We start from the raw sequence: 42,883 nt of genomic DNA, 5'->3' as shown, positions 1-42,883 counted from the left end.
GCGGCAGGTGCACCTGCCGCCGCGCCGGAACGTCAGGGAACCAGGTAGTTGCCGGCGACATCCGGTTTGGTCGGGTGGTAGTACTCGACGATGCCGTCGCGCCAAATCCGGACGGTGATGCGGTCGTCGTCGTTCGGTTGGAAAAAGTCGAACAATGCATCGACATTCGCCGGGGAGAAACCGATGGCCAGCATCAAAGCGGTGAAAAGCGGACGTTCGATCAGGCCGTCGCCGTCGGGGTCGCCCAGTGCTGAGAGGGCGTCGGCGAAGTCGGTGACGGTGTCGTCGAACTTCTCGGGCGAGAGGACGCACGCGGTGAACTCGTCGTAGCTCACCTTGCCGTCGCGGTTGGCGTCCAGCTCGCGTTCGACGGTGGTCCACCACTTGCCGAACGACGCGCTCAAGGCCGCCTTCGCCGCGTCCGTCGAGCCGTCCGCCACCTGCTCGACGCGGCTGGACATCGCCGCGAAATCGCTCTCCTCGAGGTACCCACTGTGATCAACGTCGAACAATTCGAAAACGACCTTGGTCCGATCTTCGGCAGTGACGGCCATGACTCCCCACATCATTCCGGCGAAAATTCCACATCGAAGTGTGCCGAGGGGCAGGTAACCGTGAAACCGTTTCCACACTAAAGAGTGCAATTGCCGTCACCCGGCGAATTCACCGGAGAAGCGCAGCAGTTCGGCCGTTCGATCCACCACCGGTGACGCACTGCCACGCGAGATCGTCCGGCCCGTGCTAACCTACTCGCCAGTAGGTAACGCGAGGGAGAGGCCACATGGCTGCGGCGAGGAAACGAGACGCGATGGGCTTCGGCCTGGCCGCGCTCACCCGGCTGGCCGGGAGCAGCGTGATCGAGAAGGCCGGGCTGCGCGGACCCGTGCAGAACCTGGTCAAAGCGGGCACCCGCAACGGTTTCCGCGCAGCGGGAGCGGCCACGCGCTCGTTCAAGTCGGTGCGACGGCTCGGCAAGCCCGCGCGGCTCGCCCCCGCGCAGGACGACAGGGGGCTGTTCGACCTCACGCCGAGCGAAGAGCAGCAGCTCATCACGGAAACGGTGACCGAGTTCGCCGCCGAGCAGCTGCGACCCGCGGCCGCCGACGCCGACGCCAAGCTCGCGGCGCCCGAGGGCCTGCTCACGCGCGCGGCCGAGCTGGGCATCAGCGTCCTGAGCATCCCGGAGGAGCTGGGCGGGGCGGGTACGGAACGTTCCGTGGTCACCAACGCGCTCGTCGCCGAGGCCCTCGCGCACGGGGACATGGGGCTGGCCGTGGCGGTGCTCGCGCCCTCGGCGGTCAGCACGGCGCTGGTCGCCTGGGGCGACGAGCAGCAGCAGGCCGATTACGTACCCGCGTTCGCCGGCGACAACGTGCCCGCCGCAGCGCTGGCATTGCTCGAGCGCACGCCGCTGTTCGACCCGTTCAAGCCCGCCACGAAGGCCAAGCGCACGCCGAAGGGTTACCGGCTCGACGGCGTGAAGTCGCTGGTACCGCGTGCTGCGGAGGCGGAGCTGTTCCTCGTGTCGGCCGATCTCGAAGGCCGCGGCCCGGCGTTGTTCCTGGTCGAGTCGTCGTCGGCGGGCGTGACGGTGGAGGCCGAGCCGGCGATGGGCCTGCGCGGCGCCGCGACCGGCAAGCTGCACCTGGACAAGGTCGCGCTGCCGGCGGGTGCGTTGCTGGGCGGCGGAAAGGCCGAGGTGTTCACCGAGGTCGTGCGCCTGTCGCGGCTGGGCTGGGCGGCGCTGGCGGCCGGCACGGCGAAGGCCGTGCTCGACTACGTGGTGCCGTACGTCAACGAGCGCACCGCGTTCGGCGAGCCCATCAGCCACCGGCAGGCGGTCGCGTTCTCCGTCGCCGACATCGCCATCGAGCTCGAAGGCCTGCGCCTGGTCACGCTGCGCGCGGCGGCGCGGGCCGAGCAGGGCAAGGAGTACGCGCGCGAGGCCGCGCTGGCACGAAAACTGGCCGTGGACAAGGGAATGCGCATCGGCAACGCGGGCGTGCAGCTGCTGGGCGGGCACGGTTTCGTGAAGGAACACCCCGTGGAGCGCTGGTACCGGGACTTGCGAGCGATCGGCGTGATGGAAGGCGCCGTCCTCCTCTAGAAAGGCATTTCCATGATCAACCTCGAAGTTCCGAAGAAGGCCGGCACGCTGATCAACCAGGCGTACCAGGCCGCGGCCGAGGTGTTCCGGCCGATCTCGCGCAAGTACGACCGCGCCGAGCACACCTATCCGTCCGAATTGGACATGTTCGCGGCGCTGCTGGACGGCCTCAACTCCTCCGGCGAGGGCGGCGCCGGCGCGGCGGGCGTGCGCCGCTCCCGTGATTCCTCGGGTGAGGGCAACCGCAACGGCGCCAACCTCAACGTCGTACTCGGCACCATCGAGATGTGTTGGGGTGACGTCGGGCTCCTGCTGTCGATGCCCCGCCAGGGCCTCGGCAACGCGGCCATCAGCTCCGTCGCCACGGACGAGCAGCTCGCCCGCTTCTCCGGCCTCTGGGCCGCCATGGCCATCACCGAACCCGACTGCGGCTCCGACTCCGCCGCGATCACCACGACCGCCGTCCTCGACGGCGACGACTACGTGCTCAACGGCGAGAAGATCTTCGTGACTTCGGGCCAGCGCGCCGACGCCGTGGTCGTCTGGGCCACTTTGGACCGTTCGAAGGGCCGTGCGGCGATCAAGTCCTTTGTGGTCGAAAAGGGCACTCCGGGCTTCGAGGTCGTCCGCGTGGAACACAAGCTGGGCATCCGCGCGTCCGACACAGCCGTCCTGCGCTTCGACAACTGCCGCGTCCCCCGGGAGAATCTGCTGGGCACGCCGGACATCGACACGGCCAAGGGCTTCGCCGGTGTCATGCAGACGTTCGACAACACCCGCCCCCTCGTCGCGGCCATGGCCGTCGGCGTCGCCCGCGCCGCCCTGGACGAAACCCGACACATCCTGGCCTCCGCGGGCGTCACCATCGACTACGACCGCCCACCCCAGCACCCCGCCGCCGCCACCTGGCTGGCCCTGGAGGCCGACTTCGAGTCCGCGTACCTGCTCACACTGGAGTCGGCGTGGATGGCGGACAACCGCAAGCCCAACTCACTGCAGGCCTCGATGGCGAAGGCCAAGGCCGGGCGGACGGTGGTGGATGTGACGTTGAAGTGCGTTGAACTGGTGGGCGTGTACGGGTACACGGAGGAATCGCTGCTGGAGAAGTGGGCTCGGGATGCGAAGATCCTGGACATCTTCGAGGGGACGCAACAGATCCAGCAGCTCATCGTCGCCCGGCGAGTGCTGGGAAAGACTTCGGCGCAGCTCAAGTAACCACGGGGTGCACCACGACACCTACCCACCAAGGCAATTGGACACCGTCATCACGGGGGCCGCGTTTGATCTTCGCGCTCAAGTGAGTTTTTCACCAACCCGCAGTACAATTCGCGGCGAAGGTGCGGAATATCGGATTGATCTCCTGACGATCCTTTTCCGCACCTTTGCCTTACCCTTCCCCGCATGACAAACCCTGGGGTTTACGGCCCGCCGAAAGGCCTGGGCCAGGCGCGGATCTTCATGTGGGTCCAGGCCGGCATCCTCGCGCTGGGCTCGATCCTCTTGCTGGTCATCGCAGCCAGACTGGGCTCGACGCTGGACGACTCCGGCGTCGCCGGGCTGGTGATCGTGAACCTCGTGATCAACGTGCTCATGATCGCGGTCCTCGTCGTCTGCGCGATCACGCTGCCGTCGGGCAAGAAGTGGCCGTGGGTGACGGCGATCGTGGTCGAGGCGATCATCGTGATCAACGGCATCATCACGATCGTCAGCTCGGGCGTGGCCGGTGTGCTGCCGATCGTCTTCGCCGCCATCGCACTGCGTGGTTTGCTGCACAAAGACGTCCGCGAATGGCTCAATGCGCAGCGAGGTGCCGCACCCTCGATCTGATCCGAATCGGACAAGAGCGGGCCACCCTCGTGGTGGCCCGCTCTTCACCTACGGAACTAAGCGCGCTCGTCGAGGAATTCGTCCAGGTAAGTCCACGTGGTGCCGCGCGCCCGGCGTCCCGTCAGCACGCCGAGGTGGCCGCCGGGCGCGGTGCGGAAGCGCACTTCCGGCGCGTTGTCCAGCAGCCGTACCACGCGTTCCACCGAAGCCTGCGGCGCGATTGTGTCGTTCTCGCCCGCGACGACGAGCACCGGCGCCTTCACGTCCGACAGGCTGATCTTGCGCCCGTTGAGGTCGACGGTGCCTTCGGCGAGGTCGTTGGTGCGGAACAGGCGGTGGTACAGCTGCCCGAACGTGCGACCCGGGTAGGCGTACATGTTGTCCATGAAGTGGTCCACGGCCTCGATCTGCGCGAGGTAGTCGCGGTCGTCGAGGTGCGAGAGGATCGCGATGGGCTTCGTGATCTCCTTGCTGATGCCCGTCGCGCGGAACACGCGGCTGACCAAATAGGACGGTGCCCCGCCGAACGCGCGGTAGACGGGCGTGAGCAGGTGGCCGCCCGTGAGGTCGACCAGCGGGCGGAACGGCGCGACGATCGGGATCGCCGTGAAGTCGACCGGCGAGCCGATGGCCGTGATCGACTCGATCGGCAGGTCCGGCTGGTCGGCGTTCACCAGCAGCGAGAAGATCCCGCCCAGCGACCACGACACCAGGTGCACCCCCTCGCCGCCCGCGTCGTCGCTCACCTTGCGGATCGCGCGCGGCAGGACCTCGTCGATCCAGTGCTCGATGCCGAGGCGCCGGTCGGAGAACGCGACGTTGCCGTAGTCGACGAGGTAGACGTTGCGCCCGGCCTCCACGAGGTGCTCGATCAGGCTGCAGCCGCGACGCAGGTCGAAGCACAGCGCGGGCGCGGCCAGCGGCGGCACGAGCAGGATCGGCGGCCCCGACACCGGCGCGCCGCCGTGGGTCATGCGGTAGAGCGAGCGGTTGGGGCCCTGGTCAATGAGCACCCGGGGCATCGGGCGCAGGTCGGCGACGCCGCCGTGCAGCACCTTCCCCACGACGTTCGAGGCCGCGGCGGCCAGCCGGGCCGTGGGTGAAACCATGTGCGCCTCCTGAGCTCTCGGAGGCAATCTTGCCCGGCGGGACGGGCGGCATCAACACCGCCACACTTGCAAGCACCCGGCAAGCACGTCCATTTCGGACAGTGTCCGCCGACCGGAAACCTACTTCCCCGCGTCGGCCGCCGGAGCGCTCTGAGCTGCGCGGGACTCGTAGTCGGCCCGGGCCGGGGAATGCACGGCCGCCGCCAGCAGCTGATCACCGCCGAGCGCGCGCACGAACCATTCGCCGAAGGCCCGCGGAAACAGCCGCGTGATCCGGCCCGTGAAATCCAGGGATTTCGGCACGAAAACATCAAACTTCGGGTATTTCAGGGCATCGGCGATCGCGGCCGCGACGTCCTCGGGCCCCACGGACTTGATGAACTTCGCCTCCCCGAGCCCCGACGCCAGCTCCGTGCGCACCACGGCCGGCATCACGCACGACACCGACACGCCCGTGCCCCGCAGCTCGAGGTGCACCGCCTCCGACAGCCCGACCACGGCGTGCTTGGTCGCGCAGTACGTGGCCGCGCCGGGGAAGCCCGACTTCCCGGCCATCGACGCGACGTTCACGATGTGCCCGGTCCCCCGCGGCTTCATCCGCTTCACGGCTTCGCGCGTGCCGTGGATGACGGCGTGCAGGTTGATCCCCAGCATGCGCCGCGTCGTCGCGTCGTCCTCTTCGTCGAGCTGGGCGAGCGGCATGATCCCGGCGTTGTTGATCAGCACGTCGATGGGCCCGACCTGGCGTTCGACCTCGTCGAGGAACTCGGTGAACGCTCGTGTGTCGGTCACGTCCAGCGGCAGCGCCACGGCCTCGGGCCCCAGCTCACCCGCCGTTTTCTCCGCGCGGACGTGGTCGAGGTCGCCGAGCACGACCCGCGCCCCGAGCCGCTTGAGCGCGGTGGCCGTGGCCGCCCCGATGCCCTGCGCGCCCCCGGTGATGACGATGACCTTCCCGGACAGCGTTCGTGGCTGCTTGGCCATGATGGGCTCCTCCTGATTCGGGGCACTATTGGCGTCGTGTCAATATCGTGCCCCCGCGGGTCCGGGAACGCCAGTCGGATGCCCCGATCAGGCGCGCCGCTCGAAGACCTGACCGATCCAGCCACCGACGTTGAAGCGCACGGTGGGCGTGAAGCCCTGGCTCTCGTAGTAGCGCTGCAGCGCGCCGTCGCCGCCGGCCCAGCAGTCCACGCGCACCAGGCCGATGCCCCGTCGCCGCGCTTCGGCCAGCGCGTGGTCGAGCAGCCGCGCGCCCACCCGCTGCCCGCCGAACCGGCGCGACGTGATGAGCAGCCCGATGTACAGCTCGTTCTCACCCGGCGGCGGCACGTGGTTCGGGCACTTCTCCTGGACGATCAGCGCACCCGCTGGCTCACCGTCGACTTCGGCGATGCGCAGGCCGGGCTCCTTCGCCATGTCCGCCACCCGCGACGCGCGGTGCGGGATGCTGCTCCACGGCTGGTCGCCCCACTGCCCGCTGCTGCCGCGCGGCACGAGCCACTCGACGGCCTCGTCGAAGAAGCGCAGCAACGTATCGGCGTCGGCGGCCTCGCCGGGGCGGATCGCGAAAGTCCCCATCTTCGACGTTCTACGCCCACCGCGGCTTGAGGACCACCGCCCGGACGGTCGAGCCGTCGTAACGGTCTTCAGTTCAACCGGGCAAGCAGCTTTCCACCCACGGTAAACTCTCGTTCGTGCGCATCGAAAATCGCCTGGCCGAGCTCGGCCTGCAGATGCCCGAGCCGCTGAGCCCGCCACCCGGGGTCACGCTCGCCTTTCCGTGGGTACGGGTGTTCCGGGGTCGGGCGTTCGTTTCGGGCCACGGGCCGCAGCTGCCCGACGGTTCGATCGCCGGCCCGTTCGGCAAGGTCGGTGCCGAAGTCACCGAGGCGCAGGCGTACGAGGCGGCCCGCCTGACGGCGCTCGCGATGCTCGGTTCGCTGAAGCGCGAGCTCGGTGACCTCGACCGCGTCACCGCTTGGCTGCGGGTGTTCGGCATGGTCAACACCGCGCCGGGATTCGCCCGCACGCCCGCCGTGATCAACGGGTTTTCCGAACTCATCGTGCAGCTGTGGGGCCCGGAAGCGGGTGAGCACGCGCGCTCGGCGGTCGGGCTCGCCGAGCTGCCGTTCGGGGTTCCGGTGGAGATCGAGGCGGAAGTGGCGATCGATTAGCCGCAGCACGCTGTTGAGCTCTCGCGGCGCAAGGGATGAACCTCAGCCGGCCACACCGAGGTGCCGCGCGATCAGCATCCGCTGCACCTCACTGGTCCCCTCCCCGATCTCCAGGATCTTCGCGTCGCGGTAGAAGCGGCTGACCGGGTATTCGTTCATGAAGCCGTAGCCGCCGTGGATCTGGGTGGCGTCGCGGGCGTTGTCCATGGCGGCGTTGGAGGCGACGAGCTTCGCGATGGACGCTTCCTTCTTGAACGGTTCGCCACGGAGCATCTTCGAGGCCGCCTGGTAGTAGGCGAGGCGGGCGGTGTGGGTGCGCACCTCCATGTCGGCGATCTTGAATTGGATCGCCTGGTACTCACCGATGCGGTGGCCGAAGGCGACGCGGTCCTTGGCGTACTTCAGGCATTCGTCGACGCAGCCCTGGGCCAGGCCGACGCTCAGCGCGGCGATCGCGACGCGGCCCTCGTCCAGGATGGACAGGAACTGGGCGTAGCCGCGGCCGCGGATGCCCACCAGGTTCGACGAAGGAACGCGAACGTCCGCAAAGGACAATTCGTGGGTGTCGGAGCAGTTCCAGCCGACCTTGGAGTACTTGGGTGCCACGGCGAAGCCCGGAGTTCCCGACGGCACGATGATCGCGGAGATCTCCTTGCGGCCGTTCTCCATCACGTCGGTGACGGCGGTGACGGTGACCAGCCGCGTGATGTCGGTGCCGGAGTTGGTGATGAAGGCCTTGCTGCCGTTGATCACCCAGTCGTCGCCGTCGAGCCTGGCGCGGGTGCGGGTGGCGCCGGCGTCGGAGCCACCGCCCGGTTCGGTGAGGCCGAAGCCGCCGAGGGCCTCGCCGGAGCACAGCGCGGGGAGCCAGGTTTCCTTCTGCTCCTGCGTGCCGAAGCGGTAGATCGGCATCGCACCCAGCGAGACGCCCGCCTCCAGCGTGATCGCGACCGACGAGTCGACGCGGGCGAGCTCCTCCAGCGCCAGGCACAGCGCGAAGTAGTCACCGCCCATGCCCCCGAACTCCTCGGAGAACGGCAGGCCGAACAGCCCCATCTCGCCCATCTTCGCGACGATCGCGTACGGGAACTCTTCCTTCTCGTACATCGGCCCGATCACGGGCGCGACCTCGTGGTGCGCGAAGTCCTCGACCGTCTTGCGCAGCGCCTCGTACTCTTCGTCCAGCCGGAAGTCGATCATGACTGCTCCTCGTTCGGGCTCACCACGGCCAGGGTCTCGTCCAGCGCCACCTGCTGGCCCGCGCGCGCCGAAAGCTCGCTCACCACACCGTCGATCGGCGCGGTCACGGTGTGTTCCATCTTCATCGCCTCGACGACCAGCAACGGCGCGCCGGCCGCGACCACGTCGCCCTGGGCGACCTTCACCACGAGCACCGTGCCGGGCATCGGGCTCTTCACCGGCCCGGCACCGGCCGCCTCACCGCGTGAAGCCAGCCGCACTTCCTGGTCCGCGAACGCGAACCCGAAGCCGTCGCGCGCGAGCCAGACCGTCCGCTGTGGACCATCGGCGCGGCGGTAACGCTCGATCCCGCTGTCCCGCCGCACCTCGAGCACGTCGCCGACCCGCGAAGCCGACGCCCGCACCGGCTCACCGTCGTCGACCTGAACCGTTGCGGCCGAAACAGAACCCGTCACGCGCACCCTGGCCTGGACCTCGCCGGCCCGCAGCCGGAAGGTGACACCGCCTCCGCCGCCGACGCGCCAGCCGCTGGGCACCTCCCACGGATCCACCACGGCACCGGAAGGCTGCAACGAAAGCAGCCGGTCCAATGCCGCCGCCACGAAGAACGAAGCCGGCACCTCCGACGACACCAGCGAGGACAGCCGACGGTCCACCAGCTCCGTGTCGAGGCGCCCGGCCCGCACGTCGTCGTCGGCGAGCAGCCCGCGCAGGAACGCGACGTTGGTCCCCAGGCCCAGCACCGCCGTGTCGCTCAATGCCCGGTCGAGCTTGCGCAGCGCCGACGTGCGGTCAGGCCCGTACGCGATCACCTTGGCCAGCATCGGGTCGTAGTTCGACCCGATCACCGCGCCCTCGGTCAGCCACGAGTCCACGCGCACGCCGTCGCCCGACGGCTCGTGCACAGCGAGCACCGTGCCCCCGGTCGGGATGAAACCCCGCGCGGGATCCTCGGCGTAGACCCGGGCTTCCACGGCGTGACCTTCGAGACGAACGTCCTCCTGCTTCAGGGTAAGCGGCTCACCGGCAGCCACGCGCACCTGCCACGCCACGAGGTCGAGGCCCGTCACCATCTCCGTGACCGGGTGCTCCACCTGCAGCCGCGTGTTCATCTCCATGAAGAAGAACTCGTCCGGGTCGTGCGCGGACATGATGAACTCGACCGTGCCGGCGCCGACGTAGCCGACGGACCGCGCGGCTTCGGCCGCGGCAGCGCCCATTTTCGCGCGCGTGGCCGAGTCGAGCAGCACCGAGGGTGCCTCTTCGATGATCTTCTGGTGGCGCCGCTGCAGGCTGCACTCGCGTTCGCCGAGGTGCAGCACCGTGCCGTGGGCGTCGGCCAGTACCTGGATCTCGATGTGGCGCGGAGTGGTGACGAACCGCTCCACCAGCAGCGTGTCGTCGCCGAACGAGCCGCGGGCCTCGCGCCGAGCGGACTCGACCGCCGCTTCGAGCTCGTCGGCGGAGTGCACGAGCCGCATGCCCTTGCCGCCACCGCCCGCGGACGGCTTCAGCAGCACCGGATACCCCACCCCGGCCACCGCCGAGGCGAAACCGCCCTCCGGAATGTCCACATCGGACACGCCGGGAACGACGGGCACGCCGGCCGCGGAAACCGTGGCCTTGGCCCGGATCTTGTCGCCCATCTGCTCGATCGCGGCGACGGGCGGGCCGATGAACACCAGCCCGGCCTCTTCGCACGCCCGGGCGAACGCGGCGTTCTCGGCCAGGAACCCGTAGCCCGGGTGCACGGCCTGCGCACCCGTCACCCGGGCCGCCGAGACGATCGCCGGAATCGACAAATAGCTTTTCGCCGCTTCGGCCGGGCCGATCCGCACCGCGGTGTCGGCTTCGCGCACGTGCTTGGCGTCGGCGTCCGCGTCGCTGTACACCGCGACCGAGCGGATGCCCAGCTCACGAAGCGAGCGGATCACGCGGACGGCGATCTCACCGCGGTTGGCGACCAGAACAGTGCTGAACACTCGCATCACATCCGGAAGACGCCGTAGTTGACCTCGGGCAAGGGCGCGTTGGCCGCGGCCGACAGCGCGAGCCCGAGCACCGTGCGGGTGTCCGCCGGGTCGATCACGCCGTCGTCCCACAGCCGCGCGGTGGAGTAGTACGGGCTGCCCTGGTGCTCGTACTGCTCGCGGATCGGGTCCTTGAACGTCTCTTCATCCTCGGTCGACCACTCGCCGCCGCGCGCCTCGATCGCGTCGCGGCGCACGGTCGAGAGCACCGACGCCGCCTGCTCGCCACCCATCACGGAAATCCGCGCGTTGGGCCACATCCACAGGAACCGCGGCGAATACGCCCGGCCGCACATCGAGTAGTTCCCGGCGCCGAACGAGCCGCCGATGATCACGGTGAACTTGGGCACCCGCGCGCACGCGACGGCCGTGACCATCTTCGCGCCGTGCTTGGCGATGCCGCCGGCCTCGTAGGCCTTGCCGACCATGAACCCGGTGATGTTCTGCAGGAACACCAAGGGAATCGAGCGGCGGTCGCACAGCTCGATGAAGTGCGCGCCCTTCATGGCCGACTCGGCGAACAGCACGCCGTTGTTGGCGATGATGCCCACCGGGTGGCCGTGGATGTGGGCGAAACCGGTGACGAGCGTCGAGCCGTACTCCTTCTTGAACTCGGAGAACCGGCTGCCGTCGACCACGCGCGCGATCACCTCGCGCACGTCGTACGGCGTGCGTGAATCCGTGGGCACCACACCGTAGAGCTCCCGCGGGTCCACGGCCGGCTCCTCGACGGGCCGCACGTCCCACGGCCGCGGCGTGCGCGGGCCGAGCGTGGAGACGATGTCGCGGACGATGCGCAGCGCATGGGCGTCGTCGTCGGCGAGGTGGTCGGTGACACCCGACTGGCGCGAGTGCACGTCACCCCCGCCCAGCTCCTCCGCGGTGACGACCTCACCGGTCGCGGCCTTCACCAACGGCGGGCCGCCGAGGAAAATCGTGCCCTGATTGCGAACGATGACCGCTTCGTCGCTCATGGCCGGAACGTAGGCACCACCGGCGGTGCACGAGCCGAGCACCGCGGCGATCTGCGGGATGCCGCGCGCGGACATCGTGGCCTGGTTGTAGAAGATGCGCCCGAAGTGCTCGCGATCGGGGAACACGTCGTCCTGGCGCGGCAGGAACGCGCCACCCGAGTCGACGAGGTAGATGCACGGAAGGTTGTTGTGCAGCGCCACTTCCTGGGCGCGCAGGTGCTTCTTCACGGTGAGCGGGTAGTACGTGCCGCCCTTCACGGTGGCGTCGTTGGCCACGATCACGCACTCGCGCCCCGAGACCCGTCCGACGCCGGTGATGATCCCCGCGCTCGGCGCCTCGTCGTCGTAGAGCCCGTTGGCCGCGAGCGGCGAGAGCTCCAGGAACGGCGAACCCGGGTCGAGCAGCGTGTCGACGCGGTCGCGCGGCAGCAGCTTGCCGCGCTCGACGTGCCGGGCGCGGGACTTCTCCGGCCCGCCGAGGTGGGCGGCGGCGAGGCGCTTGCGCAGGTCCTCGACGAGCTCGCCGTGCGAGGTGACGCTGCGCGCGAACGCGTCGCTGCGCGGATCCGCGGAACTGCTCAGTACCGGCGTGTCCATGACTCCCCGTCGAGACGTTGGCGTTCAGTGATTCACAACGTTAGCGGTCGTTAACTCCCGTTCGGATGTTAGCGACCGCTAACGTGCCTGTCCACCCGAGGGCGACGCGCGGGGATGTGGTGTGGAGCGCACCTTTTCGGCCAAGCGGACGCTCGGTAGGTGAGACGGACTAGGCGGGCTGCCAGAGCTCGACGCGGTTGCCCTCGGGGTCGGCGACCCAGCCGAAACGGCCGACGCCGGCCATCTCCTGGACGTCGGCCGATACCTCGGCACCCTTGTCCCGCAGCTGCGCGAGCATGGCGTCGAGATCGCGCACGCGGAAGTTGAGCATGACCTGCTGCGACCGCGGGAAGTAGTCGGTGCCCGCCTCGAACTGCGCGAAAACGGTGGGACCGGGCTGTTGCTCCCACAGCCCGTGTTCGTCGGCGTCGAGGCCGAGGCAGTCGCGGTACCAGGCGCCCAGGGCCGCCGGGTCCGCGGCACGGATGAAGCAGCCGCCGATACCGAGCACACGTTCCATGCCGCGAATCCTGCCAGCGCGGCGGCTTGATCGCCGCCCTCCGACGCCCCTCTGGGCGGGTCTCAGTCGGTGACCGCCTCGGAAATCCAGTCGGCGACGGGCAGATCGCGTTCGAGGCATTCGACCGACAGCCGGATCGTCCAGCGCAGCGCCTGCAGCACGAGGCTGTCGACCTCGTCGGGTGCCGCGTTGGCCAGTGCGATCTCCACCTGCTCACGCGCGGCGGCGGTGTTGCCGTGCACCTCGGCCAGCAGCGTGCGCACGGCCGTGCGCACGGGTGGGTCGGCCTGGTCGATGGAGACCTCTTCGCCGTCCTCGTCGAAGACCTGCACCTTCACCGGGGCCGTGCCGCCGTCACCGAGCGTGGACACCATGGTGCTGCACTCGCCGAAGAGCAGGAGCATGAGCTCCTTCGTCTCCTCCGACCGGGCCTGCGCCTCGTCGGACGACGGGGTGACCTCTTCGAGCGCCTCGGCGTCCTCGCCGAGGCTGATGGCGACGAGTGCGCGTTGCGCCTTCTCCACGAGCCGCTGCTCGTCCTCGCTCCGGTCCGGGGTCACGTGCCTATCAAACACCAGCACCGGCTTCCGTGGGGATACCCCGAATCCGGGTGATCAGCCCGCCGCCGAAAGTGCGCCCAGAGCGAGCCGGCAGAGCAGCTCGGACAGCTCCGCGTCACCGAGATGGCGGTTGTAGGGCGTCGAGTTGATCAAGCCGAACACGGCGTGTGCCGCCGAGCGGGCCTCGCGTTCGGACAGGCCGGGGATCGCGTCGCGGATCGCGCGCACCCACACCTCGACGTACTGGCGCTGGAGCGCGCGCACCTGCTTGCGGTCACTGTCGGTGAGGTTCGCCAGGTTGCGTTCCTGCACGGTGATCAGCGCCGGGTGATCGAGCGCGAAACCCACGTGGAACCGCACGAGGGCTTCGAGCAGCTCGGGCGGCGTGCCACGGGTCTCGGCCCGGTCGGTGCCGCCTTCGAGCAGGTAGTGGCTGATCGAGTTCAGCATCTCGCCGAGGATGGCGTCCTTGCTGCGGAAGTGGCGGTACAGCGCCGGGCCCGAGATGCCGACGGCCGCGCCGATGTCGTCGATGCCGACGCCGTGGAAGCCGTGGTGGGCGAACAGTTCGGCGGCCGCGGCCATGATCTGTTCACGCCTGTTCGCCTTCTCGCCATTGACGAGTGGGGTGAGGTTCGCCGGCATCCGCTCATAGTAGGGCGGCGGGTTAGCGACCGCTAACTTCCGGCCCTACTTAGTGCTTGAGCCAAGTGGGGTCACCTGGGATTTTCGGCTGTCGAGTGTGGATTCCACCTGGTATTGGTTCTTCTCGTCGAACCGTCACGACTGGAGTGACCAATGGCTGAAGCCACCCGTACCACCTCACGTACGTTTCTCCGGATGTGCGCGGCCCTGGGGGTCGCTGTTCTCGCTTCACTCGGCCTGGTGACCACCGCCAACGCCGCCACCAGCTACGTCGCGCTCGGCGACTCCTACTCCTCCGGGGTGGGCGCCGGGAGCTACGGCAGCTCGGGCAGCTGCAAGCGCAGCGCCAACGCCTACGGCCAGCTCTACGCCAACGCCCACGCCGGCACGTCGTTCACCTTCCTCGCGTGCTCGGGCGCGAAGACCGGCGACGTGCTCAACCAGATCAACTCGATGCCCTCGGGCGCTTCCCTGGTCACCCTGACCGTGGGCGGCAACGACGCGGGCTTCACCGACGTGATCACCACCTGCACCCTCAACAGCGACTCGACCTGCACCGCGCGGGTCAACACCGCCAAGACCTACGTGCAGAACACGCTCCCGGGCCTGCTGGACAACGTCTACCGCGCTGTGAAGGCCAAGGCGCCCAACGCGAAGCTCGTGGTGCTGTCGTACCCGCGCTTCTACACCGTGCCGGGCTCCTGCAGCGTCGGCCTCAGCGACACGAAGCGCTCGGCGATCAACTCCGGCGCCGACACGCTGGCCACGGTGCTGGCTTCGCGCGCCGCGGCCGCGGGCGCCCAGTTCGTGGACGTGCGCTCGGCGTTCGTGGGGCACAACATCTGCTCGTCGGCCAGTGACTACCTGCACAGCCTGACCTGGCCGGTCGACGAGTCCTACCACCCGACCGCGGCCGGGCAGCGCGGCGGCTACTACAACACGCTGGTGTCGGCGATCGGCTGATCTTCGGCGGTACCACAGTCGGCATCGAAAACAGTCGGCATCGAAAAAGAGGGGCGCCCCGGTGGGGCGCCCCTCTTTTTCGCTCAGCCCAGCAGCGACTTGACCAGCGCCGCGATCTGGCCCGTCTCGATCAGGAACGAGTCGTGGCCGTACGGCGAGGTGACCACCGCCGTCTCGCCGCCGACGCCCTCGGCGATCTCCACGGACTGGTACAGCGGGTAGAGCCGGTCGCTGTCGACGCCCGCGACCACGGTGCGCGCGCGGACCCGCGCCAGCGCCGCCGCGACGCCACCGCGGTCGCGGCCCACGTCGTGGGTGTTCATCGACTCCGTGAGCACCACGTAGGACCCCGCGTCGAAGCGGCGCACCAGCTTGTCGGCGTGGTGGTCCAAATAGGACTCGACGGCGAAGCGGCCGCCGCGCAGCGGGTCTTCGGTGGCCTGCGGCAGGCGGCCGAAGCGCTGTGCCAGCTCGGGTTCGCTGCGGTAGGTCACGTGCGCGATCCGGCGGGCGACGCCGAGGCCCCGGTGCGGGCCCCCGCCCGGAGCCGCGGAGTAGTAGTCGCCGCCGTGCCAGCCCGGGTCGGAGCGGATGGCGTGCAGCTGCGGTGCGGCCCAGGCGATCTGCTCGGCCGACGCGCGCGCCGTCGACGCGAGCACCAGGACAGCGGCCACCCGATCGGGCAGCGAGACCGCCCATTCGAGGGCCCGCATGCCGCCCATCGAGCCACCGACGACAGCGGCCCAACGGTCGATGCCCAGCGCGTCGGCGAGCGCGGCCTCCGTGGCCACCTGGTCCCGCACGGTCACGGCCGGGAAGCGGCTGCCGTAGGGCCGACCGTCGGGATCGGGCGACGACGGCCCGGTGGAACCCTGGCAGCCGCCCAGCACGTTGGGCGCCACTACGAACAGCGAGTCGGTGTCGAGCGCCTTGCCGGGCCCGACGAGCCCGTCCCACCAGCCCGCGCTGGGGTGGCCGGGCCCGGCTTCACCGGCGATGTGGCTGTCGCCGGTGAGCGCGTGCTCGACGAGGACCGCGTTGGAGCCGTCGGCGTTGAGCTCCCCCCACGTTTCGTACGCGAGGGTGTAGGACGGCAGCGACCCGCCGGCCTCCAGCGCGATCGCGCCGGGGCCGGTGAACCACCGCCGTCGCCCGGGTGGGTCCCCTGCCCGCCACGCACCGGTGACGGGCAGGAGATGCGCACCGGAATCCGTCACAGTTCCGCCTTGGCGGCGCGGAAGCCCGCCTCGAGATCGGCCTTGAGGTCCTCGATGCCCTCGAGCCCCACGGCCAGGCGCACCAGGCCCGGCGTGACCCCGCTGGTGAGCTGCTCCTCCGGGTTGAGCTGGCTGTGCGTGGTCGAGGCCGGGTGCACGATCAGGCTGCGCACGTCGCCGATGTTCACCAGCTGGCTGTGCAGCGAGGTGCCGTCCACGAACTTGCGGCCGGCCTCGACACCGCCGCGCAGGTCGAACGACAGCACCGCTCCGGCGCCGCGCGGCAGGTACTTCTGCGCCGCCGCGTAGAACTTGCTCGACGGCAGGCCGGCGTAGTACACGGACTCGACCTCGTCGCGCTCTTCCAGCCACTCCGCGAGCGCCTGCGCGTTGGCGACGTGGCGCTCCAGCCGCAGCGACAGCGTCTCGATGCCCTGCAGGATCAGGAAGCTGTTGAGCGGCGAGATGGCCGCGCCGGTGTCGCGCAGGATCTGCACGCGGGCCTTCGCCGCGAAGGCGCCCGGGCCGAGCGCTTCCCAGTACTTCAGGCCGTGGTAGCTGGGGTCGGGCTCGGTGAAGCCCGGGAAGCGGGCCGGGTCCTTGCCGAAGTCGAACGTGCCGCCGTCCACCAGCACGCCCGCGACCGTGGTGCCGTGGCCGCCGAGGTACTTCGTGGCCGAGTGCACGACGATGTCGGCGCCGTGCTCGATCGGGCGCAGCAGGAACGGCGTGGGCACGGTGTTGTCGACGATCAGCGGCACGCCGGCCTGGTGGGCGACGTCGGCGACGGTGCGGATGTCGAGCACGTTGCTGCCCGGGTTGGCCAGCGTCTCGGCGAAGAACGCCTTCGTGTTGGGCCGCACGGCCGCGCGCCACTGCTCGGGGTCGTCCTGGTCGTCGACGAACGTGACCTCGATGCCGAGCTTCGGCAGCGTGTAGTGGAACAGGTTGTAGGTGCCGCCGTAGAGCGACGGGCTCGACACGAAGTGGTCGCCGGCGCCGGCGAGGGTGAGGATCGCGGCGGTGGTGGCCGCCGAGCCGGAGGCGAACGCGAGCGCCGCGACGCCGCCTTCGAGGGCGGCCAGGCGCTGTTCGAGCACGTCCTGCGTCGGGTTCATGATGCGCGTGTAGATGTTGCCGGGCTCGGCCAGGCTGAAGAGGTCTGCACCGTGCTGCGTGTCGCGGAAGACGTACGACGTGGTCTGGTAGATCGGTGTCGCGCGGGCGCCCGTCGCGGGGTCGGGTGCCGCACCCGCGTGGATCTGCTTGGTCTCGAAGGACCAGGCCGAGGCGTCTTCCGGCATCAGTTTCTCCTTGCGGCTCAATGGGATCGGCTCCTCGGACGAAGCTAGCTCCCCTGAACGGCCCACCCAAGGGCTCCCACGGACTGGGAGGACACCGCCAACCTACCGCGCAAACCGATCACCCGAAAAGGTGGCGGACTCCGCCGATCCGGTGACCGTCCACTGCGGACTCAGTCACGCTGCTGCAAGGCGAACCGGTTGCCTTCGGTGTCGGTGAACATCGCCCACCAGCCCCACGGCTGCTTCTCGGGCTTCGCCGGGAAGTCCACGCCTTTCGCCGCGAGGTCGTGGTAGGTCTTCACGATGTCGTCGGCGTGGAAGAAGAAGTTCGACGTCGGGAGTCCCGCTCTTTGCTCCGGACGCCGGTCTTCGGGGCTGAGCACCAGGATCGTGCCGTCCGGCGCGGTGACCTCGACCCAGCGGTTGCCCCGATCGTCGTAGGGCACGTCGGTGGTCACGGTGAACCCGACGGTCTCCGACCAGAACGCTTTCGCCCGCGCCTGGTCCTCGACGCCGACGACGACCTTGCCGACACCCGTGATGGCCATGGTCTTCCTCCGTCCGCCGGCGTGCGTCGAGGCTACCCGCACCGAGCGTTCCGGCGGCGGTTCGGCGAGGATGTACCCGTGGTCTCGGTGCGCAGCGTGGTCGATCGAGTGGGGCCGACGTTGCTCCACGCGCTCCACCTGCCCGATGACTGCCCGGCGGCCGGCGACGTGGTGATCGCCGAGCCCGGCGCGCCGGCGGGCGTCGCGGCGGGTGACCTCGTGCTGGGCGTCGCGACGACCGACGCGGCCGAACTGGTGCGCCTGAGTGCCGGGCAAGGCGCCGCCGCTGTGCTGCTGAAGCCCCCGCTTCCGGCCGCGGTGCGGCGCGCGGCGAAGACGGCGGGGATCGCGTTGATCCAGGTGCACGCGGCGACGTCGTGGGCCCAGCTGGTGTGGCTGCTGCGCACGGTGCTCGACGCGCTCGACGAGGAGTCCGACTCCCCCGACGACGGCGGCGACCCGGGCTCGGGCGACCTGTTCCGGCTGGCCGACGCGGTCGCGTCGGTGGTCGACGCGCCCGTGACCATCGAGGACACGAACTCGCGTGTGCTCGCCTACTCGGCCCGCCAGGACCTCACGGACCCCGCGCGCGTCGCCACGATCATGGGCCGCCGCATCCCCGACGACGTGCTCGCGCGCTTCCGCTCGCGCGGCGTCTTCCGCGAGCTTTCCCGTGGCCGGCAGACCATATTCGTGCCCGCCCAGCGCGATGGCACGCTGCCGCGGCTGATCGTGCCCATCCGCATGGGCGGTGAGCTGCTGGGTTCGATGTGGGCCGTCGTGGCGGGCCCGGTGTCCGAGGAACGCGCGGCCGCCTTCGCCGACGCCGCCCCGGTCGTCGCGCTGCACCTGCTGCGCCGCCGCGCCCACACCGACGCGCAGCGCCGCGCGTCGGCCGAGTTGCTGCGCGCGGTCCTCGAAGGCCACGCCGGCCAACGCCGCGTGGTCGCCGAGCTCGATCTCTCCGACGACCCCCACCGCGTCGTCGCCATCGAAGTCACCGGCGGCGACGGCCGCGACGCCGAGGGCCTCCGGCTCGCCCTGCTCGAACGCATCTCCCAGGGCATCGGCCGCCGCCCGGTCGCCACGGAACTCGGCGGCTTGCTCTACGCGGTCGTCCCGGACGGCCCCGCCTGGACCGACCTGCGCGACGCCCTGGGCTTGCACCCCGCCTCACGCCGCGGCGGCGTCCCGCGTGCTGCCGCCGGCTCGCCCGTGGCGGTGTCGGCGCTCGCCACTTCCCGAGCGCAGGCGGACGAAACGCTGGGGCTGCTGCGCGCCGGGCTGGTGCCGGGGCGGGTGCTGGCGTACGAGGAGGCGTGGACTTCACTGGTTCTGCATCGGGCTGCTACCGGTGCGGTTGCCGCGCGCGTTGCGGATCTGGGGCCCTTGGGGCGGTTGCGCGCGCATGATGAGGCGACGAAGGCCGGGTATGTGGATACGTTGTACGAGTGGCTTCGCCATCCCGGCGATCCGCGGGCGGCTGCGGCGGAGTTGAGGATTCATCCGAACACGTTGCGGTATCGGATGAAGCGGTTGTTGGAGCTGGTGCCGTTGGATCTGGAGGATCCGGACGTGCGGCTGGCGTTGATCACGCAGTTGGTTGCTTTGCGGTGGAGTTGAGGGCGTAGGTTTCCTGCGCCTGACGGGCCGGTTCGTGCCGCGCACGCTTCATCGTCGCGCGCCTGTCGATGGCCGGGTGAGGACTCTGCCACGTCCTTCGCTCGAAGAGCGTCAAAATCCTTCATGCCACCAGCAAAGTCTTGCCCACCGTATCCCGCGCCTCCATCGCCGCGTGCGCATCAGCCGCGGCGGCCAGCGGGAAGCGTTGCCCGATGACCGGCGTCAGGTGGCCCGCCGAAGCAGCGGCCAGCGCGGACTCCGTGAACCCCCGCAGCGCGGCCGCGTCGCCGAGTGAGCGGATCAGCGTGACGCCGCGGGCGTGGGCGTCCTCTTCGGACACTGCCGCCCACGAGCCGCTCGACAGGCCGTAGACCGCCATGCGGCCGCCGGGGCGGACGAGGGAGAAGGCCGCGGTACCGATAGCCCCGCCGACGCCGTCGAAGACCACGTCGAGTGGGCCGACCGCGCAGGTCCAGTCGGGTGTGGTGTAGTCCACCACCGCCGATGCGCCGAGGTCCCGGGCGTGTGCCAGTTTCTCAGTGCTGCCCGCCGCCGCGATGACCTGCGCGCCCGCGGCTTTCGCGAGTTGCACGAGGAGGCTGCCGACGCCGCCCGCCGCGGCCTCGACCAGGACGCGGTCGCCCGGGGAAACCGCGGCGGCGTGCACGAGGCCGGTGGCCGTGCGGCCGTCGGCGAGGAGGGCGACCGCGGCGTCCAGCGACAGCGCGTCGGGTACCGGGAAGACCAGCGCGGCGTCGACCACCGCGCGCTGGGCGTAGCCGCCGCTGCCGCCGGTCGACGTCACGACGCGCCGGCCCACCAGGGACCCCTCGACGCCGTCGCCGACGTTGCTGATCACGCCGCCGACGCCGTTGCCGGGGATCATCGGCAGCTGCGCCCGCGAAGGTCCGAAGCCGGACGCGCGGAACTGCGTCTCCACGAACGTCACGTTCACGAACGCCACCTCGATCAGCACCTGCCCCGGCCCCGGTACCGGATCGGGCGCATCCCCCGCCACGAGCACCTCGGGTCCGCTGAACTCCCTCAACCACACCGCGCGCATGCCCACCCCTTTCACCACCAGGTGCGACAGCCAACAACCTCGACCGCGGTCGAGGTCAACCGGTTTGTCCTCCGAGCACCATGAAATAGCGAAAGAACTGTCCCGCGCGCATGATGACACCGCCGTCCGGGTGCATCACCGTGAGTGGCAGCACCTCGAACCGATTCCGCCGCCAGGAGGCCGCCGTGCGTATCGCCGTTCCCCGTGAGATCAAGAAGCACGAGTACCGGGTCGCGCTGACCCCGGCCGGCGTGCACGAGCTGGTGGGGCGTGGTCACGACGTGTTCGTCGAGACCGGCGCCGGGGTGGGGTCGTCGATCTCCGACGAGGAGTACGTGTCCGCCGGTGCGAAGGTGCTCGCCACGGCGGACGAGACGTGGGCCGAGGGCGAGCTGGTGCTCAAGGTGAAGGAGCCCATCGCCGAGGAGTACCCCCGCCTGCGCAAGGACCTGGTGCTGTTCACCTACCTCCACATCGCGGCCGACCGGCCCCTGACCGACGCCCTGCTCGCGGCGGGCACCACGGCGATCGCGTACGAAACCGTGCAGACGGCCACCGGCGCGCTGCCGCTGCTCGCGCCGATGTCGGAAGTCGCGGGCCGGTTGGCGCCGCAGGTGGGCGCGTACTCGCTGATGAAGCCCAGCGGTGGCCGCGGCGTGCTGCCCGGCGGCATCCCGGGCGTGCACCCGGCGCGCGTCGTGGTGATCGGCGGTGGTGTCGCCGGCCTCAACGCCGCCCGCGTGGCACTGGGCCTGGGCTCCGACGTCGAAATCCTCGACACCAACGTCGACCGCCTGCGTCAGATCGACAACGACTTCGGCGGCCGCATCCGCACGGTCACCTCCAACCGCCTGTCGGTCGAGCAGTCCGTGCTGGAAGCCGACCTCGTGATCGGTGCCGTGCTGGTGCCGGGCGCGAAGGCCCCGAAGCTGGTTTCCAACGACCTCGTCTCGCACATGAAGCCGGGCTCCGTGCTCGTCGACATCGCCATCGACCAGGGCGGCTGCTTCGCCGACTCGCGCCCGACCACGCACGACGACCCGACCTACCGCGTGCACGAGTCCGTCTTCTACTGCGTCGCGAACATGCCGGGCGCGGTCCCGCGGACCTCGACCTACGGCCTCACCAACGTCACGCTGCCGTACGCCCTGCAGCTCGCCGACCGCGGCTGGCACGCGGCCCTCAACGCCGACGCGTCGCTCGCCAAGGGCCTCAACACCCACGCCGGCGTGCTCACCAACGAGCCGGTCGCCGTGGCCCACGGCCTGCCCCACACGCCCCTGGCGACCGCCCTGGCGTGACCTTCCCGAACCACCTGGCGCCTCGAGGGGCCTCCGCGAACCAGCGGGGGCCCCTCGTGTTTCAGCGCGACCTTCGTCACGCTCCGAGTCCCGGCCACCGGTACGCGATCCGCGGCCAGACCCACGTTGACGAGGGGTTTCACGATTCTGAACGTGCTTCTTCACCGGTTACCGGCGCACTACGTGGAGAAGTAATCGAAGTTCGTTGAAGACCCCGAGGAGCGAACTCGGCCTTTATTACCTAAGCTGGTACTCGGCGACCCGCTCCCAGTGACCCCCAGGCTGGTTGAGCGGGTCGCCCCTTTGCCTCCCCCTGTTCGCACTTCGTGCTTCCCGAGGAAGGGGCGAGGTATTGCCCGGGGGCCGAGCCCCCGGAGCCCCCACGGTGCGGAGGGGTGCCGACCCAACGTGAGCCGCCGATGCCACCCTGCACGCACATCGCGCTCCCCGGGAAGAGGCGAGGTAATGCCCGGGGGCCGAGCCCCCGCAACCCCCACAGCGCGGAAGGCTGCCGACCCAACGTGAGCCGCCGATGCCACCCTGCACGCACATCGCGCTCCCCGGGAAGAGGCGAGGTATTGCCCGGGGGCCGAGCCCCCGGAGCCCCCACGGTGCGGAGGGGTGCCGACCCAACGTGAGCCGCCGATGCCACCCTGCACGCACGTCGTGCATCCCCGGGAAGGGGCGAGGTAATGCCCGGGGGCCGAGCCCCCGGAACCCCCACAGCGCGGAAGGCTGCCGACCCAACGTGAGCCGCCGATGCCACCCTGCACGCACAACGTGCATCCCCGGGAAGGGGCGAGGTAATGCCCGCGGGCCGAGCCCCCGCAACCCCCACAGCGCGGAAGGCTGCCGACCCAACGTGAGCCGCCGGCGTAGAACGTGAGCTGCTGGCGGAAGTCGTTGTGGGGTAACAAGTTTGTGCTCGCGATTCGCTCGTCCGTGTGGGCGATCCGGCGGACCGGTCTGGCCGAGGCGGAATAAAAAGTCGGTGCCCATGCCTAGATTGAGAACGTGACCACCACTGCGACGCGTGCGCGTCAAGACCGTCCGGCTGCTGAGACACCGGCCCCACCCGTCGGCTGGGTCCGGCGGCTCGCGGCCGCGTGCTGGGAGCACCGGGCCGTGGTGGTGCTCGCGATGACCGCGGCGATCCTGTCCGTGGGCGTGCAGGCGGCGAGCCCGCTGCTCGTGCGCACGGCGGTCGACGACGCGGTGGCCGGTCACACCTCGGGCCTGGCCGGCATCGCGGCCGCGCTGGTCACGCTGCAGGTGGTGGCGTTCGGATCGGCGTTCCTGCGGCGATACGTGGGCGGGCGGCTCGCGCTCGACGTGCAGCACGACCTGCGCAACCGCGTGTTCGGCGCCGTCTCGCGACTTGACGGCGGCAAGCAGGACGCGCTGCGCACCGGCCAGGTGGTCTCGCGCGCGATCTCCGACCTGCAGCTCGTGACCGGGCTGCTGATGCAGGTGCCGCTGTCGGCGGGGTCGGTCATCTTCGCGGCGCTCGCGCTGGGGGCGATGCTGTGGATGTCGCCGCTGCTCACGCTCATCGCGCTGGTGGTGGCGCCGGCCGTCGGCATCATCGTCACGCTGAGCCGCAAACGGCTGTTCCCGGCCACGTGGTCGGCCCAGCAGCGTGCGGCCGACGTGGCGCAGCAGGTGGAGGAAACCGTCACCGGCGTGCGCGTCGTGAAGGGGTTCGGGCAGGAGTCGCGTGAGGTTTCGCGGCTCGAACGCACGGCGCGGCGGCTGTTCGCCGAGCGGCTGCGCGCGGCCAAGCTCTCAGCGCTGCCCACGGCCACGACCACCGCGCTGCCGGCCGCCGGGCAGGTCGCGGTGCTCGCGATCGGTGGCGTCCTGGCGCTCAACGGTCAGATCAGCCTCGGTACGTTCCTCGCGTTCGCCACCTACCTGGCCACGCTGATCGGCCCCGCGCGGATGCTGTCGAGCCTGGTGGTGCAGGCCCAGCTCACGAGGGCGGGCGCCGAGCGCGTGTACGAGCTCATCGACGCCCAGCCCGACGTGGTCGACCGCCCCGACCCGCGGCCGCTGCCCGAGGGCGCGCTCGGCGTCGAACTGGAAGACGTGAAGTTCGGCTATACCCGAAGCGAACCGGTGCTCGACGGCCTCACCCTCGAAGCCCGGCCGGGCGAGACACTCGCCCTGGTCGGCACCGCGGGCTCGGGCAAGTCCACGATCTCGCTGCTGCTGCCGCGGTTCTACGACGCACAGGCCGGCGTGGTGCGTATCGGTGGCGTCGACGTGCGGGACCTGCCGCTGAAGCAGCTGCGGCAGGCGATCGGCGTGGTGTTCGAAGAAGCGTTCCTGTTCTCCTCGTCCGTGCGCGACAACATCGCCTACGGCCGCCCCGATGCGAGCGACGAAGAGGTGTACGCGGCGGCGCGCGCGGCCGAGGCCGACGAGTTCATCCGCGCCCTGCCCCAGGGCTACGACACGGAGGTCGGCGAACGCGGCCTCACGCTCTCGGGCGGGCAGCGCCAGCGGCTGGGCCTCGCGCGGGCGCTGATGACCGACCCGCGCGTGCTGATCCTGGACGACGCGACATCGGCGATCGACACCGTCACCGAGGCCGCGATCCACGACACGCTGCGCGCGGTCACGGCCACGCGCACCACGCTGCTCATCGCGCACCGCCGGTCCACGCTGCAGCTCGCCGACCGGATCGCCGTGCTCGACCAGGGCAAGGTGGTCGACGTCGGCACGGAAGAGGAATTGCAGGCGCGCTGCCCGCTGTTCCGCGAGCTCGTGGCGGGCCCGGGTGACGACGTCGAGAAGCCGCACCGCTGCGAAGCCCTCGAACCCGACGCCAGTGGCACCACCGCGGTGCTGTGGCCACGCGACGACGACCGCGACGAGGTCGACGCCCTGGCCGAGGCCGCCGCCGCGCGCGGGGGCACGCCGGGTGGCGGGACCGGGTTCGTCGGCAGCGGCGGGGGTGCCGACGTGCCGCCGACGCCGGAGCTGCTGGAGGGCGTGCGAAAACTGCCGCCGGCGAGCGACCGGCCACGACTGTCCGAAGTGGACATCACCGCCGCGGACCCGCAGTTCCGCCTCTCGCGCCTGCTGCGTCCGGTGCGGTGGCCGTTGATCGCGGTGATCGCGCTGGTGGCGGCCGACGCGCTGGCGTCGCTGGCCTTGCCCGCGCTGTACCAGCGAGGGGTCGACCACGGTGTGCAGCCGGGGGTCGCAAGCGTGATCTGGGTGATGGCCGGCATCGGCGCGCTGGTGGTCGCCGCCGACTGGTTCGTGGTGCGCGGTCAGACGCGGCTCACCGCGCGCGTCGGGGAGACGGTGCTGTACTCGCTTCGCGTGCGCAGCTACGCGCACCTGCAGCGGCTCGGGCTCGACTACTACGAGCGCGAGCTGTCCGGGAAGATCATGACCCGGATGACCACCGACGTCGACGCGTTGTCCACGTTCCTGCAGACCGGCCTCGCCACCGCGGTGGTGAGCGTGTTGACGCTGGTGGGCATCACGGTGGCGCTGCTGGTCACCGACGCGTCGCTGGCGTTGTACGCGCTCGCGCTGCTGCCCGTGCTGCTGGTGTCCACGGTGATCTTCCGGCGGGTCGCGTCGCGGGCGTATTCCGAAGCGCGCGAGAAGGTCAGCGTGGTCAACGCCGACCTGCAGGAGAACGTGAGCGGTCTGCGGGTCGCCCAGGCGTACACGCGCGAAGAGCGTTCCGCGGAGGCCTTTGCTTCCCGCAGCGACGCGTACCGGCGCTCGCGGTTGCGGGCGCAGCGGTACGTCGCCACGTACTTCCCGCTGGTGGCGCTGCTGTCGGATCTGGCGACCACCACGGTGCTGGTGGTCGGCGCGAACCGCGTCGCCGCGGGGACGCTGGAGGCGGGCGTGCTGCTCGGGTTCCTGCTGTACCTGCAGCAGTTCTTCTCGCCGATCCAGCAGCTGTCGGCGGTGTTCGACGGGTACCAGCAGGCGGCCGTCGGCCTGTCCCGCATCGGCGACCTGCTGCGCACGCCGACGTCGGTGCCGCCCGCCGCGCAGCCGATCGCGCTGCCGGAGCACCTGAGCGGCGAGGTGACGTTCAAGGACGTCGACTTCTCCTACACCGGCGCCGACCAGCCGGCGCTGGAGAAGCTGTCCCTGGACGTGGCGCCCGGCGAGACCGTCGCTCTGGTGGGCGCGACGGGCGCGGGCAAGTCCACGGCGGTCAAGCTCGTGGCCCGCTACTACGACGCCACGGGCGGCGCCGTGCTGATCGACGGTGTCGACGTGCGCGAGTACGACCTGCCCGGCCTGCGGGCCCGCATGGGCGTGGTGCCGCAGGAGGCGCACCTGTTCTCGGGCACCGTCGCGGACAACGTCCGCTACGGACGTCCCTCGGCGTCCGACGCGGAGGTCGAGGCGGCCGTCCGCTCGGTCGGCGCCCTGGACGGCGTCGCCGCCCTGCCCGCCGGCTTCCTCCAGCCCGTCGGCGAACGCGGCCGCTCGCTGTCCGCGGGCCAGCGCCAGCTGGTGGCCCTCGCGCGCGCCGAGCTGGTCGACCCCGACGTCCTGCTGCTCGACGAGGCCACCGCCGCCCTCGACCCGTCCACCGAGGCGGCCGTGCTGCACGCCACCGAACGCCTCTCCCGCCGGCGCACCACGTTCGTCGTCGCGCACCGCCTGGCCACCGCAGCCAAGGCCGACCGCATCATCGTGCTGGACCACGGCCGCATCATCGAACAGGGCACGCACGCCGACCTCCTGGCCGCGGACGGCCACTACGCTCGGCTGTGGTCCCTGGGGTGAGGCGGGAAAGCCTTCACCAGGCACCGATGCCGGACACGGTGCCGGGCGTACTCACCGGAGATCACCGACGAGCCTCGGCGACCGGCACGTTCGGCGCTGTTCAAGCAGGTGCGGATGACCTGGCTCAAGCCGGCGCTCCGGCGGATGGCCACCGGGACGAATGGGCGGGCAGAGCGGGCAGGAGCGCCCGCCGGCGCTCGGCGCGCGCTCAGGTGGCCGCGGGCACCTCGGAGTACGGCAGCTCCCGCCAGGCCAGCTCACCCCAGCCGGCCGACGTGACCTCCGCCGGCGAAGCCCAGCGGAAGGTGCCGGGACGGACGTGGTCGTCCTGGTCGATCGACCAGTCGGGTTCGCAGGGTTCCACGTGCTGGAACTCGTCGATGTCCGCGGGCGTGTGCCAGACCACACCGCAGGAGTCGCACATCAGGACGACCTTGCCGCTCGAGACCACGAGGGGGCGGATGAGCCCCTGGTCCCAGGACGACGGACACTCGACCAGCCACATCGCGCCACACCACCTCGGAGGTCCGGGGCGGCCGCACAGCCGACGTGGGCCGCATCCTCCCGTCAGTGCACCCGGTGGGCGTGAACGCACGCGGGCGCCTCGGCGAAGGGGGCGACAACGGTGCCCGAAATGGTCGTGACAGCCGATTCGGCGGCACCCCCGAAGTCCGCCCCGCAGGACACTTGATCGAGTCAGTGACCGATCCCCTAGTGCGCCAGGCCTCACACGGGGCAGTTCCATCACACGGCCATCACGGAGGGGGTTAGCCTGGTAGGCGCATTAGCACAGACAAGATCGAGACGGATAGAGGCGAGCCCAAGCCGTGTCCAGCAGCAGCCCTGCGTCACAGTTCGGCCCCAACGAGTGGCTGGTCGAGGAAATGTACGACCAGTTCCTCGCGGACCCTTCCTCAGTCGATGCCGCCTGGCACGACTTCTTCGCTGACTTCAAGCCGACGCAGACGGCACAGGCGAAGGCCGACAGTGCGCGTCAGAGCGCCCCTGCGGCGACCGGCACCAACGGCCACGCGAGCGAGCCGGCCGCCAAGCCGGTCCAGAACTCGGCGCCGGCGGCCCCGGCGAAGGCCCCCGCGGCCCCCGCGGCCCCCGCGGCCCCCGCCGCCCCGGCGAAGCCCGCCGCGGCGCCGCCCGCGCCGCCGGCCCCCAAGGCCGCCCCCGCGAAGCCGGCCCCCGCAGCCGCCGCGAAGGAGCCGGCCGCGAAGGAAGAGCCGGAGACCAAGCAGCTGCGAGGCGCGGCGGCCGCGATCGCGAAGAACATGGACGCGTCGCTGACGGTCCCGACCGCGACGAGCGTGCGCGCCGTCCCGGCGAAGCTGATGGCGGACAACCGCATCGTCATCAACAACCACCTCAAGCGCACGCGCGGCGGCAAGATCTCGTTCACGCACCTCATCGGCTACGCGATGGTGCGCGCGCTCAAGTCGTTCCCGAACATGAACCGGCACTACCAGCTGATCGACGGCAAGCCGTTCGCGGTCACGCCGGAGCACGTGAACTTCGGCCTCGCCATCGACATGAAGGGCAAGGAGGGTGCGCGCACCCTCGTCGTGGCCTCGGTCAAGGCCGTCGAAGACATGTCCTTCCTGCAGTTCTGGCAGGCGTACGAGGACATCATCAAGAAGGCCCGCAACAACAAGCTCACCGCGGACGACTTCGCCGGCACCACCATCTCGCTGACCAACCCGGGCGGCATCGGCACCAACCACTCGGTGCCGCGCCTGTCTGCGGGCCAGGGCGCGATCATCGGCGTCGGCGCCATGCAGTACCCGGCGGCGTTCGAGGGCACGAGCGAGAAGACGCTGGTCGACCTCGCCGTCAGCAAGATCATGACGCTGACCTCGACCTACGACCACCGCATCATCCAGGGCGCGGAGTCGGGCGAGTACCTCAAGCGCATCCACGAGCTGCTGCTCGGTGAAGACGGCTTCTACGACGACGTCTTCACCAGCCTGCGCCTGCCGTACGAGCCGATCCGCTGGGTCGCCGACATCCCCGAGGGCCCGGTCGACAAGACCGCCCGCGTGATCGAGCTGATCGACGCGTTCCGCACGCGCGGTCACCTGATGGCCGACACCGACCCGCTGAACTACCGCCAGCGCAGCCACGTCGACCTCGACGTGATCTCCCACGGCCTCACCCTCTGGGACCTCGACCGCGAGTTCCCGGTCGGCGGGTTCGCCGGCCAGGAGAAGATGAAGCTGCGCGACATCCTGGGCGTGCTGCGCGGCTCGTACTGCCGGACCGTGGGCATCGAGTACACGCACATCCTCGACCCCGAGGAGCGGCGCTGGATCCAGGAGCGCGTGGAGATCCCGCACGAGAAGCCCGACGCCACCGTCCAGAAGTACGTGCTCTCGAAGCTCAACGCCGCCGAGGCGTTCGAGACCTTCCTGCAGACGAAGTACGTGGGCCAGAAGCGCTTCTCGCTGGAAGGCGGCGAGACGGCGATCCCGCTGCTCGACACCATCCTCGACAAGGCCGCCGAGCACGAGCTCGACGAGGTCGTGATCGGCATGCCGCACCGCGGCCGCCTCAACGTGCTGGCCAACATCGTCGGCAAGCCGATCAGCCAGATCTTCCAGGAGTTCGAGGGCAACCTCGACCCGGGCCAGGCCCACGGTTCCGGCGACGTGAAGTACCACCTCGGCGCCGAGGGCAAGTACTTCCGGATGTTCGGCGACGGCGAGACGAAGGTGTCGCTGGCCTCGAACCCGTCGCACCTGGAGACCGTGGACCCGGTGCTCGAGGGCATCGTCCGCGCGAAGCAGGACATCCTCGACAAGGGCGACAGCACCACAGGGGGCTACTCGGTACTGCCCGTCCTGATGCACGGCGACGCGGCCTTCGCGGGCCAGGGCGTCGTGGCCGAGACGCTGAACCTGGCGCTGCTGCGCGGGTACCGCACCGGCGGCACCGTGCACGTGATCGTGAACAACCAGGTCGGCTTCACCACCGCGCCCGAGCACTCGCGCTCGTCGCAGTACGCCACCGACGTCGCGAAGATGATCGGCTCGCCGATCTTCCACGTGAACGGCGACGACCCCGAAGCCGCCCACTGGGTGGCGCAGCTGGCCGTGGAGTACCGCCAGGCGTTCCACAAGGACGTGGTCATCGACCTCGTCTGCTACCGCCGCCGCGGCCACAACGAGGGCGACGACCCCTCGATGACGCAGCCGGCGATGTACGACATCATCGACACCAAGCGCTCGGTCCGGAAGATCTACACCGAGTCGCTGATCGGTCGCGGGGACATCTCCGTCGAAGAGGCCGAGGCCGCGCTGCGCGACTTCTCCAGCCAGCTGGAGCACGTCTTCAACGAGGTGCGCGAGCTCGAGAAGCACCCGGCGAAGGCCAGCCCCTCGGTCGAGGAAGAGCAGCAGGTGCCGGCGAAGGTCACCACGGCCGTCACGACGGAGGTCGTGGAGCGCATCGGCGACGCGTTCATCAACGTGCCCGAGGGCTTCAGCCCGCACCCGCGCGTGAAGCCGGTCATGGAGCGCCGCCACAAGATGTCGCGCGAAGGCGACGTCGACTGGGCCTTCGGCGAGCTGCTGGCGTTCGGTTCGCTGGCGATGGAGGGCCGACTGGTGCGGCTGTCCGGCCAGGACTCGCGCCGCGGCACGTTCACGCAGCGGCACTCGGTGTTCATCGACCGCAAGACGGGCCAGGAGTACTCGCCGCTGCAGAACCTGGCCGAGGGCCAGGGCCGCGTGATGATCTACGACTCGGCGCTGTCGGAGTACGCGGCCGTCGGCTTCGAGTACGGCTACGCGGTGGCCAACCCCGAGTCGCTCGTGATGTGGGAAGCGCAGTTCGGTGACTTCGTCAACGGCGCGCAGACCGTGATCGACGAGTACATCTCCTCGGGTGAAGCCAAGTGGGGCCAGCGCTCCGACGTCGTGCTGCTGCTGCCGCACGGCCACGAGGGCCAGGGCCCGGACCACACGTCGGGCCGCATCGAGCGGTTCCTGTCGCTGTGCGCCGAGGGCTCGATGACCGTCGCGGTGCCCTCGACGCCGGCGAACTACTTCCACCTGCTGCGCCGCCACGCCCTCGACGGCATCCAGCGCCCGCTGGTGGTCTTCACGCCGAAGTCGATGCTGCGCAACAAGGCCGCGACGTCGGCGGTCGAGGACTTCACCGGGCAGAGCCGCTTCATGTCCGTCATCGACGACACGACGCCGAACCCCGAGTCGGTGCGCAAGGTGCTGCTGACCTCGGGCAAGCTCTACTGGGAACTCGTGGCCGAGCGCGCCAAGCGTGAGGCGAACGACGTCGCGATCGTGCGCATCGAGCAGTACTACCCGCTGCCGAAGCGCAAGCTGCTGGCTGCCATCGAGCGCTACAGCAATGCGCAGCAGATCGCGTGGGTGCAGGAGGAGCCGGAGAACCAGGGCGCGTGGCCGTTCTTCGGCCTGAACCTGCCGCGCAAGTTCCCGGAGGTCTTCGCGGGCCTGCAGGTCGTGTCGCGTCGCCCGATGGCCGCGCCGTCGGCCGGTTCGTCGAAGGTGCACGAGGTCGAGCAGAAGGCGCTGATCGCCAAGGCGTTCGACTGATCGGTGTTTTCGAGGAGGCCGCCACGGGTTTTGCGCCCGTGGCGGCCTCTTTGGTATTTCTATACCGGCCAGTGCTAAGGTTCGCGGTATAACTATACCTTTCGTTTTGGCGGGGTTTCCTTGATCGAACTGAAGTCACCTGCGGAAATCGACCGCATGCACGTGACCGGGCGCTTCGTCGCCGAGGTGCTCACCGAGATCGGCGACCTCGCCGACGTCGGCGTCAACCTGCTGGACCTGGAGCACCACGCCCGCGGCATGATCAAACGCCGCGGCGCCGAGTCGTGCTACTGGGACTACGCGCCGTCGTTCGGGAAGGGCCCCTTCCGCAACGTCATCTGCCTCTCGGTCAACGACGCCGTCCTCCACGGCCTCCCGCACTCCTACGTCCTGCGCGACGGCGACGTGGTGACCGCCGACCTCGCCGTGACCATCGACGGCTGGGCGGCGGACTCCGCGCGCACGGTCATCGTGGGCACGCCCGCGCCCGACGACGTCCGCATCATCCGCGCCACCGAGGACGCCCTGGAGGCCGCCATCACCGCCGCCGTCCCCGGCAACCGCTTGGGCGACATCTCCGCCGCCATCGGCGCGGTCGCCGCCTCGCGGGGCTACCCGGTCAACACGGAATTCGGCGGCCACGGCATCGGCCGCACCATGCACGAGGACATCCACGTGCCCAACCGCGGCAAGGCCGGCCGCGGCCTCCAGTTGCGCCCCGGCCTGACCCTCGCCCTGGAACCCTGGTTCGCCGCCACGACCGACCGCATCGTCTTCGACCCGGACGGGTGGACGATCCGCTCCGCGGACGGCTCCCGCACGGCCCATTCGGAACACACGGTGGCGATCACGGAAGACGGGCCGCTGGTCCTGACCCGGCGTGAGGCGGAGGTTTCCGCTTCCGCCGGGTGACCCGCGCCGGTCGGTCAGTCAGGGTCGCCGGTGTCGTCGGGACCGGAGTACACCAGGACGTTCGGCGACCCGGTGCCCGCGTCGGTGATCTCGTCCTTCGTCCCCGTGTCCACGAGCGCGTCGCGCACCTCTTCGGGGGTGGCCGACGGGTGGTCCGCCAGGTACAGCGCGGCGGTGCCGACCACGTGCGGAGCCGCCATCGAAGTGCCGCTGATGGTGTTGGTCGCGGTGTCGCCGCCGATCCAGGCGGACGTGATGGCGGTGCCCGGCGCGAAGAGGTCGAGACAGGTGCCGGTGTTGGAGAAGGCGGACCTGGCGTCGGTGTCCGTGGTGGCGCCGACCGTGATCGCGTCGGGCACGCGGGCCGGCGAGGCGTCACAGGCGCTGGCGCCGTAGGAGTTGCCGCCCGCGATTCCGTACGTGACCCCTGCCGCGATCGAGCGCTCCACGGCCTCGTCCACCACGTCGGAGACAGGGCCACCGAGGCTCATGTTCGCCACGGCCGGTGCCTCGGCGTTCTCGGTGACCCAGTCGATGCCGGCGACGACCTGGTCGGTCGTCCCGCTGCCGGTGCAGTCGAGCACCCGGACGGCGGTGAGGCTGACCTCCTTCGCCACGCCGTAGGTCTCGCCGCCGATCGTGCCGGCCACGTGGGTGCCGTGGCCGTAGCAGTCGGTGGCGTCGGAATCGTTGTCCACGAAGTCGTACCCGGACACGGCGCGGCCGCCGAACTCGGAGTGCGTGAGGTTGATCCCGGTGTCGATCACGTACGCGTGCACGTCGGCGGCCGTCGTGCGGTAGCTGTAGTCCTCGTCCAGGGGCAGTTCCCGCTGGTCCACGCGGTCGAGACCCCACGACGGCGGGTCCTGCTGATCGGCCAGCACGTGCAGCACGCGGTTCTGCTCCACAAAGGACACCGCGGGGTCGGCGGCGGTGCGCTTGGCCTGCGTCTCGGACATCGTGCCGGTGAAGCCGCGCAGCGCCTTGGAGAACGTGCGCTCGACCGAGCCCCCGTGGCGCCCGGCGACGTTCCTCGCGGTCGCCTCCACCGACGTGCCGTCCTTGAGCACCACGAGGTAGCTGTCCTTGACCGCGCCGGCCGCACCCGCACCGACGATCGGACCCTCCTGGGCGGACGCCACGCCGCCCCCGAACACGGTGACGGTCGCGATCGAGGCGGCACTCCCCGCGATCGCCAGGTTTCTGGTCACTGTTCCCCGAGATCTGCGCACAGTTCGTCCCTCCTCGACCAGCGCGGACACCAGTTGGCCTGAGGCTAGGTGCGCGGCCCCGGTCGCTGGAAGAAGAGTCGTCCCGGAGGTTTTCACCGCGTTGCGCTGTTCGGACCATTCCCGCGGGCCGGAAAACGGTTTTACCGCTGCGCGCGCGGCCCGGAAGAATTCACCCCATGCTGATCCGCAGAGCCGTCCGCACCGACGAGACCGCGGTCCGCGCCGTGCACACGGCCGCGTTCGCGCAGCCCGGGCTCACCACGGTGCCCGAGGCCGTGCTCGTCGACGAGCTGAGGGGCGACGGTGACCTGATTCCCGAGCTGTCGCTGGTCGCCGAGCACAAGGGCGAGGTGATCGGCCACGTCTGCTCGAGCCCCGGCAAGCTGGGCGAAGACGGGAGCAGCGCCGTGGGCCTGGGGCCACTCGGGGTCCTGCCGGAGTTCCAGCGCGCCGGAGCGGGGTCGGCACTGGTGCACACCACGCTCGGGGCCGCCGATGCACTCGGTTTCGCGCTGGTGGTCCTGCTGGGTGATCCGGGGTACTACCACCGGTTCGGGTTCGTCCTGGCCGGGCAGCTCGGCATCACGCCACCGGTGGCCGAGTGGGCGGCGCACTTCCAAGCCCGCGCCCTCACCGCCTGCACCGAGGAAAACCGGGGCGCCTTCAGGTACGCGCCTGCGTTCGACCGACTGTGAAGGAAAAACGATGACCACCCTGTGGCGAGCCACCGGGCCGGTGGAGCTGGAGCTCGTGCGGGAGCTTCAGTGGCGGGCGTGGCCGCCGAGGTTGCCGGAGCAGCCGATTTTCTACCCGGTGCACGAGTTCCGTTAGGTCAACGCCTTCAAACCGTTGCGCGCCAGGAAGTCCTCGGCGATGTCCAGCGGGTTGCGTTTCTCGTCGGTGAACTGGACGTTCAGCTCCGTCAGCTGATCCGTCGTCAACGCCGCTGACACGCGGTTCAACGCCGCCACCTCCGACGGCGACAGGGTGCCGCGGGCGACGAGGGGCACGATGTTCTGCGCGGGGAACATGTTCTTGTCGTCGTCGAGGGGCACGAAGCCGTTGGACTTGATCGTCGAGGAGGTGCTGAAGAGGTCGGCCACCTGGACCTCGCCCGACTTCAGCGCCGCGACGGTCACGGGGCCGCCGGTGTCGGTGGTGCGGATTTCCTTGAAGGTGCAGCCGTAGAGCTGCTTGATGCGGTCCTTCCAGCGGCTGCTCCACTGGCCCGGCCCGCCCATCACCAGCTCGCCGCAGCGGCGGCCCAGGTCCGAGAAGGTGCGGACGCCGGCTGCGGCCAGCTCGGGGCGCACCACGAGGAGGTCCTTGTCCTGCGCGGGTGCCTGGTCGAGCACCTCGAAGCCGGCCGGGAGTTTTTGCCGCAGTTGCCGATAGACTTCTTCGGACGTCGTCGCGGACGTGTCCTTGTCGAAGTAGCGCAGCAGGTTCCCGCTGTAGTCCGGGACGACCGAGAGCGACTTGTCCTGCAGTGCCTTCACCACGACCTCGCGGCTGCCGACCGGGGGGCGCACCGTCACGTCGGCGGCACCCGCGTTGCGCAGCGCGCCGGCGTAGATCTGGGCCAGCAGCAGGCTTTCGCCGACGTCGGAGGCGCCGATGATGATCTTCCCGGAAGGACCGCCCTCGCCACCACCGGCCAGGGGGTTGCCGCAGCCAGCCAGCAGCACGGCCGAACAACAAAGAGCCACGAGCCGGCGCTTCACGCCACACCTCCCGCCGCCGCGGCCGAGCCCGTGGTCGCCAGGGCGGCGAGGCGGACACCGCGAGGCACCAAGGCGCGCTGCACCGCGGCGAGCACCAGGTCGAACACGATCGCCAGCAACGCCGTGAGGATCGCGCCCGCGACGACCTCCGGGTAGTCGAGGATCGCCAGCCCGTCGAGCAGGAACCGGCCGAGGCCGCCGAGCCCGACGTACGCGGCGACCGCCGCCGTGGCGATCAGCTGCAGCACGGCGTTGCGGATCCCACCCAGCACCAGCGGCAGCGCGATCGGCAGCTCGACCCGCCACAGCCGCTGCCAACCGGTCATGCCGATGCCCTCGGCGGCGTCGACCACATCGTGCTCCGCCGCCTGCAAGCCCGCGTACGTGCCGGCCAGGATGGGCGGGATCGCCAGCACCACGAGCCCGATGATCGTGGCCGTGGTGCTCTCGGTGAAGAGCAGGAACAGGAACGTGACGAGCCCCAGCGTCGGCAGCGCGCGGATCGCGTTGCCCGCGCCCACGAGCACCACGGCGCCGCGGCCGGTGTGCCCCACCCACAGGCCCAGCGGGAACGCGATCACCACGGCGATGACCAGCGCGAACAGCACATATCCGACGTGCTCGCCGAGCCTCGTCCAGACCCCGTCCGGACCCTCCCAGTTGGCTGTCGTGGTAACCCAGTCGAAGACGTTCACGCCGCGGCCCCCTCGACGACGAGTGCGGCACGACCCGCACGTTCCCACGGGGTCAGCGCGTTGCGCAGCTGCACCAGCACCACGTCGACGACCAGCGCCAGCAGCAGCGTGAGCACGATGCCGACCACGATCGGCGAGAAGTACTCGCGCTGGAAGCCGTCGGTGAACAGCACGCCCAGCCCGCCGGTGCCGATCAGCGCCCCGACGCTCACGAGGCTGATGTTGCTCACCGACGCCACGCGCACGCCCGCGGCGAGCACCGGAACCGAAAGTGGCAGCTCGACACCGAGGAACCGGCGCGGCGCGCGGTAGCCGATGGCCGTGGCGGCGGCGATGATGTGCGGCGGCACGGCGTCGAGCGCGTCGAGCACCGGGCGCACGAGCAGCGCGGTGGTGTAGACGGTGAGCGCGACGATCACGTTCACGCTGTCGAGGATCTTCGTGCCGATGAGGCCCGGGATCACCACGAACAACGCCAGCGACGGGATCGTGTACAGCAGGTTCGACACGACCAGCAGCACGCTTCGCACCGGCTGCCAGCGGTGCCCGAGCCAGCCGAGCGCGATCGCCAGCACGATCCCGATCACCAGCGGCACGAGCGCGAGGTAGATGTGCTCACCGAGGTCGCCCAGGATCTCGCCGCGGTTGTTCGCGCTGCCCAGGTACCGCCCGAGCTCGCCGAAGAACCCGTCCATCAGGACGCCTGCGGCGTGGCCTCGATCACGTCCAGGACCTGCCGGGCCACGACCGTGCCCACCACGCGGTGGCCGTCGTCCACGACCACGCCGAGGCTGGCGGGCGACGAGAGCGCGGCGTCGAGCGCGCCGCGGATCGGCGTGCCCTGGATGTAGAGGGAACCGCCGGCCACGAGGTCACCCTCGCTCAGCTCACCGTCCACAGTGGAGCTCGGCGGCAGCCAACCGCGGGGCTGCTTCTCGGAGTTCACCACGAGCTGCCAGTCCTTCGTGGGCTCCGCCAGCTTCGTCCCGAGCTCGACGACGTCCACAGGGGACACCTCGACGCCGTTCGCGGACACGAACGACAGCCCCCGGTAACCGCGGTCGCGGCCGACGAACGAGGCCACGAAGTCGTCGACGGGGTGACGCAGCACATCGGACGGCGTGCCGTACTGCGCGAGCACCCCACCCACCCGCAGCACCGCGATCTTGTCGCCGAGCCGCACGGCCTCGTCGATGTCGTGGGTGACGAACACGATCGTCTTGCCCAGCTGCGACTGCAGCCGCAGCAGCTCGTCCTGCAGTTCCTCGCGCACGATCGGGTCGACGGCCGAGAACGGCTCGTCCATCAGCAGCACCGGCGAGTCGGCCGCGAGCGCCCGGGCCACGCCCACCCGCTGCTGCTGGCCACCCGAGAGCTGCGCCGGGTACCGCTTGCCGAGTTCGACGGGCAGGCCCACCGTCTCCAGCAGCTCACCCGCGCGAGCCCGCGCCTTGCGCTTGTCCCAACCGGACAGCAGCGGCACGGTCGCGATGTTGTCGAGCACCGTCCTGTGTGGAAAGAGGCCGGCGTGCTGGATCACGTAACCGATGCCGCGGCGCAGCAGCGCGGGGTCGCCCTCGCTCACGTCCTTGCCGTCGAGCAGCACGGCGCCCGACGTCGGCTCGACCATGCGGTTGATCATGCGCAGCGACGTGGTCTTGCCACAGCCCGAAGGGCCGACCAGCACCGTGATGGTGCCGTCGTCCACGGTCAGTGAGAGCCCGTTCACCGCCACCGTGCCATCCGGATAGCGTTTGGTCACATCGCGGAACTCGATCGTCACGGACTACTCCCCACGTCAGATGCAGATCGACCGTAGCCCACTCGACGGGGCTTGGCAGCTCTTCCCGCACAGTGGCCCATTAGGGTAAACGCCCGTGACCGCTCTCGACGACGTCCTGGCCGCCTACGGCGCCGGCGTGCGCCCGCTGTACGAGGTGATCGACCTGCTCAGGACCGGTCCCCGCGAGCTGGCCGACCTGGTCCGGCTGGCCGCCGCACCCCGGCGCAGCGTCGAGGACGTGCTAGGCGCGCTGGAGAGCGATCTGGAGCGTTCTGCGGCGGGTGTCCGGATCGCCCCGGCCGCGCTGCCCGCGTACGAGGCTTACCGGTTGCCGCCCTTGCCCGATCCACTCGACGACGCCGTGGCCGCGCATTCCGAGCTGCTCGGCGAGATCTCGGGCTGGGTCGCCGCCGTGCCGGCGCCGCTCGCCGCGCTCGACCACGTGCAGGCGACGCCGGAGACGGTGCTGCGGCGTGCTCTGTGGCTCAACGCCCGCTACGACCTGCGCCGCTCGCGGCTGCTCTTCCTCGGCGACCACGACCTCACGTCGCTGGCCGTGCACGCCGTCTGCCCCGAGGCCGAGCTGACCGTGGTGGACCTCGACGAGCGCGTTCTGTCCTACCTGGACTCCACGAGCGGCCGCGGGATCCGGACCGCCCACGCCGACCTGCGCGTCGGCCTGCCGCCCGCCGTCACCGCCCGCGCGGACCTCGTGTTCAGCGACCCGCCCTACACCCCGGACGGCATGGGTCTCTTCGCCGCGCGCGCCGTGCAGGCCCTGCGCGAGCCGACCGACGGGCGCATCCTGCTGGCGTACGGCTACAGCCCCCGCCACCCCGCGCTCGGCGCCCAGGTGCAGCGTTCGCTCGCCACGCTCGGCCTCACCTTCGAGGCGATCCTGCCCGACTTCAACCGCTACGACGGCGCCCAGGCCATCGGCGCCGCCGCCGACCTCTACGTGTGCCAGCCCACCGCCAAGGCCCGCAAAACGGGACGGGGCAAGGGAAAGTCGGCCATCTACACCCACGGCCCGCAGGCCGTGGAAGCCACCGGCACGAAACCCGCGCTGCTCTCGGCACTGCGCGACGTCGCCGCCGAGGGCGGCCTCGCCCTCGAAACCCGGCCCGTCGACTGGTCCATGTCCGGCCCGGAAGGCGACGCCGTCGCCATGGACCTCACCGCCGACCCCGGCCCGTGGCTGCTGCGCACCCTGCTCGGCACCAACGCCCGGCGGCTGGCCCTGCTCGTGCCCAACAACCACCCGGACCTCGCCGACGCCGCCGCGCAGCAAGCCCTCACGGACCTGGTGGCCGGCAAGTACCGCCTGCGCTTCCTGCGCAGCACCCCGGACAACCGCCACGCCGTCGTCACCGCCGACGCGGTGCCCGACCCGTCGGAACTCCTGACCCGCGCGCACGCCCGCCTGGCGAACGTCGCGCTCGACGTGCCGGCCGACCTCGTCGACCTGCGGCTCGTCGATGTCCCACGGCACCGGCTCGTGGAGCTGCTGCGCTGAGTTCGCGACCAACAACGTGAAAAGGGGCTCCCCGCGCACACCCTGCGCGGAGAGCCCCTTCGGCTCGAGACGTCAGGCCACGCCGTCGGCCACCGCCGCCTTCGCCACGGCCGCCGCGACCTCCGGGGCGACGCGGGGGTCGAGCGGGCTCGGCACGATGCGGTCGGGGCCGAGATCGTCGGTCGACACGGCGACGATGGCGTCGGCCGCGGCCAGCTTCATGTTCTCGGTGATCGCGCGCGCACCGGCGTCGAGGGCACCGCGGAAGACACCCGGGAAGGCCAGCACGTTGTTGATCTGGTTCGGGAAGTCACTGCGCCCGGTGGCGACGATCGCCGCGTGGCGCGCCGCGTCGGCCGGGTGGATCTCCGGGTCCGGGTTGGACAGTGCGAACACGATCGGGTCGTCGGCCATCCCGGCCAGCAGCTCGGGGTCGACCTTCGAGCTCGACAGGCCGAGGAACACGTCCGCGCCCTTGAGCGCGTCGGCGAGACCGCCGGTGAGGCCCGAGGAGTTGGTCATGCCGGCCAGCTGCTGCTTGATCGGGTTGAGGTCGTCGCGTCCGGTGTGGATGATCCCGCGCGAGTCGAGCACGGTCACGTCGCCGACGCCGGCCTCCAGCAGGATCTTCGCGCAGGCCACCCCGGCCGCGCCCGCACCCGAGATCACCACGCGCTGATCGGCGATCGCGCGGTCGAGCACCAGGTTCGCCCCGCGCAGCGCCGCGAGCGTGACGATCGCGGTGCCGTGCTGGTCGTCGTGCATGACCGGGCAGTCGAGCGCCGCTTTGAGCTTGTCCTCCAGCTCGAAGCACCGCGGCGCCGAGACGTCCTCGAGGTTCACCGCGCCGAACGACGGGCGCAGGCGCACCAGCGTCTCCACGATCTCGTCGACGTCGGTGGTGTCGAGCACCAGCGGGATCGAGTCGAGGCCGCCGAACGTCTTGAACAGCACCGACTTGCCCTCCATGACGGGCAGCGACGCGCTCGCGCCGATGTCGCCGAGGCCGAGCACGGCGGTGCCGTCGCTGACGACCACCACGAGACGGTCGGCCCAGGTGTACCGCTTCGCCTGGGCGGCGTCCTCCGCGATCGCCCGGCTCACCTTCGCCACGCCGGGCGTGTAGGCGATCGAGAGGTCGCGCGGGTCGGAGATGGGCCGGGTGGCCGCCACGGAGAGCTTGCCGCCCTCGTGCCCGGTGAAGATCTCGGCGTCCGTCACCGGTGCGACGGTGGCGGCCGTGCTGGCCTGGTCGGTCATCGGGTTTCCTGTCGTCGTTTCCGCAGTTCGCGCTGAAGCGAACGCGGAACTCGCGGGGTGGATCCGTGTCACTGGGTTACTCCTGGGACTGCGAGCGGGGGACCACTGGCGGCGGGCGAAGGCGCACCCGGCGCCGATGGAACTTGTCCTCCGGACGGCAGCCCAGCGCGGTAGCGCCGGCCTGTCGGCGAGGCGTCACTTCGGCCATCCGATCCGTGGGGTGTGGTTGATGGCCGCGGACGCTGCGGTCCGTCAATCATGACAGGAGGCCCTCGGGCACCGAACCCTCGGTGCGGCTCATGTCACAGATTCCAGGGACTTCCCGAGGAAAACCGCCGGGAATTCGCTGATCCCAAGACGTCCGTCCGGTTTCGTTGAATGTTCAGAACCGATTCAGTGATCACGGCCACCGCGCCTTCGGGGCACTCGATAAGGTGGCCACATGCAATTCCGCCCGTTGAAGATCGCCGACGCCTACGAGTTCACCCCCCGCGCGTTCCCCGACGAGCGCGGATCGTTCGTCGCGCCGTTCCAGGAAGAGGCGCTGCTGAAGGCCACCGGGCACCCGATGCGAGTGGGCCAGACCAACCACAGCGTCTCCCGCCGGGGCACGATCCGCGGCGTGCACTTCGCCGACGTGCCGCCGGGCCAGGCGAAATACGTCTACTGTCCCGCCGGCTCGCTGCTCGACGTGATCGTCGACGTCCGCACCGGCTCCCCCACCTTCGGCCAGTGGGACGCCGTCCTGCTGGACGCCAAGGATTTCCGCGCCGTTTACGTGGCCGAGGGCCTGGGTCACGCGTTCGTCGCCCTCGAGGACAACACGGCGATGGCGTACCTGTGCTCGGAGCCGTACAACCCGTCGGGCGAGCACGGCATCAGCCCTCTCGACCCCACCCTCGACCTGCCGTGGCCCGCGGACCTGACGCCGATCGTGTCCGAAAAGGACCGATCCGCGCCCACGCTGGCGCAGGCCGAAGAGCAGGGTCTGCTGCCCTCGTACGCGGATTGCACGGCGTTCTACGACAAGCTCCGTGGCTGAGGCCGTGGTTTCACGGAATTCGGAACCACATCGCAAGTGAAGTGCCCACGTTGCGGGTTTTGTTCGCGAACAGGTTGTGTCAAAAGCGCGAAATGTGACGCCGGTCTATTTCTCGCGGAACTCGGGCAGCCGCGCCAGTTCGGCGACGGCCCGTTCGAATGTGGTTGTGGACACCCACCACTTCGGCGCAGCGACCGGACAGTGCCCCGGCCGGGACTCCTTCACCGACGGCAGCTCGGTGCAGAAGCAGGGCACGCGCGAGCACACCGCGGCGGAAAACAGCTGCGTACCGCCCGGTTCGCCGGCCGGCCCGGGGCGACATCGCGAACGTCGGACTCGTGCCCATCGCACCGTCCCGCGTCCCTGCTCGCCAGTGGGCAAGCACGGCGGACGACCTGCCCGCGAACGGGGGCGGGGCTATATTCGGGCTCGTGGCACATCGGCTTTTTCTCCTCAGACATGGCCAGACCGAGTGGTCCGTGAACGGCAGGCACACCGGACGCACCGACATCCCGCTCACCGCGGCCGGTGAGGACCAGGCGCGCGCGGCGGGCGGCACCCTGCGCACCCTGCTCGGCGGCCCCAAGCTCGTGATCTCGAGCCCGCGCGAACGCGCGAAGCGCACGGCGGAGCTCGCCGGCCTGCGCGTGGACGAGGTCACCGAAGAACTCGCCGAGTGGGACTACGGCGACTACGAAGGCGTCACCACGCCCGTGATCCGCGAGACCGACCCGGGCTGGACCGTGTGGACGCACCCGATCCCCGGCGGCGAGAGCGCCGACGACGTCGCGGCACGCGCCGACAAGGTGCTCGACCGCGCGCGGCGCGAGATCGACAACGGCGACGTGGTCCTGGTGGGCCACGGGCACTTCAGCCGCGTGCTCGTGGCGCGCTGGGTCGGCCTGCCCCCGGCCGCGGGTGTCCACTTCGGACTCGACCCGGCCGGCATCGCGGTGCTCGGCGACGAGCGCGGCGAACCGCAGATCGAACACCTCAACCTGCTGCCCGCGCTGGAAGGCTGATCCGCGTGCCCGACCCCCGAGTGCGGCGGATCCGCCCCGAAGACGTCGACGCCGTCGTAGAACTCGTCTACGCGCTGGCCGAGTTCGAGCGCATGCCCGAGGAGTGCCACCTCGAAGCACCCCAGCTGCACAAGGCGTTGTTCGGCCCCGTCCCGGCGTTGTTCGGCCACGTGGCCGAAGTCGACGGCCGTGTCGCCGGGTTCGCGCTGTGGTTCCTGAGCTTCTCGACCTGGCGCGGGGTGCACGGCATCTACCTGGAAGACCTTTACGTGCGCGAGGAACTGCGCGGCTCGGGGCTGGGCAAGGCCCTGCTGGCGGCGCTGGCGGCCGAGTGCGTGGAGCAGGGTTACGAGCGGCTCGAATGGGCGGTGCTGAACTGGAACCCGGCCGTCGGGTTCTACCGCGCGCTGGGCGCGCTGCCACAGGACGAGTGGACGACGTACCGGCTCACCGACGCGCCGTTGAAGGCACTGGCCACCGAGGCCTAGTGTCCTGAGTCGTTAATTCGTTGGCAGTATGCGGCGAGGGTGTCGAGGATCTGGTCGGCGGTTTTGGTCCAGACGAAGGGTTTGGGGT

36 protein-coding genes and 1 pseudogene are annotated in these 42,883 nt (G+C 70.3%); 16 read left to right on the top strand and 21 right to left on the bottom strand.

Annotation, left to right across the window (positions count from 1 at the left end; genetic code table 11):
* Positions 1-32: 32 nt before the first annotated feature.
* On the bottom strand, positions 33-554 hold the full coding sequence (locus ACWEOE_RS39620) for an EF-hand domain-containing protein (protein WP_452018567.1): 522 nt from the start codon (positions 552-554) through the stop codon (positions 33-35).
* Between the two features lie 254 nt (positions 555-808).
* On the opposite strand from ACWEOE_RS39620, the gene ACWEOE_RS39615 reads away from it, so the two are divergent.
* The 3 genes from ACWEOE_RS39615 to ACWEOE_RS39605 all read left to right on the top strand — a co-directional run bounded on the left by ACWEOE_RS39615 (position 809) and on the right by ACWEOE_RS39605 (position 3,934).
* Entirely contained in the window at positions 809-2,107 is a 1,299-nt protein-coding gene (locus ACWEOE_RS39615) for an acyl-CoA dehydrogenase family protein (RefSeq protein WP_452018569.1), read from the top strand.
* 12 nt (positions 2,108-2,119) lie between these two features.
* Positions 2,120-3,322, top strand: coding sequence for an acyl-CoA dehydrogenase family protein (locus tag ACWEOE_RS39610; protein WP_452018565.1), 1,203 nt, complete (start codon positions 2,120-2,122; stop codon positions 3,320-3,322).
* Positions 3,323-3,508: 186 nt separating this feature from the next.
* Positions 3,509-3,934 (top strand): hypothetical protein, encoded by a 426-nt coding sequence (locus ACWEOE_RS39605; protein ID WP_452018563.1) that lies wholly within the window; start codon positions 3,509-3,511, stop codon positions 3,932-3,934.
* Between the two features lie 56 nt (positions 3,935-3,990).
* Here the strand turns inward: ACWEOE_RS39605 and ACWEOE_RS39600 are convergent, their stop codons facing one another.
* The 3 genes from ACWEOE_RS39600 to ACWEOE_RS39590 all read right to left on the bottom strand — a co-directional run bounded on the left by ACWEOE_RS39600 (position 3,991) and on the right by ACWEOE_RS39590 (position 6,624).
* On the bottom strand, positions 3,991-5,043 hold the full coding sequence (locus ACWEOE_RS39600) for an alpha/beta fold hydrolase (protein WP_452018561.1): 1,053 nt from the start codon (positions 5,041-5,043) through the stop codon (positions 3,991-3,993).
* Positions 5,044-5,163: 120 nt separating this feature from the next.
* A complete protein-coding gene (locus ACWEOE_RS39595; RefSeq protein ID WP_452018559.1) occupies positions 5,164-6,027 on the bottom strand; it encodes an SDR family oxidoreductase in 864 nt (287 codons plus the stop codon).
* Positions 6,028-6,114: 87 nt separating this feature from the next.
* Entirely contained in the window at positions 6,115-6,624 is a 510-nt protein-coding gene (locus tag ACWEOE_RS39590) for a GNAT family N-acetyltransferase (protein WP_452018557.1), read from the bottom strand.
* 116 nt (positions 6,625-6,740) lie between these two features.
* Here ACWEOE_RS39590 and ACWEOE_RS39585 point away from each other — a divergent pair, with 116 nt between their 5' ends.
* The gene (locus tag ACWEOE_RS39585; RefSeq protein WP_452018555.1) at positions 6,741-7,220 is read left to right on the top strand and encodes a RidA family protein; all 480 of its coding nucleotides are present in this window, start codon (positions 6,741-6,743) and stop codon (positions 7,218-7,220) included.
* A gap of 42 nt (positions 7,221-7,262) precedes the next feature.
* On the opposite strand, the gene ACWEOE_RS39580 is transcribed toward ACWEOE_RS39585, so the two are convergent.
* The 6 genes from ACWEOE_RS39580 to ACWEOE_RS39555 form a co-directional block, all read right to left on the bottom strand.
* The gene (locus tag ACWEOE_RS39580) at positions 7,263-8,420 is read right to left on the bottom strand and encodes an acyl-CoA dehydrogenase family protein (protein ID WP_452018553.1); all 1,158 of its coding nucleotides are present in this window, start codon (positions 8,418-8,420) and stop codon (positions 7,263-7,265) included.
* Complete coding sequence (locus tag ACWEOE_RS39575) at positions 8,417-10,402, bottom strand: acetyl-CoA carboxylase biotin carboxylase subunit (RefSeq protein WP_452018551.1); 1,986 nt, start codon at positions 10,400-10,402, stop codon at positions 8,417-8,419. Before ACWEOE_RS39575 ends, ACWEOE_RS39580 begins: the two co-directional genes overlap by 4 nt.
* A 5-nt stretch (positions 10,403-10,407) precedes the next feature.
* The gene (locus tag ACWEOE_RS39570) at positions 10,408-12,021 is read right to left on the bottom strand and encodes a carboxyl transferase domain-containing protein (protein ID WP_452018549.1); all 1,614 of its coding nucleotides are present in this window, start codon (positions 12,019-12,021) and stop codon (positions 10,408-10,410) included.
* Positions 12,022-12,190: 169 nt separating this feature from the next.
* Positions 12,191-12,541: a VOC family protein gene (locus tag ACWEOE_RS39565; RefSeq protein WP_452018547.1), complete on the bottom strand. Its 351-nt coding sequence runs from the start codon at positions 12,539-12,541 to the stop codon at positions 12,191-12,193.
* A gap of 62 nt (positions 12,542-12,603) precedes the next feature.
* Complete coding sequence (locus ACWEOE_RS39560; RefSeq protein ID WP_452018545.1) at positions 12,604-13,101, bottom strand: hypothetical protein; 498 nt, start codon at positions 13,099-13,101, stop codon at positions 12,604-12,606.
* Between the two features lie 54 nt (positions 13,102-13,155).
* The gene (locus ACWEOE_RS39555) at positions 13,156-13,746 is read right to left on the bottom strand and encodes an SACE_7040 family transcriptional regulator (RefSeq protein ID WP_452018543.1); all 591 of its coding nucleotides are present in this window, start codon (positions 13,744-13,746) and stop codon (positions 13,156-13,158) included.
* A gap of 195 nt (positions 13,747-13,941) precedes the next feature.
* On the opposite strand from ACWEOE_RS39555, the gene ACWEOE_RS39550 reads away from it, so the two are divergent.
* Complete coding sequence (locus tag ACWEOE_RS39550; RefSeq protein WP_452018541.1) at positions 13,942-14,709, top strand: SGNH/GDSL hydrolase family protein; 768 nt, start codon at positions 13,942-13,944, stop codon at positions 14,707-14,709.
* An 83-nt stretch (positions 14,710-14,792) separates the two neighbouring features.
* Here ACWEOE_RS39550 and metX read toward each other — a convergent pair whose 3' ends face one another.
* From metX to ACWEOE_RS39535, 3 genes are all read right to left on the bottom strand, one after another.
* Complete coding sequence (metX, locus tag ACWEOE_RS39545; protein ID WP_452018540.1) at positions 14,793-15,926, bottom strand: homoserine O-acetyltransferase MetX; 1,134 nt, start codon at positions 15,924-15,926, stop codon at positions 14,793-14,795.
* A complete protein-coding gene (locus ACWEOE_RS39540) occupies positions 15,923-17,230 on the bottom strand; it encodes a bifunctional o-acetylhomoserine/o-acetylserine sulfhydrylase (protein WP_452018538.1) in 1,308 nt (435 codons plus the stop codon). Before ACWEOE_RS39540 ends, metX begins: the two co-directional genes overlap by 4 nt.
* Positions 17,231-17,400: 170 nt before the next feature.
* Positions 17,401-17,778 (bottom strand): VOC family protein, encoded by a 378-nt coding sequence (locus ACWEOE_RS39535; RefSeq protein ID WP_452018536.1) that lies wholly within the window; start codon positions 17,776-17,778, stop codon positions 17,401-17,403.
* Positions 17,779-17,856: 78 nt separating this feature from the next.
* Here ACWEOE_RS39535 and ACWEOE_RS39530 point away from each other — a divergent pair, with 78 nt between their 5' ends.
* Entirely contained in the window at positions 17,857-19,401 is a 1,545-nt protein-coding gene (locus ACWEOE_RS39530; protein WP_452018534.1) for a PucR family transcriptional regulator, read from the top strand.
* Between the two features lie 121 nt (positions 19,402-19,522).
* Here ACWEOE_RS39530 and ACWEOE_RS39525 read toward each other — a convergent pair whose 3' ends face one another.
* Positions 19,523-20,464: a zinc-binding dehydrogenase gene (locus ACWEOE_RS39525; protein ID WP_452018532.1), complete on the bottom strand. Its 942-nt coding sequence runs from the start codon at positions 20,462-20,464 to the stop codon at positions 19,523-19,525.
* A gap of 185 nt (positions 20,465-20,649) precedes the next feature.
* On the opposite strand from ACWEOE_RS39525, the gene ald reads away from it, so the two are divergent.
* Both ald and ACWEOE_RS39515 read left to right on the top strand, forming a co-directional pair.
* On the top strand, positions 20,650-21,765 hold the full coding sequence (ald, locus tag ACWEOE_RS39520; protein ID WP_452018530.1) for an alanine dehydrogenase: 1,116 nt from the start codon (positions 20,650-20,652) through the stop codon (positions 21,763-21,765).
* Positions 21,766-22,779: 1,014 nt separating this feature from the next.
* A complete protein-coding gene (locus ACWEOE_RS39515; protein WP_452018528.1) occupies positions 22,780-26,541 on the top strand; it encodes an ABC transporter ATP-binding protein in 3,762 nt (1,253 codons plus the stop codon).
* 208 nt (positions 26,542-26,749) lie between these two features.
* Here the strand turns inward: ACWEOE_RS39515 and ACWEOE_RS39510 are convergent, their stop codons facing one another.
* Positions 26,750-27,046: a hypothetical protein gene (locus ACWEOE_RS39510; protein ID WP_452018526.1), complete on the bottom strand. Its 297-nt coding sequence runs from the start codon at positions 27,044-27,046 to the stop codon at positions 26,750-26,752.
* Positions 27,047-27,368: 322 nt separating this feature from the next.
* Between ACWEOE_RS39510 and ACWEOE_RS39505 the strand changes: the two genes are divergently transcribed.
* A complete protein-coding gene (locus tag ACWEOE_RS39505; RefSeq protein WP_452018524.1) occupies positions 27,369-31,121 on the top strand; it encodes a multifunctional oxoglutarate decarboxylase/oxoglutarate dehydrogenase thiamine pyrophosphate-binding subunit/dihydrolipoyllysine-residue succinyltransferase subunit in 3,753 nt (1,250 codons plus the stop codon).
* A 120-nt stretch (positions 31,122-31,241) separates the two neighbouring features.
* Entirely contained in the window at positions 31,242-32,033 is a 792-nt protein-coding gene (map, locus tag ACWEOE_RS39500) for a type I methionyl aminopeptidase (RefSeq protein ID WP_452018522.1), read from the top strand.
* A 17-nt stretch (positions 32,034-32,050) separates the two neighbouring features.
* On the opposite strand, the pseudogene ACWEOE_RS39495 reads toward map, so the two are convergent.
* Positions 32,051-33,265 (bottom strand): annotated as a pseudogene (locus ACWEOE_RS39495) (S8 family peptidase); the annotation flags it as partial.
* A 176-nt stretch (positions 33,266-33,441) separates the two neighbouring features.
* On the opposite strand from ACWEOE_RS39495, the gene ACWEOE_RS39490 reads away from it, so the two are divergent.
* Together ACWEOE_RS39490 and ACWEOE_RS39485 are read left to right on the top strand one after the other, a co-directional pair.
* A complete protein-coding gene (locus ACWEOE_RS39490; RefSeq protein ID WP_452018520.1) occupies positions 33,442-33,960 on the top strand; it encodes a GNAT family N-acetyltransferase in 519 nt (172 codons plus the stop codon).
* Between the two features lie 10 nt (positions 33,961-33,970).
* Positions 33,971-34,096 (top strand): hypothetical protein, encoded by a 126-nt coding sequence (locus ACWEOE_RS39485; protein ID WP_452018518.1) that lies wholly within the window; start codon positions 33,971-33,973, stop codon positions 34,094-34,096.
* Here ACWEOE_RS39485 and ACWEOE_RS39480 read toward each other — a convergent pair.
* The 4 genes from ACWEOE_RS39480 to ACWEOE_RS39465 are packed head-to-tail and all read right to left on the bottom strand — an operon-like array spanning position 34,093 to position 37,467.
* The gene (locus ACWEOE_RS39480) at positions 34,093-34,989 is read right to left on the bottom strand and encodes an ABC transporter substrate-binding protein (protein WP_452018516.1); all 897 of its coding nucleotides are present in this window, start codon (positions 34,987-34,989) and stop codon (positions 34,093-34,095) included. The genes ACWEOE_RS39485 and ACWEOE_RS39480 overlap by 4 nt on opposite strands.
* Positions 34,986-35,684 carry an ABC transporter permease gene (locus tag ACWEOE_RS39475; RefSeq protein ID WP_452018514.1) on the bottom strand — a complete coding sequence of 233 codons (699 nt, stop codon included), beginning with the start codon at positions 35,682-35,684 and terminating at the stop codon, positions 34,986-34,988. Before ACWEOE_RS39475 ends, ACWEOE_RS39480 begins: the two co-directional genes overlap by 4 nt.
* Positions 35,681-36,379 carry an ABC transporter permease gene (locus tag ACWEOE_RS39470; protein WP_452018512.1) on the bottom strand — a complete coding sequence of 233 codons (699 nt, stop codon included), beginning with the start codon at positions 36,377-36,379 and terminating at the stop codon, positions 35,681-35,683. Before ACWEOE_RS39470 ends, ACWEOE_RS39475 begins: the two co-directional genes overlap by 4 nt.
* Positions 36,379-37,467, bottom strand: coding sequence for an ABC transporter ATP-binding protein (locus ACWEOE_RS39465; RefSeq protein WP_452018510.1), 1,089 nt, complete (start codon positions 37,465-37,467; stop codon positions 36,379-36,381). Before ACWEOE_RS39465 ends, ACWEOE_RS39470 begins: the two co-directional genes overlap by 1 nt.
* 94 nt (positions 37,468-37,561) lie before the next feature.
* Between ACWEOE_RS39465 and ACWEOE_RS39460 the strand changes: the two genes are divergently transcribed.
* Positions 37,562-38,983 carry a bis-aminopropyl spermidine synthase family protein gene (locus ACWEOE_RS39460; RefSeq protein WP_452018508.1) on the top strand — a complete coding sequence of 474 codons (1,422 nt, stop codon included), beginning with the start codon at positions 37,562-37,564 and terminating at the stop codon, positions 38,981-38,983.
* Positions 38,984-39,055: 72 nt separating this feature from the next.
* Here the strand turns inward: ACWEOE_RS39460 and ACWEOE_RS39455 are convergent, their stop codons facing one another.
* Complete coding sequence (locus ACWEOE_RS39455; RefSeq protein ID WP_452018506.1) at positions 39,056-40,243, bottom strand: NAD(P)-dependent malic enzyme; 1,188 nt, start codon at positions 40,241-40,243, stop codon at positions 39,056-39,058.
* Positions 40,244-40,685: 442 nt separating this feature from the next.
* Here ACWEOE_RS39455 and ACWEOE_RS39450 point away from each other — a divergent pair, with 442 nt between their 5' ends.
* The 3 genes from ACWEOE_RS39450 (at position 40,686) to ACWEOE_RS39440 (ending at position 42,795) form a co-directional block, all read left to right on the top strand.
* Entirely contained in the window at positions 40,686-41,285 is a 600-nt protein-coding gene (locus ACWEOE_RS39450) for a dTDP-4-dehydrorhamnose 3,5-epimerase family protein (RefSeq protein ID WP_452018504.1), read from the top strand.
* Between the two features lie 431 nt (positions 41,286-41,716).
* The gene (locus ACWEOE_RS39445; RefSeq protein ID WP_452018502.1) at positions 41,717-42,307 is read left to right on the top strand and encodes an acid phosphatase; all 591 of its coding nucleotides are present in this window, start codon (positions 41,717-41,719) and stop codon (positions 42,305-42,307) included.
* Between the two features lie 5 nt (positions 42,308-42,312).
* Positions 42,313-42,795 carry an N-acetyltransferase family protein gene (locus tag ACWEOE_RS39440; RefSeq protein ID WP_452018500.1) on the top strand — a complete coding sequence of 161 codons (483 nt, stop codon included), beginning with the start codon at positions 42,313-42,315 and terminating at the stop codon, positions 42,793-42,795.
* The last annotated feature ends 88 nt before the right edge of the window (positions 42,796-42,883 follow it).

Source organism: Amycolatopsis sp. NPDC004368 (assembly GCF_053602515.1).
The sequence above is the reverse complement of the archived record's forward strand: the minus strand, read 5'-3'. Positions and strand labels throughout refer to the sequence as shown.

What these genes read in the sequence shown, in the direction of transcription:
- ACWEOE_RS39620 (WP_452018567.1), bottom strand. Translation starts at nt 554, where the DNA reads ATGGCCGTCACTGCCGAAGATCGGACCAAGGTCGTTTTCGAATTGTTC.
- ACWEOE_RS39615 (WP_452018569.1), top strand. Translation starts at nt 809, where the DNA reads ATGGGCTTCGGCCTGGCCGCGCTCACCCGGCTGGCCGGGAGCAGCGTG.
- ACWEOE_RS39610 (WP_452018565.1), top strand. Translation starts at nt 2,120, where the DNA reads ATGATCAACCTCGAAGTTCCGAAGAAGGCCGGCACGCTGATCAACCAG.
- ACWEOE_RS39605 (WP_452018563.1), top strand. Translation starts at nt 3,509, where the DNA reads ATGACAAACCCTGGGGTTTACGGCCCGCCGAAAGGCCTGGGCCAGGCG.
- ACWEOE_RS39600 (WP_452018561.1), bottom strand. Translation starts at nt 5,043, where the DNA reads ATGGTTTCACCCACGGCCCGGCTGGCCGCCGCGGCCTCGAACGTCGTG.
- ACWEOE_RS39595 (WP_452018559.1), bottom strand. Translation starts at nt 6,027, where the DNA reads ATGGCCAAGCAGCCACGAACGCTGTCCGGGAAGGTCATCGTCATCACC.
- ACWEOE_RS39590 (WP_452018557.1), bottom strand. Translation starts at nt 6,624, where the DNA reads ATGGGGACTTTCGCGATCCGCCCCGGCGAGGCCGCCGACGCCGATACG.
- ACWEOE_RS39580 (WP_452018553.1), bottom strand. Translation starts at nt 8,420, where the DNA reads ATGATCGACTTCCGGCTGGACGAAGAGTACGAGGCGCTGCGCAAGACG.
- ACWEOE_RS39570 (WP_452018549.1), bottom strand. Translation starts at nt 12,021, where the DNA reads ATGGACACGCCGGTACTGAGCAGTTCCGCGGATCCGCGCAGCGACGCG.
- ACWEOE_RS39565 (WP_452018547.1), bottom strand. Translation starts at nt 12,541, where the DNA reads ATGGAACGTGTGCTCGGTATCGGCGGCTGCTTCATCCGTGCCGCGGAC.
- ACWEOE_RS39555 (WP_452018543.1), bottom strand. Translation starts at nt 13,746, where the DNA reads ATGCCGGCGAACCTCACCCCACTCGTCAATGGCGAGAAGGCGAACAGG.
- ACWEOE_RS39550 (WP_452018541.1), top strand. Translation starts at nt 13,942, where the DNA reads ATGTGCGCGGCCCTGGGGGTCGCTGTTCTCGCTTCACTCGGCCTGGTG.
- ACWEOE_RS39540 (WP_452018538.1), bottom strand. Translation starts at nt 17,230, where the DNA reads ATGCCGGAAGACGCCTCGGCCTGGTCCTTCGAGACCAAGCAGATCCAC.
- ACWEOE_RS39535 (WP_452018536.1), bottom strand. Translation starts at nt 17,778, where the DNA reads ATGGCCATCACGGGTGTCGGCAAGGTCGTCGTCGGCGTCGAGGACCAG.
- ACWEOE_RS39525 (WP_452018532.1), bottom strand. Translation starts at nt 20,464, where the DNA reads ATGCGCGCGGTGTGGTTGAGGGAGTTCAGCGGACCCGAGGTGCTCGTG.
- ACWEOE_RS39510 (WP_452018526.1), bottom strand. Translation starts at nt 27,046, where the DNA reads ATGTGGCTGGTCGAGTGTCCGTCGTCCTGGGACCAGGGGCTCATCCGC.
- ACWEOE_RS39490 (WP_452018520.1), top strand. Translation starts at nt 33,442, where the DNA reads ATGCTGATCCGCAGAGCCGTCCGCACCGACGAGACCGCGGTCCGCGCC.
- ACWEOE_RS39485 (WP_452018518.1), top strand. Translation starts at nt 33,971, where the DNA reads ATGACCACCCTGTGGCGAGCCACCGGGCCGGTGGAGCTGGAGCTCGTG.
- ACWEOE_RS39470 (WP_452018512.1), bottom strand. Translation starts at nt 36,379, where the DNA reads ATGGACGGGTTCTTCGGCGAGCTCGGGCGGTACCTGGGCAGCGCGAAC.
- ACWEOE_RS39455 (WP_452018506.1), bottom strand. Translation starts at nt 40,243, where the DNA reads ATGACCGACCAGGCCAGCACGGCCGCCACCGTCGCACCGGTGACGGAC.
- ACWEOE_RS39450 (WP_452018504.1), top strand. Translation starts at nt 40,686, where the DNA reads ATGCAATTCCGCCCGTTGAAGATCGCCGACGCCTACGAGTTCACCCCC.